Source organism: Mycolicibacterium sp. XJ2546 (genome assembly GCF_053483195.1).
On sequence record NZ_JBEFRW010000001.1, the window covers coordinates 454,961 to 512,136 of the forward strand.

The window sequence follows — 57,176 nt, forward strand, 5'->3', positions numbered from 1 at the left end:
GGTGCCGGTGTCGTCGACCCACGGCACGCGGAAGATGATCTGTCGTTCCGGCTCACACAGCCGGCGGATCACCGCGGTGTCGACGTACTCCGGGTGTTTGGAAACCACCGGTCCCAGGCTGTGCAGCACCTCGTAAACGGCTTGGTGGAACTCGGTTTCGCCCGGGTTGCGCCGGGATACTTCCTCGTAGATGTCGTGCAGCTTGTTGTGAAGGCCACTCATTCTCAGTCCAGTTGGTAGCGCGGGAACACGCCGGTCGGTGCGGGCAGCGCCGTACCCGGCGCCAACCGCGTGCCAACCGACGCGAATGTGCGTTGTTCGGCAGGCTGCCCGAGCAAGTCGAGCAGCTTACCCGTCGATTCCGGCATCACCGGCTGGCTCAATAGCGCCGCGATCCGCACGGTCTCTAACGTCGTGTAGAGGACGGTTCGAAAGCGTACCCCGTCCTGGGGGGACTCCGACTTTCGCAGTACCCACGGCTCCTGCGCCGAGAAGTACCGGTTGGCCGCGCCCAGCACCGACCAGATCGCTTCCAGTGCCAGGTGCATCGCCGTCGCATCGAAATGCCCGCGCACCCGCTCCAGCAGGGCATCGGCGGCGGCCAGCAACTCGGAATCCTCCGCGGTGAAGTCACCCGGCTCCGGCACGATTCCGTCGAGGTTCTTGGCGACCATGGACAGCGAACGCTGGGCCAGGTTGCCCAGTTCGTTGGCCAGATCGGCGTTGATGCGCCCGATGATCGCATCTTCGCTGTAGCTGCCGTCCTGGCCGAACGGCACCTCGCGGAGGAAGAAGTACCGCACCTGGTCCAGCCCGAAGGTGTCGACCAACGCGTTCGGGTCCACCACGTTGCCGACCGACTTGCTCATCTTCTCGCCGCGGTTCAGCAGGAAGCCGTGCACAAAGACTTTGCGCGGCAACTCGATCCCCGCCGACATCAGGAACGCGGGCCAGTACACCGCGTGGAACCGGATGATGTCCTTGCCGATCATATGCAGGTCGGCGGGCCAGTAGCGGGTGAACAGATCCGATGAGGTATCCGGAAAGCCCACGCCCGTCAGGTAATTCGTCAAAGCGTCCACCCACACGTACATGACGTGGTCGGGGTGGTCGGGAACCGGTACACCCCAGTCGAACGTGGTGCGGGAGATGGACAGGTCACGCAACCCGCCGGTGACGAAGCTGACCACCTCATTGCGGCGCACCTCGGGCTCGATGAACTCCGGATTGGCCTTGTAGTGCGCCAACAGCCGCTCGGCGTACGCGGAGAGCCGAAAGAAGTAGGTCTGCTCCTCAGTCCACGTCACCGGTGCGCCGGTTTCGGCGGACAATCGCACACCGTCGGCGCCGACGATGGTCTCGGCCTCGGTGAAGAACCGCTCGTCCCGCACCGAGTACCAGCCCTGGTAGGAGTCGAGGTAGATGTCGCCGGCGTCGTTCATCCGGCGCCAGATCTCCTTGGACGCCTCGAAGTGGTCGGGATCGGAGGTGCGGATGAACCGGTCGAACGAGATGTTGAGCTTTTCCTGCATCCGCTGAAACACGTCGGAGTTGCGCCGCGCCAGCTCCGCGGTCGCGACTCCCTCGGCGGCGGCTGTCTCGGCCATCTTCAGCCCGTGCACGTCGGTGCCCGTCAGGAACCGCACGTCGTAGCCGTCGAGACGCCGAAAACGCGCGATCGCGTCGGTCGCGATGTACTCGTAGGCGTGGCCGACGTGCGGGTCGCCGTTGGGGTAGGCGATCGCGGTCGTGACGTAGTACGGCTGTTTCATTTCTAGGTCAGCTTATGGTGTTGCCGTGAGTGAGAAGCGCCCAGGCAGACGGCAGCCGCCGCCCGCACCGGAACCGCTGAGCCCGCTCATCGACGCGCACACCCACCTCGACGCCTGCGGCGCCACCGACGCCGAGAGCATCGCCGCGATCGTGGACCGCGCCGAACAGGTCGGCGTGCAGGCCGTCGTCACGATCGCCGACGACCTGGACTCCGCACGCTGGGTGACCGAAGCCGCCGACGCCGACCCCCGCGTCTATGCCGCGGTCGCGCTGCACCCCACCCGGGCCGATGCGCTGACCGAGGAAGCCAAGACCGTTGTCGAGCGGCTGGTCGAACACCCCCGGGTGGTCGCGGTGGGGGAGACCGGCATGGACATGTACTGGCCCGGCAAGCTAGACGGCTGCGCGGAACCCGCCCGTCAGCGCGAGGCTTTCGCATGGCACATCGACCTGGCCAAGCGGACCGGCAAACCGCTGATGATCCACAACCGCGACGCCGACGCCGAGGTGCTCGACGTGCTGCGCGCCGAAGGGGCGCCCGAGACCGTGATCTTCCATTGTTTCTCCTCGGACGCGCAGATGGCCCGCACCTGCGTCGAGGCCGGCTGGCTGCTGAGCCTGTCGGGCACCGTCAGCTTCAAAAACGCCAAAGCGCTGCACGAAGCGGCGTCGCTGATACCGCTCGAGCAAATGCTCGTGGAGACCGACGCACCGTTTCTGACGCCGCACCCGTACCGAGGCGCCCCCAACGAGCCGTACTGCTTGCCCTACACTGTGCGGGCGCTGGCCGAACTGCTCGGCAGGCGCGCGGAAGTCCTTGCCCAAGCAACTACTGAGACGACCGCACGGGCCTACAGGCTGCCGAGTTGTTGGACGTAGTCCTTTTCGTTATCGTTCGGTGATCGAACAGCGCCCTTAGCACGCCGTCCGAGTCGGGATAAAGCAAATTTTGAACGTCATAAACAAGATTCATGAAACGCGCTCGCCGTTGCTGCGGCTTCTGGTCGGCGCGACATTGCTCGCACTGGTTTTCGCCGGCGGGGTAGCGGTTGCTGCGCACAAAACAGTCACGCTGACCGTGGACGGCACAACCACCAACGTGGCGACCATGAAGTCGCGTGTCATCGATGTCGTCGCCGAGAACGGGTTCGACGTCAGCGAACGCGACGATCTTTACCCGGCCGCCGAGGCGCCGGTTCGCCAGTCCGACACGATCGTGCTGCGTCGCAGCCGCCCGCTGCAGCTTTCGCTCGACGGTGAGAACAGCAGGGAGGTCTGGACCACGGCCTCCACGGTCGACGAGGCGTTGGCGCAACTGCAGATGACCGACAAGGCGCCCGCCGCGGCGTCGCGCGGAAGCCGGGTTCCGCTGGCAGGCATGTCACTTCCAGTGGTCAGCCCCAAAACGGTGCACCTGCACGACGCCGGGAGGCTGCGCACCGTGCACCTGGCCGCACCCAACGTCGCCGCGCTGCTGGAGGCCGCAGGCGCGCCGCTGCAGCAGAAGGACACCGTGGTGCCCGCGCCGCCCGCACCCGTCGTCGACGGGATGACCGTGCACGTCACCCGCGTCCGCATCGACCATGTCACCGAGCGGGTCCCGCTGCCCGCGCACACCACGCGCGTCGAGGACCCCACGCTGAACCAGAGCCGGACTGTGGTCGAGGACCCCGGAACGCCCGGCACACAGGACGTGACCTTTGCCATCGCGAAAATCAACGGCGTGGAGACCGGCAGACTGCCAGTAGCCAATGTCGTTATTGATCCGGCCCGCGAAGGCGTGGTTCGCGTTGGCGCCAAGCCAGGAACCGAGGTTCCGCCGGTCTCCAACGGAGCTGTTTGGGACGCCCTTGCCCGGTGCGAAGCCGGAGGTAATTGGGCCATCAATACGGGCAACGGATATTACGGCGGTGTGCAATTTGATCAGAACACCTGGGAGCGAAACGGTGGTCTGAGGTATGCTGCGAGAGCCGACTTGGCGACAAGAGAAGAGCAAATTGCGATTGCTGAGGTCACTCGGGCGCGGCAAGGTTGGGGTGCGTGGCCGACGTGTAGCGGGAGGATTGGGGCGCGCTGACCATTCGACTACTCGGGCGGACCGAGATACGACATCTGGCCAAAGAGATTGACTTTCGGCCACGCAAATCGTTTGGACAGAACTTCGTCCACGATGCCAATACCGTGCGGCGAATCGTGTCCGCGTCCGGCGTCAACCGACACGATCACGTGCTCGAGGTCGGCCCCGGTCTGGGGTCCCTGACATTGGCCCTGCTGGATCGCGGGGCGCGGGTGACCGCGGTCGAGATCGATCCGGTGCTGGCCCGTCAGTTGCCGACGACCATCGCCGATCATTCGCACAGCGAGATCAACCGGCTGACGGTGCTCAACCGCGACATCCTGACGTTTCGACGGGCCGAGATGGACGATGAGCCCACCGCGCTGGTCGCCAACCTGCCCTACAACGTCGCGGTGCCCGCGCTGCTGCACCTGCTGGCCGAGTTCCCCTCCATCCGCACCGTGATGGTGATGGTTCAGGCCGAGGTCGCCGAGCGGCTCGCCGCCGAACCGGGCGGCAAGGACTACGGCATACCCAGCGTCAAAGCCAGGTTCTTCGGCAACGTGCGCCGCTTCGGCATGGTGTCGCCGACGGTGTTCTGGCCGATTCCGCGGGTGTACTCCGGGCTCGTACGCATCGACCGCTACGAGGTCTCACCGTGGCCCACCGACGAGGTCTTCCGCAAGCAGGTCTTCGGGTTGATCGACATCGCGTTCGCGCAGCGTCGTAAGACGTCGCGCAACGCGTTCGCCGAATGGGCCGGTTCGGGCAACGAATCGGCCAGCCACCTGCTGGCCGCGAGCATCGATCCGTCGCGGCGCGGCGAGACGCTGTCGATCGCGGACTTCGTGCGGCTGCTGCAGCGGTCGGGTCGGGCATATGAGCCCGAGGTCGAACAGGACGCCGGCGAGCAGGAGAAGGGCTCCATCGGCGTCAGCTAGCTGCGCCCCTAGTGCAGTGCCCGGGTGATCAACGAAACGAGCTCGCGGCACGACTGGTAGCGACCGGCGGGGTTCTTGGCCAGTGCTTTGGTCAGTACCGAATCGAACACTCTTGGCAGCCAAGAGTATTGGCGTGACAGCCGCGGCGGTCGCCGGTGTAGGTGAGCGCGGATCAAAGCCATGCTGGAGTCGTCGGTGAACGGCGGTGACCCGGTGATCAGCTCGACGGCGGTGCAGGCAAGCGCGTATTCGTCGGTGGCCGACGTCGGGGCGTGGCCGGCGATCAGTTCCGGCGCCGCGTACGGAAGGGACAACTCGGCCCTGGCGGGGCGACGCCCGATGTCGTCGGTGATCGAATGGGCCGCGCCGAAGTCGATGAGCACAGCGCGCAGCCGGTCTTCCGAGCTCATCCGGATGTTGGCCGGTTTGACGTCACAGTGCACGACCGCGCGGTTGTGCGTGTAGTCCAGGGCATCGGCGATCTGGCCGAGCGCGGTGAGCCGAGCGTCCAACTCGGCCAGCGTCGCCACCCCGCCGCCATCGACGACTTCCATTGTCAGCCAACCGCGCCCGCGCTCGAAGACCTGCACGATGTGCGGGTGGTCCAGCCGGTGCGCCAGCTCGAACTCCCGGCGAAGTCGCGCGACCTGATCTTGGTGGCGGTGTCGTTCGTCGAGGATCTTCAGCGCCGCCTGCCGGTGCGGAGCGGCGGCGTCGTGCACCAGATACACCGTCGCGTACCCGCCGTGACCCAGCACCGCGTCAACGACGTAGCTTTCGAACCGGTCGCCAGGGGCAATCACCGTTTCAGCCTAGGTTCAGCCTGCCTGCGCAGACGGCTGCTGGCGGCCGCCGGACTCCGATAGTGTCGTGCCGTGCCGACCTGGAACGGAAACACCGCCTCGGAATGGGTCCCCACTGGGTCGGTCACCGTGCGGGTGCCGGGCAAGGTCAACCTCTACCTCGCGGTCGGAGACCTCCGCGACGACGGCTATCACGAGCTGACCACGGTCTTTCACGCCGTCTCGCTGCTCGACGAGGTCACCGTACGCAACGCCGACGTGCTGTCGCTTCAGATGTCGGGGGAAGGGGTCGATTCACTGCCCGCCGACGAGCGCAACCTCGCCTGGCAGGCGGCCGAGCTGATGGCCGAGCACGTCGGGCGCGCACCCGACGTGGCGATCTCCATCGACAAGTCGATTCCGGTGGCCGGGGGCATGGCCGGCGGCAGCGCCGACGCGGCGGCGGTATTGGTGGGCATGAACACGCTGTGGGAACTCGGGGTGCCGCGACGTGATCTGCACGCGCTGGCTGCCCAGCTCGGCAGCGACGTACCGTTCGCGCTGCACGGCGGCACCGCGCTGGGCACCGGCCGCGGCGAAGAGCTGGCGACGGTGTTGGCCCGCAACACTTTTCACTGGGTGTTGGCGTTCGCAGACGGTGAGCTATCGACGCCGGCGGTGTTCGCCGAGATCGACCGGATGCGCGACGCCGGCTCGCCCGATCAGCCCCCGCGCCTCGCGGATCCCGAACCGGTGCTGGGCGCGCTGGCATCGGGCGATCCGAAGACGCTGGCACCGCTGCTGGGCAACGACCTGCAACCGGCGGCGTTGCGGCTGGACCCCGCACTTGCCCACACGCTGGCGGCAGGCACCGAGGCCGGCGCGCTGGCAGGCATCGTGTCGGGTTCGGGGCCGACGTGCGCTTTCCTGTGCGCATCGGCCACCGCGGCGCTCGACGTCGGCGCGATGCTGTCGGATTCCGGCGTGTGCCGCAGCGTGCGGGTGGCCAGCGGACCGGTACACGGGGCGCGTGTCGTCCCGGCGCCGTCGACGCCGGTCTGACCCCACGCCGCACGCCGTTCGCACGCCCTTGGCGCCGAGTTCCACCGGAGGGTTGCTGATTCTCAATCACGACCCGGGCGCAGAACTCGGTGAACCCGGCGCCCAGAAGGGTGTGACACACGACTCAAAAGTCACGAGAGTTTGGCAGCTACTTAAGAGTTGCATAAGATGAGCGACGGTGAAAACTAGCGGTCAAGCATCGGACGCGAGCATTTCGCCCCCCGACACCGTCGGTGGGCGGCTCGTCAGACGCATCCACTGGTCCGGTGCATCACCGATTCGAGACATAACCGCTCCCGTTTTGTGCGCGCGTAATCGCGAAGGTGCCCCTGATCAGGCGGACCATTACACCGGGGCCCTCGCCTCGGAACCGAGGAGGTTGTCGTGAGCCGATTCACCGAGAAGATGTACCGCAACGCGCGCACGGTCACGACCGGCATGGTCACCGGTGAACCGTACGAACCCGTTCGGCACACCTGGGGTGAGGTTCACGAGCGGGCCCGCCGCATCGCCGGCGGGCTGGCCAACGCCGGCATCGGACTCGGTGACGCCGTCGGCGTGCTGGCCGGCTTCCCGGTCGAGATCGCCCCGACCGCGCAGGGGCTGTGGATGCGCGGCGCCAGCCTCACCATGCTGCACCAGCCCACCCCGCGCACGGACCTGGCGATTTGGGCCGACGACACGATGACGGTGATCGGCATGATCGAGGCCAAGGCCGTGATCGTCTCGGAGCCGTTCCTGGTCGCGATCCCGGTGCTCGAGGAAAAGGGCATCACGGTGCTGACCGTCAGCGACCTGTTGGCCGCCGAGCCCATCGACCCGGTCGACGTCGGCGAGGACGATCTGGCGCTGATGCAGCTGACGTCTGGTTCCACCGGCTCACCGAAAGCCGTGCAGATCACCCACCGCAACATCTACTCCAACGCCGAGGCGATGTTCGTCGGCGCCGAATACGACGTCGAGAAGGACGTCATGGTCAGCTGGCTGCCGTGCTTCCACGACATGGGCATGGTCGGCTTCCTCACCATCCCGATGTACTTCGGCGCCGAGTTGGTCAAGGTCACGCCGATGGACTTCCTGCGCGACACCCTGCTGTGGGCCAAGCTCATCGACAAGTACAAGGGCACCATGACCGCGGCGCCGAACTTCGCCTACGCGCTGTTCGCCAAGCGGCTGCGCCGCCAGGCCAAGCCCGGGGAGTTCGACCTGTCGACGCTGCGGTTCGCGCTCTCGGGCGCCGAACCGGTCGAGCCCGCCGACGTCGAGGACCTGTTGGACGCGGGTAAGCCGTTCGGCCTCAAACCGGACGCCATCCTGCCGGCATACGGCATGGCCGAGACGACGCTGGCGGTGTCGTTCTCACCGTGTGGTGCGGGCCTGGTCACCGACGAGGTCGACGCGGACCTGCTGGCGGCGCTGCGGCGCGCCGTGCCTGCCACCAAGGGCAACACCCGCCGGCTGGCCTCACTGGGCCCGTTGCTGCAGGACTTGGAGGCCCGCGTCATCGACGAGCACGGCAACGTGATGCCCCCGCGCGGGGTCGGGGTGATCGAGCTGCGCGGTGAGTGCGTGACGCCCGGCTACATCACGATGGGCGGCTTCATCCCGGCGCAGGACGAGCACGGCTGGTATGACACCGGCGATCTCGGCTACATCACCGATGAAGGCAACATCGTGGTGTGCGGCCGCGTCAAAGACGTCATCATCATGGCGGGGCGCAATATCTACCCGACCGACATCGAACGTGCCGCCAGCCGCGTCGACGGTGTGCGTCCCGGCTGCGCCGTCGCGGTGCGCCTGGACGCCGGGCACTCCCGCGAAACATTCGCCGTTGCAGTCGAATCCAACGCCTGGCAGGACCCGGTCGAGGTGCGCCGCATCGAACACCAGGTCGCCCACGAGGTGGTGGCCGAGGTCGACGTGCGGCCCCGCAACGTCGTGGTGCTCGGCCCGGGCACGATTCCCAAGACGCCGTCGGGCAAGCTGCGCCGCTCCACCTCGGTGTCGCTGGTCACCTAATCCGGTCAGGCGACGCGCACACCCACGCCGCCGCTGGGCAATCCTTGTGCGCGCGACGGAGTTCGAGTTCGATATCCGCAGCGCGATTCGCCGCAGCCAGACCAGCCATGGGCGCTTCCCCCAACGCGACGACAAGATGGCAGACCCTAATCGGGCCGGTCCGCGCGTACGCCGGCTAACCCCTTGCGCGGCGGGGTGCGCCGGTCCTTGCGGGTCTATAACGTCGGAGTGTGCCCCTTTCACCGGCCGTCGAGGCCATTGATCTGGTGAAGCGTTTCGGAAACGACACCGCGGTAGACGGCGTCAGCTTCACCGTCCCGCCCGGTACCGTGCTCGGCCTGCTCGGGCCCAACGGCGCCGGAAAGACCACCACGGTGCGGATGATGACGACGTTGACCGAACCCACCTGCGGCACCGCGCGGGTGGCCGGCTACGACGTTCGCCGCGAACCGCACCAGGTGCGCCGCAACATGGGTCTCACCGGTCAGGTCGCGACCGTCGACGAGTTGCTGACCGGCCGCGAGAACATCCGGATGATCGGCGGGTTGTACGGCATTCGCCGCAAACCCCTCAAGCAGCTAGGAAATCAACTGCTGGAACGGTTTTCGCTCGCCGATGCCGCCGACCGTGTAGTGCGCTCGTACTCGGGCGGTATGCGACGTAGACTCGACCTGGCGGTGAGCCTGCTGGCGTCGCCGCCCGTGCTGTTCCTCGACGAGCCGACCACCGGCCTGGACCCGCGCAGCCGCAGCGAGCTGTGGGAGGCGCTGCGCGACCTGGTGCGGCAGGGCACCACCTTGGTACTGACCACGCAGTACCTCGAAGAGGCCGACCAACTCGCCGACAACATCGTGGTGATCGACAAGGGCCGCATCATCGCCGAAGGCTCACCGCTGCAACTCAAACAACAGGCAGGCAACGCCAGCCTGGTTGTCACGCTGTCGAACACCGACGATCTACCCCGAGCGCAGGCGCTGCTCACCCAGACCGGCGCGGAGGTGTTCGTCGACACCGGAGCGCGCCGGCTCACTGCGCAGGCCGACGGCCTTGACGACATGGTCCGAGTAGCGGACTGGCTGCGAGGCAGCGACATCGCCGTCGACGACATCGGGCTGTCGCGGCCCAGCCTCGACGACGTGTTCCTCACGCTCACCGGTCATCGCACCGAAGCGGAGGCTAGCGCATGACAGCCGTCGACGCAGCGGTGCGTATCCAGCAGCAACCGGTGCCGATCCGGCCCACGAACATCGCCCAGCAGTCGTGGATCATGGTGAAACGGAACATGATCCACACCAAGCGTATGCCGGAGATGCTCAGCGACGTCACCGTGCAGCCGATCATGTTCGTGCTGCTGTTCGCGTTCGTGTTCGGCGCGTCGATCATCAACCCGGGAGGGACCAACTACCGGGAGTTCCTGCTGCCCGGAATCCAGGCGCAGACCATCGTGTTCTCGGCGTTCGTGGTGGCCTCGGGCATCACCGCCGATGTCGAGAAGGGCATCATCGATCGCTTCCGGTCGCTGCCCATCTTGCGGTCCTCGGTGCTGATCGGGCGCAGCATCGCCAGCCTGATCCACTCATCGCTGGGCGTGGTGGTGATGGCGCTGACCGGGTTGGCCATCGGATGGCGGATCAGGGGGAGTGTCGCCGAGGCGGCGCTGGCGTTCACGCTGGTGCTGGTGTTCGGCTTCGGGATGATCTGGTTCGGCATCCTGATCGGGTCGCTGCTGCGGTCGGTGGAGGCGGTCAACGGGGTGATGTTCACGGTGCTGTTTCCGATCACGTTCCTGGCCAACACCTTTGTGCCCACCGAACCGATGCCGCATTGGCTGCGGGTGATGGCCGAATGGAATCCGGTGTCGTCGCTGGCGCAGGCCATGCGCGAACTCTGGGGCAACGGTGGACCCGCCCCAGCCAGTGCCCAACTGCCACTGCATCATCCGGTGCTCGCGACCATCGTGTGGTCGATGGTGCTGACCGCGATCTTCGCGCCGTTCGCGCTGTGGGCCTATGCGCGGCGCACCGGAAGCTAGTCGCCGATCGCCGCGGCGTCCAGGCCGGCCGGCTCACGGGCGTGCGCAAACTCGTCCAGTTTCGCGGCGTGTCGCCCGCTGAGCCCACCGCGCAGCGCAGGGAACACGCACGCTCGCGGCAAGAATTAGCCCCAGGCGTGCACGATGTTCTGCGCCGGCTCAAGCCCTTGTGACACAAGCAGTTCGGCAGCGTCGGCGGCCTGCTCGCAGATCGTCGGCACCTCGCGCCACTCGGCGGATGTGAAGTTGCTGAGCACGTACGCGGCGCCGTCCATCCGGCCGGGTGGACGGCCGATACCGATCCGGACACGGTGGAAGTCCTTGCTACCCAAGGATTGCGCGACCGAACGCAGCCCATTGTGGCCTGCCACGCCGCCGCCGGACTTCAGCCGAATCCGGCCGAACTCGATGTCGAGCTCGTCGTGGATCACCACGATGTCGGCGGGTGGCACCGAGTAGAACTTGGCCAGCGGGCCCACCTGCCGCCCGGACTCGTTCATGTAGCAGCGCGGCTTGGCCAACACCACCGGGCGGCCGGCGAGTTGGCCGGTGACCACCTCGGCGCCGGACTTCTTGTGCGCCTTGAACCCGCCGCCGATGCGGTCGGACAGGATGTCGGCCACCAGAAACCCGAGGTTGTGTCGGGTCATGGCGTACCGCGGGCCCGGGTTTCCGAGGCCGACCACCAGCCGGGGGTGCGCTCCGCCCGCCTGCGGTTCGGCCATGCCGGCCTACTCGGCCTCTTCGGCAGGCGCCTCGGCTTCTGCCTCGGCCGCGGCCTCGGCGGCCTCCTCGGCCTGCTCCTCCAGCGGTGCGCCGCCACTCTCGGCTTCGAGCTCCTCGGCCGTCGGCGCGGCAACCACGTTGACGACGAGCAGCTCCGGGTCGGAGACCAACGTCACCCCGGACGGCAGCTCAATCGAACCCGCCAAGAACTGCGTGCCGACATCGGCGCCCTCGATGGAGACCGTGAGCTGCTCGGGGATCGACTGCACGTCCGCTTCGACCGTGATGGTGTTGTACTCCTGGGTGACCAGCGTGCCCGGGACCGCTTCGCCCTCGATGACGACGTTGATCTCGACGGTCACCTTCTCGCCGCGGCGCACGACGAGCAGGTCGGCGTGCTGGATCGTGCGGCGGATCGGGTGGATTTCGAGCGCCCTGGTCAGCGCGAGCTGCTCCTTGCCCTCGATGTCGAGGGTGAGCACCGCGTTGGTGCCCGAGTAGCGCAGCACGGCGGAGAAGTCGTGGGCGTTGAGCTCGAGGTGCTGAGGATCGGTGCCGTGGCCGTAGAGCACGGCGGGCACGTTGCCGTTGCGGCGCGCACGCCGCGACGCGCCTTTGCCGGTCTCTTGCCGGACCAGCGCCTTGAGATTGTTGACGGTCTTCTTGGCCATGAGATGTTGCTCCTGTTTCGTGTCCTGAGCACGGCAGGGTCGCAACCTCGAAAGGCTCCCGTCGATCACGGTGGCCGAAACCACCCTCGCCGTGACGCGCCGTCGAGGGTAGCGCAGTCAGCGGCGAGCCCCCAAATCAGAGGCTGAATTTGGTGTCTGTGAGCTGCTCGGACAGCTCCCAGAGCGCGCCCGCCGTCTTCGCGCTGCGGGCCAGCGGGCTGCGGTACGACGTCGGCCCGGACGGGCCCCGGCTGCCGAACCGCGGTCCCACGAACGTGTCGCCGGGCAGGTCCTCGGACACCGCGTACAGCGTCTGCCGCGCCCCGAAATCCGGCTCGGTCGCGAACAGCCGGTTGGCCGCCAGCCACACCGGCGTGCCGATCGGGTTACCCGTGCGGCCCTGCAGGTTCGTCGCCGAGTAGCCGGGGTGCGCGGCCAGCGACTTGACCGCTGAACCCGCCGCGTCCAGGCGCCGCTGCAACTCCATGGTGAACAGCAGGTTGGCCAGCTTGGACTGGCCGTAGGCCGGCCAGGCCAGGTACGGACGCGCCTTCCAGTTCAGGTCCTTGAGGCTGATCCGGCCGATGAAATGCATGATCGACGACACCGTGACGACACGTTCGCGGATCTTGGGCAGCAGCAGGTTGGTCAACGCGAAGTGGCCGAGGTGGTTGGTGCCGATCTGGCTCTCGAACCCGTCGACGGTCAGCGCGTAGGGCACCGCCATGATGCCGGCGTTGTTGACCAGCACGTCGACGCCGTCCCCCGGCCCGGAAAAGCCGTCGGCGAACTCGCGCACCGACGCCAGGTCCTGTAGGTCGAGCTTGCGCACCTCGACCGGCCCGAACCCCGTCCCGGTCATGGACGCGGCGGCCTCGTCACCCTTGGCGGTGTTGCGCACGGCCAGGATCGTCTTGGCTCCCACCCGGGCCAGTTCCCGCGCAGTGACCAACCCGAGCCCGCTGTTGGCGCCGGTGACGATGACAGTGCGTCCGGCGAAGGAAGGCAGATCGGCAGCGGTCCAACTCATGTCTTCGACCCTAGTGGTCGCGAGCGGGCCGTGTCGGTTTAGCGGGGCGGCTCGGGGGCTTTCGGGGCTTTCGGGGCCTCGACGTTGAAGCCGCCGATGATCGCCTCAATGTCCGGTGCCTGCTCGGCGGCCTTCGCCGCATAACCGGTGACGGTGAACTGGATGAGGTAACGCTGGTTCGCCGGGGGCGCGCCGGTCGCGATGACGATGCGGTTGTAGGTGTGCATGCGCTGACCGTTGAGGTCGTAGCTGCCCTCGATCATCGCCGACGGGAAACCCTTGAAGTCGTCGGTGGAGGCGTTGAGACGCTTGAAGTTCTGCGACAGCTCGGCGTCGGCGTAGCCGTGTTCGGTGATCGCCTTTTCGACGTCGAACTCGCCGGTGAGCCGAAACACCATGAGCATCGCGGTCGGATACGTCTCGCCCTTGGCGATCACCCGGGTGAGCGGCGTCAGGTTCGTGTTGACGTAGGGCGCCCAGCCCGGCGGCGTCGGGAACGTCACCGTCAGGTCGGTCAGCTTCTCGGGCGCCACGGGATCGCCGACCACACCCTGCTCCTCGAGATACATCGCGATGGGCACCGGCGGCTCGGTGTTCTCTGGCGTCGTGGTGGTCGGTGACGTCGACCAGACCGACTGGTAGTCAGGCGGTTCCGTGCCGCAACCCGATGCGAACACGGCGACCACCAGCGCGGCCCCCGCCACGTAGCGCAGAGCCGTCACAGAATCTCGCGCACCGCATCGATCGGCCGGCCGAGCCTGGTGCCCTTCGGCGTTACGACGAACGGGCGCTCGATGAGGATCGGATGTTCGACCATCGCGTCCAGCAGTTCGTCGTCGCTGGCGTCTGCGAGCCCCAGTTCGGTGTACACCGCTTCCTTCTTGCGCACCGCGGTGCGCACGTCGATACCGGCGTCGGCGATCATCTTCTCGAGTTCCGCGCGCGACGGCGGCGTCTTGAGGTACTGGATTACCGTCGGCTCGATCCCGTTCTCGCGCAACAACTCCAGGGTTTTGCGGGAAGTCGAACAGCGCGGGTTGTGGTAGATGGTGCTGTCTGTCATTCACGCCGATCCGTTGAAGAGTCCTGTGACGGAACCGTTTTCGAACACCGCGCGGATGGTGCTGGCCAGCAGCGGTGCGATCGAGAGCACCGTCAGCTGCGGGAACTGCTTGTCCTCACCGATCGGCAGGGTGTTGGTGACGATCACTTCACGTGCGCCGCAGTCGGCCAGCCGCTGCGACGCGGGCTCAGAGAGCACCCCGTGCGTCGCGGCGATGATCACGTCACCGGCGCCCTCGTCGCGCAACAGCTTCACGGCGCCGGCGATGGTGCCGCCGGTGTCGATCATGTCGTCGGTCAGCACGCAGGTGCGGCCGGCGACCTCGCCGACCACCCGGTTGGACACCACTTGGTTGGGCACCTTCGGGTCCCGTGTCTTGTGGATGAACGCCAGCGGCGTGCCGCCCAGCGCGTCGGCCCACTTCTCGGCCACCCGCACGCGACCGGAGTCCGGCGACACGACCACGAGGTTCTCGCACGGATAGTGCTCGGCGATGTAGCCGGTGAGCAGGTTCTGCGCCCGCATGTGGTCCACGGGCCCATCGAAGAAGCCCTGAATCTGGTCGGTGTGCAGGTCGACTGTCACGATCCGGTCCGCACCGGCGGTCTTGAGCAGATCGGCGACCAGCCGCGCCGAGATCGGCTCGCGGCCGCGGTGCTTCTTGTCCTGGCGCGCGTACGGATAGAACGGCAGGATCGCGGTGATCCGCTTGGCGCTGCCCCGCTTCAAAGCGTCGATCATGATCAGCTGTTCCATCAGCCACTTGTTCAGCGGATCGGCGTGTGACTGCAGCACAAACGCGTCGCATCCGCGCACCGATTCGTCGAAGCGGACGAAGATCTCGCCGTTGGCGAAGTCACGGGCAGTCTGCGCGGTGACGGGAACGTCGAGCTCTTTGGCCACCTGATCGGCCAGTTCGGGGTGCGCGCGACCCGCGAAGAGCATCAAATTTTTGCGGTTGTCGGTCCACTCGGTGCCCACAGTGTCTGTCGCCGCCCTCGAAATCGGGATCGATACGGCCCAATCGTACGTAGCGTTGACGGGTTCCCGTTGCCGGGTTACCAGAAAACGAACAGCTACTGGTCGGCGTCGTCTGATTCGGCGTTTGCGGCGGCCTGCGCCGCGGCGCTGCCCGGCCGCTTGCGCGACACCCAGCCCTCGATGTTGCGTTGTGGACCCGCCGACACCGCCAGCGCCCCCGGCGGTACGTCCTCGCGCACCACGGTGCCCGCCCCGGTGTAGGCGCCGTCGCCGACGGTGACCGGCGCGATGAACATGGTGTCCGAGCCGGTCCGCACGTGTGAGCCGATGGTCGTGCGGTTCTTGTTCTCGCCGTCGTAGTTGACGAACACGCTCGAGGCGCCGATGTTGCTGTGCTCGCCGATGTCGGCGTCGCCGACGTAGGTCAGGTGCGGCACCTTGGTGCCCGCGCCGATGGTCGAGTTCTTGGTTTCGACGAACGCGCCGAGTTTGCCGTCGGCACCCAGCACGGTGCCCGGCCGCAGGTAGGCGAACGGGCCGACCGCGGCGCCGTCGCCGATCACGGCCTGCCCGCCGTGGGTGCGCACCACGGTGGCGTGGTCGCCCACCGTGACGTCGGTCAGCGTGCTGTCCGGGCCGATGTGGCAGTGCCCGCCGATGCGGGTGGCCCCGAGCAGCTGGGTGCCGGGGTAGACGATGGTGTCGCGGCCGATCGTGACGTCGACGTCGACCCAGGTGGTGGCCGGATCGACGACCGTCACCCCGGCGCGCTGGTGCGCAGCCACGATGCGCCGGTTCAGCTCGGCGCCGAGTTCGGCCAGCTGCACGCGGTCGTTGACGCCGGCGACCAGGGTGGCGTCGTCGATGTGCTGGCCCCGCACCACCTGCCCGTCGGAACGCACGATCGAGATCACATCGGTCAGGTACTGCTCCTGCTGGGCGTTGTCGGAACCCAACCGGCTCAGCGCCGAGCGCAGCGCGGTCACGTCGAACGCGTATACCCCGGCGTTGACCTCGTCGATGGCCTGCTGCGACGGGCTGGCGTCGGCCTGCTCGACGATGCTCAGTAGATCTCCACCCTCCCCTTTCGGGGTGCGCAGGATCCGGCCGTAGCCGGTCGGGTCGGGCAGCGTGGTGGTCAGCACGGTTACCGCGGCGGGTTCGGCACTATGGGTCGCGATCAGCTCGGCCAGCGTGTCGGCGTCCAGCAGCGGAACATCACCTGAGGTCACCACGACGGTGCCGGCGAAGTCCTCAGGTAGCGCGGCCAGCCCGCAGGCCACCGCGTGGCCGGTGCCCAGCTGCTGCTCCTGCACCGCGATGTCGATGCCGCGCCCGAGCCGTTCGGCCAACTCGTCGACGGCCGGCGTCACCCGCTCGCGGTCGTGGCCCAGCACGACGACCAGGTGCTGCGGCGCCACCTTCGCGACCGCGTGCAGCGCGTGGGCCAGCATGCTGCGGCCGGCCAGCGTGTGCAGCACCTTGGGGGTGTCGGAGCGCATCCGGGTTCCGGCGCCGGCCGCAAGTACGACCACCGCAGCTTCGGTAGTTGCCGTCATCCGGTCTCCTGCCCTGTCGAATGTGCAGTTTCATCCCGACACGCCGATGACACCGTATGAAAGCGCACAGTGGCGACCTCAGGCTGTTTGCTCACTCGGCAAGCCTCGCTCGCTGCTCCGTCGCCAGGACTCGAACCTGAACTATCTGAACCAAAATCAGAGGTGCTGCCGATTACACCACGACGGATCGATCACCACGTGATGCTAGTCGAACCAACTAGCCTGGAATCCGTGGCCGCATTCGACAAAGAGGTGCGTGCGCCGCGCGCCCGGATGACGGGTGCCGAGCGGCGCCATCAACTCATCGACGTCGCGCGTTCCCTGTTCGCCGAACGTGGTTACGAGGGTACCTCGATCGAGGAGATCGCCCAACGCGCCAGCGTCTCCAAACCCGTGGTCTACGAGCATTTCGGTGGTAAAGAGGGGCTCTACGCGGTGGTGGTCGACCGCGAGATGTCGGCGTTGCTGGACGGGATCACGTCGTCGTTGACGCGGATGACCAACAACCGCTCCCGGCTGCGCATCGAGCGCGTCGCGCTGGCGCTGTTGACCTACGTCGACGAGCGCACCGACGGGTTCCGCATCCTGATCCGCGACTCCCCGGCGGCCATCACCTCCGGCAGTACCTACTCGACGCTGCTCAACGAGGCCGTCAACCAGGTGTCGTCGATCCTGGCCGGCGACTTCTCCCGCCGCGGCTTGGACCCGGAGATGGCGCCGCTGTACGCGCAGGCGTTGGTCGGCTCGGTGTCGATGACCGCGCAGTGGTGGCTCGATGTGCGTGAGCCCAAGAAGGAGGTCGTGGCCGCGCATCTGGTCAACCTGTGCTGGAACGGGTTGATGCATCTCGAGGACGATCCGCAGTTGCTCGACGAGTAGGTCGGTCCGCGCCTTTCGCCCCCCGCGCCTTTCGCCCCCCGCGCCTTTCGCCGAGACCGACGTCTTGGTCGTTTTCGGCCGTACTCTCCCGCCGTTTCGTTGGTTTCGGCATTCCCAACAGCCGCTCAACGGTGGAAATCACGCCGAAATCGCGCGCGCTTACGATGGATGCATCATGACCGTATCGGGGAACACCCATGTCCAAACCCCGATCGCGGGGCTTGTCGAGCTGGCGCTACGCGACCCCTCGCTGAAGGAAGTCGCGCGGCGCGCTGCCGACGAACCCGCCGATCTCCACCTCGTCGGCCCGTCCAGCGCGCGGCTGTTCGTCACGTGCGCGCTCGCGCAGGCCGGCCCGCTTGTCGTGGTCACAGCCACCGGCCGCGAAGCCGACGACCTGACCGCCGAACTGCGCGGCGTCTACGGCGACCAGGTGGCCATGTTCCCGTCCTGGGAGACCCTGCCTCACGAGCGGCTGTCCCCGGGCGTCGACACGGTCGGCGCCAGGCTGATGCTGCTGCGACGGCTCAAGTACCCCGACGACGCGCGCCTGGGCCCGCCGGTGCAGGTGGTGGTCACCACCACCCGCTCGCTGTTGCAGCCGATGGCGCCCGACCTCGCGGATGTCGAGCCGGTGACGCTGACCGTCGGGCAAGAGCCGCGGTTCGAGGCCGGAGCCGCCCCGGCGGCGACATTCGACCAAGTCGTCGCCCGCCTGGTGGACCTGGCCTACGAACGCGTCGACATGGTCGGCAAGCGCGGCGAGTTCGCCGTCCGCGGCGGCATCCTCGACATCTTCCCGCCCACCGCCGAACACCCGGTGCGCGTCGAGTTTTGGGGTGACGAGGTCTCCGAGATGCGGATGTTCGCGGTCGCCGACCAGCGGTCGATCCCCGAGATCGACATCGACACCGTGATCGCGGTGCCCTGCCGCGAACTGCTGCTCACCGACGACGTCCGCGACCGCGCCGCCGCGCTGGCCGCCGAACATCCCGTCCAGGACAACCATCTGACCGGCAGCGTCCCGGACATGCTGGCCAAACTCGCCGACGGAATCCCGGTCGACGGTATGGAGGCGCTGCTGCCGCTGCTGCGCAAGACCGACCTCGTCACGCTGCCCGCGTATTTGCCGCCGAACACCCCGCTGCTGATCTGCGACCCGGAAAAGGTCCGCACCCGCGCCGCCGACCTGATCAAGACCGGCCGCGAGTTCCTGGAGGCGTCGTGGTCGGCTGCGGCGTTTGGTGCGCCAGAAAGCACAGCACCGATCGACCTGGAGTCGATGGGCGCATCGGGTTTCGTCGACATCGACGACGCCCGCGCAGACGCGCAAGAGGGCGGCCACCCGTGGTGGACGCTGAGCCAGCTCTCCGATGAGGCCGCACTCGAAGTCGACATCCGGCCCGCCCCGTCGGCGCGCGGCTCACAGGCCACCATCAGCGAGATCTTCGCGATGCTGCGCGCCCACGTGGCGACCGGCGGCTATGCGGCGGTCGTGACACCCGGCACGGGAACCGCGCACCGCGTCATCGAGCAGCTGGGCGAAGCCGACACGGCGGCAACGCTTTTGGAAGCCGGCGCCACACCCAAGGAGGGTGTGGTCGGCGTGCTGAAGGGGCCGCTGCACGACGGGGTGGTGGTGGCGGGCGCGAACCTGGTTGTGATCACCGAGGCCGATCTGACCGGCACCCGGGTCGCGGCGAGCGAAGGCAGGCGGCTGGCCGCCAAACGCCGCAACGTCGTCGACCCGCTGGCGTTGACGGCGGGTGACCTGGTGGTGCACGACCAGCACGGCATCGGCCGGTTCCTGGAGATGACCGAGCGCGTCGTCGGCGGCGCCCGCCGCGAGTACCTGGTGCTGGAGTACGCGTCGAGCAAGAAGGGTCAGAAAGCCGACCGGCTCTACGTGCCGATGGACTCGCTGGATCAGCTGTCGCGCTACGTCGGCGGTGAGGCGCCGTCGCTGAGCCGGCTGGGCGGCAGCGACTGGACCAACACCAAGACCAAGGCCCGCCGCGCCGTCGCCGAAATCGCCCAGGAACTGGTGGCGCTCTACGCGAAGCGGCAGGCGTCCCCAGGGCACGCGTTCGGCCCCGACAGCCCGTGGCAGGCCGAGATGGAGGACGCGTTCGGGTTCACCGAGACCGTCGACCAGTTGACCGCGATCACCGAAGTCAAGGCAGATATGGAACGGCCGATCCCGATGGACCGGGTGATCTGCGGTGACGTCGGCTATGGCAAGACCGAGATCGCGGTGCGCGCGGCCTTCAAGGCGGTGCAGGACGGCAAGCAGGTGGCCGTGCTGGTGCCGACGACGCTGCTGGCCGACCAGCATCTGCAGACGTTCACCGACCGGATGGCCGGGTTCCCGGTCACCGTCAAAGGGCTGTCACGGTTCACATCGAACGTCGAGTCCAAAGCCGTGCTCGACGGCATGAAGGACGGCAGCATCGACATCGTGATCGGCACCCACCGGCTGCTGCAGACCGGTGTGACGTGGAAGAACCTTGGCCTGATCGTGGTCGACGAGGAGCAGCGGTTCGGCGTCGAGCACAAGGAGCACATCAAGTCGATGCGCACCCACGTCGACGTGCTGACCATGAGCGCCACCCCGATTCCGCGCACGCTGGAGATGAGCTTGGCCGGGATCCGGGAGATGTCGACGATCCTCACCCCGCCCGAGGAGCGCTACCCGGTGCTGACCTACGTCGGTCCGCACGACGACAAGCAGATCGCCGCGGCGCTGCGCCGTGAACTGCTGCGCGACGGGCAGGCGTTCTACATCCACAACCGGGTGCGCACCATCGACCAGGCCGCGGCCCGGGTGCAGGCCCTGGTGCCCGAGGCGCGCGTCGTCGTCGCCCACGGCCAGATGCCCGAGGAACTTCTCGAGCGCACGGTCGAGGGGTTCTGGAACCGCGACTACGACATCTTGGTGTGCACGACGATCGTCGAGACCGGCCTGGACATCTCCAACGCCAACACGTTGATCGTCGAGCGCGCCGACACGTTCGGGCTTTCGCAGTTACATCAGCTGCGGGGCCGGGTGGGCCGCAGCCGCGAGCGCGGCTACGCGTATTTCCTGTATCCGCCGGAGGTGCCGCTCACCGAGACCGCCTATGACCGGCTGGCCACCATCGCGCAGAACAACGAACTGGGTGCGGGCATGGCCGTGGCGATGAAGGACCTCGAAATCCGCGGCGCGGGCAATGTGCTGGGCGTCGAGCAGTCGGGTCACGTCGCGGGCGTCGGGTTCGACCTATACGTGCGGCTGGTGGGCGAGGCGGTCGAGGCGTATCGGGCGGCTGCAGACGGGAAAACCGTTGCAGCACCGGAGGAACCGAAGGACGTGCGCATCGATCTGCCGGTCGACGCGCACCTGCCGCAGGACTACATCGGCAGCGACCGGCTGCGGCTGGAGGGCTACCGCCGGCTCGCGGCCGCCGTCAGCGATGATGCAGTCGCCGCCGTCGTCGAAGAACTCGTCGACCGTTACGGACCGCTACCGGCGCCGGCGCGGCGGTTGGCGGCGATCGCGCGGTTGCGCCTGCTGATGCGGCACTACGGCGTGACGGAGGTCAGCGCGATGTCGGAGACGACGCTGAAGCTGGCCCCGTTGCAGCTGTTGGACTCCCAGCAGCTTCGGCTCAAGCGGATGTATCCCAGCGCGCGCTACCGTGCGACGACGTCGACGGTGCAGGTGCCGATTCCGCGCGCCGGTGACGGGGTGGGCGCGCCACGGATCCGTGATCTTGAATTGGTCCAGTTGGTCGCCGACCTGCTGTTGGCGCTCGACGGCAAGCCCCAGGGCAGCGTCGATGTGACGAAGCTCGAACTCTCGGTTTAACCCCTGCTCAGCCCGGTTGTGATTTGACCCACGGCGAGAATCGCGGCACCGCTGATAACGCGGCGCGGCGGGCGATCCGACACACCTAGTGGGGGGTCAAGGTGTTGCGCTGTCGTCTAGATCGGAGGCGGCCAGATCGTGCAATTCCTAAACCGAACATCACGCGACTGACGTCGCTGTGACGAGAGGCGAAGGAGTGAACATGAACTTCAAGAAATTCGCGGTAACCACGACGATGGCCGGTGCACTGGGTCTCGGCGGCGCGCTTGGCCTGGGTGCAGGTGCGGCGCAAGCCGATCCGTTCGTGCCGCCGCCGCCGCCGATTCCGGTTCCGGACGTCAACGTGCCCGACGTCAACCTGCCGGCCGTGAATGTTCCAGATGTGAATGTGCCGGCCGTCAACGTCCCGGACGTCAATGTGCCGGCCGTGAATGTTCCGGACGTGAATGTTCCGGACGTGAACGTTCCGGACGTGAACGTTCCGGACGTGAACGTTCCGGACGTCTGGCTCCCTGAGCTCGGTGACTACTTCCGGCTGCCACCCGCGGACATCGCGCCCGGCCAGCTGAAGAATTCACCGTTCATCAACGGGGTGCCCAACCCGTTCTACGGCATCCCGCCCGGGCAGCTGAAGAAGATGCCCACCGTGAACGGGCTCGTCAACCCGTTCTTCGACGAGGCGCCGGGACACTGGACCATTCCGGAGTCCTGAGTTACCAGCTATGACACGATGGCCGCCTTGCCACCAGGCAGGGCGGCCATCGCCTGTCACCAGGGCCGCCGCGCTCCGACGAAGTGTTGGTATAACCGAAACCAGCGGTCTCATCGAAATTGCGTGAGGGGGTCCAGCCCATGACCGTCGTGTTGGTCGACCCCCGCCGCCCCGCCCTCGTGCCTGTCGACGCGATCGACCTGCTCAGCGGCGACGTCCAGTACACCGAAGAGATGCCGGTGAAGGTGCCGTGGTCGCTGCCGTCGGCGCGGCCGTGGTTCTCCGACGGTTCCGACGAGGAGGCCGCACCGGTGCTGCTGTCGTCAGATCAGGACCATCCCGCCGTCAAGGCGCGCCTGGCCGCCGGTGAGAAGCTGATCGCCGCCTCCGAGCCCGCACCGGGGGAGCGGCTTATCGACGCCGTCGAGATGATGGACAAGCTGCGCACGTCGGGACCGTGGGAAAGCGAACAGACCCATGACTCGCTGCGGCGTTACCTGCTGGAAGAGACCTACGAGCTGTTCGACGCGGTGCGTAGCGGCAACGCCGACGAACTACGCGAAGAGCTCGGAGATGTGTTACTGCAGGTGCTTTTTCACGCCCGCATCGCCGAGGACGCGCCATACAACTCGTTCACGATTGACGACGTCGCCGACTCACTGGTGCGCAAACTCGGCAACCGGGTGCCGGCAGTGCTTGCGGGCGAATCGATTTCACTCGACGACCAGTTGGCCCAGTGGGAGCAACGCAAGGCCTTGGAGAAGAGGGCCAGGCGGGCCTTCTCGGCCATGGACGACGTTCCGACCGGTCAGCCCGCATTGGCGTTGGCGCAGAAGGTCATTGAGCGCGTCACGGCGGCCAACCTGCCCGCCGAGCTGATCCCCGACGCCATCACATCGGTGACCGTGACGGCGGGTTGCGACGCCGAGAACGCGTTGCGGGCCCAGGTCCTGGAGTTCATGGACACCGTGCGCAAGGTCGAGCACGCGGTAGCCGCCGCGCGCCGCGGCGACGACGTTCCCGAGGAACTCGACGTCGCCCCGCTCGGGGAGATCACCGAGGAGGAGTGGCGCGCACACTGGCCGTCGGCTGACACCGAACCGGCCCCGGACCGCATCCCGGAGCCGACGCCCGCCGAGGTGCCCGAGCCCACGCCCGCCGACGTGCCCGAGACCGGCCCCGAAGACGTACCCGAACCGTCGCCGGAGGATGGGGCAACCGATGAGGTCGTCGCATCGGAGTTCGAGCCGCGCTGAAAACGCGAGGGGCGTTCGGGCGCGACGCGGCAAACACGTGGGAACATGGGCAGCAACCGAAGTTGGTTGAGGAGTTTGGTGTCGCCGGTGCGTTGGCTGCGGGCTGTCGCCGTCGTAGGCGCGGCAGCGCTGCTCTTGGCTTCGAGCTGTTCCTGGCAGCTCGGTACGCCCATCCCTGATGGCGTGCCCCCACCCCCGGGTGACCCCGTGCCGCAGATCGATACCTACGCCGACGGCCGACCCGCCGACCAGTTGCGCGACTGGGCGGCCGAACGCGCGCCGGCGCTGGAGATACCCGTCGCCGCGCTGGAGGCCTACGCCTACGCCGCCCGGGTCGCCGAGGTGGAGAACCCGGACTGCAACTTGAAGTGGACGACGCTGGCGGGCATCGGTCAGGTGGAAAGCCACCACGGCACCTATCGAGGCGCGGCCATCGGGGACAACGGTGACGTGCACCCACCCATCCGCGGCGTCCTGCTGGACGGCACCGGCGGCAACCTCGAGATCCTCGACAACGACGCGGTCAGCCACGACGGCGACATGGACTACGCCCGTGCGATGGGACCGATGCAGTTCATCCCCGAAACCTGGCGGCTCTACGGCGTCGACGCCAACAACGACGGGGAGATCAGCGCCGACAACATCGACGACGCCGCGCTGTCGGCCGCCGGCTACCTGTGCTGGCGAGGCAAGGACCTGGCCACCGCCCGGGGCTGGATGAACGCGTTGCGCGCCTACAACCATTCCGACCAGTACGCCCGAACCGTGCGCGACTGGGCGAGGGCATATGCGAACGGACACCCCCTCTGAGCACGCCGGGCAGGTCCGCAGGCTCTAGGCTCGACCCCTAACGCCATCGTTCACATCACGATCAAGGAGAAGCGAGTGCCCATCATCGAGCAGGTCGGAGCCCGCGAGATCCTCGACTCCCGGGGCAACCCGACGGTCGAGGTCGAGGTGGCGCTGATGGACGGCACCTTCGCCCGCGCGGCGGTGCCGTCGGGCGCATCAACAGGTGAGCACGAGGCTGTCGAGCTGCGCGACGGCGGCGCCCGCTACGGCGGCAAGGGCGTGCACAAGGCGGTCGAGGCGGTGCTCGACGAGATCGCCCCCGCGGTCATCGGTATGAGCGCCGACGACCAGCGACTCATCGACCAGGCTCTGCTCGACCTGGACGGCACCCCCGACAAGTCCCGGCTCGGCGCCAACGCGATCCTCGGGGTGTCGCTGGCGGTGTCGAAGGCGGCGGCCGAATCGTCGGCGTTGCCCCTTTTTCGGTACATCGGCGGCCCAAACGCGCACATCCTTCCGGTGCCGATGATGAATATTCTCAACGGCGGCGCGCACGCCGACACCGGTGTCGACGTGCAGGAGTTCATGATCGCGCCGATCGGCGCCCCGTCGTTCAAGGAGGCGCTGCGCTGGGGCACCGAGGTGTACCACGCGCTCAAGGCCGTGCTCAAGGAACAGGGCATGGCGACCGGCCTCGGCGACGAGGGCGGTTTCGCCCCCGACGTCGCGGGCACCAAGGCCGCGCTGGACTTGATCGTGAACGCCATCGAGACGGCGGGCTTCACGCCGGGCTCCGACGTGGCGCTGGCGCTCGACGTCGCCGCCACCGAATTCTTCAGTGCCGAGCAGGGTTACGCGTTCGAGAACGAGACCCGCAGCGCCGAGAACATGGTCTATTTCTACTCAGGTCTGATTGACTCCTACCCGCTGGTGTCGATCGAGGATCCGCTTTCCGAGGATGACTGGGACGGTTGGGTGGCGCTGACCAACGCGATCGGCGACCGCATCCAACTCGTGGGCGACGACCTGTTCGTCACCAACCCCGAACGGCTGGAAGACGGCATCCACAAGGGGGCAGCCAACGCGCTCCTGGTGAAGGTCAACCAGATCGGCACGCTGACGGAAACCCTCGACGCGGTGGCGTTGGCGCACGCCAGCGGCTACCGCACGATGATGAGCCACCGCAGCGGCGAAACCGAGGACACCACGATCGCCGACCTCGCCGTCGCGGTCGGCAGCGGTCAGATCAAGACCGGCGCCCCGGCACGCAGCGAGCGCGTCGCCAAGTACAACCAGTTGCTTCGCATCGAGGAGACCCTCGGTGACGCCGCCCGCTACGCCGGCGACCTGGCGTTCCCCCGGTTTACGCTGGAGACGAAATAGCCCGTGCCCGAAGCGAAACGACCCGATCCGAAGAGAAGGTCACCCACCTCCCGGCCCGGTAAGCCGGGTAAGGGCGGTGGCAAGGGTCGTCCTCGCACCACGGCTCGCCGCGACAGCCGCGCCGCCGATCCGAAAGAACCGCGTCAGGCCTCCGACGCAACCAAGGACACCACGGAGTCCATCCGCAAGTCGATCGTGGAGGCGGCCGAGCAGCAGTCCGAGCAGCGGTTCGGCTCCGCGGCGCGGCGCGCGGCGATCCTCGCCGCGGTGGTGTGCGTGCTGACGCTGACGATCGCGGGCCCGGTGCGCACCTACTTCGGTCAGCGCACCGAGATGAGACAACTCAAGGCCACCGAGGAGCAGCTGCGCGCGCAGATCGCCGAGCTCGAGGAGCAGAAGGTCAAGCTCGCCGATCCGGTGTTCATCGCCGCCCAGGCGCGTGAGCGGTTGGGGTTCGTGATGTCGGGTGAGACGCCGTATCAGGTACAGCTGCCGGAGAACTTCGCGGTGCCCGGCGCCCCGGGGCAGGAGCCCGAAACCGCGAAGCTCGACCAGCCTTGGTACACGGCGCTGTGGAACACGATCGCTGATGAGCCGCACGGGATCTCGCCCGCACCGCTGCCGCTGCCAGGAGCGCCCGGAGCACCGCCCGGGGCGCCTGGGGCGCCGCCGCCGACCCCCGCGCCGCCCGCTGCCGGTGGTTGAGCAGTCCGACCTCGACGCCGTCGCGCGGCAGTTGGGGCGGGAACCCCGCGGTGTCCTGGAGATCGCGTACCGATGCCCCAACGGAGAACCCGGCGTCGTCAAGACCGCGCCGAGACTGCCTGATGGCACACCGTTTCCGACGTTGTACTACCTGACCCACCCGGTGCTGACCGCGGCGGCCAGCCGCTTGGAGTCCGACGGCCTGATGAAGGAGATGACCGAGCGACTGCGCGAGGATCTCGAGCTGGCGGCCGCCTACCGCCGCGCCCACGAGTCCTACCTCGCCGAGCGTGATGCGATCGAGCCTTTGGGCACAACGTTTTCCGGCGGCGGTATGCCCGATCGCGTCAAATGCCTGCATGTGCTGATCGCGCATTCGCTGGCCAAGGGGCCGGGCACCAACCCGTTGGGTGACGAGGCGCTGGCGCTGTTGGCCGACGAACCCGCCATGGTGGGCATCCTCGAGCAAGGGAAGTGGACATGACCAGGGTCGGCGCCATCGACTGCGGAACGAACTCCATCCGGCTGCTGATCGCCGACGTCGACGGGCCGCGGCTGCGCGATGTGCACCGCGAGATGCGCATCGTCCGCCTCGGCCAGGGGGTGGACGCCACGGGAAGGCTTGCGCCCGAGGCCCTGGAGCGCACCCGGGCGGCGCTCAGCGACTATGCCCGGCTGCTGGCCGATCACGAAGTCGCCAGAATCCGGATGGTGGCCACGTCGGCGACCCGTGACGCAGCCAACCGTGACGTGTTCTTCGCGATGACGGCCGGTGTGCTGGGCGCCGTGGTGGCGGGCACGGTCGCCGAGGTGATCACCGGCACCGAGGAGGCGGAACTGTCGTTCCGCGGTGCGGTGGCCGACCTGGACGCGGCCGCAGCGCCTTTCGTCGTCGTCGACCTGGGCGGCGGGTCGACCGAGGTGGTGCTGGGCGACGACGACGTGACGGCCAGTTACTCGGCTGACATCGGCTGCGTTCGGGTGACCGAACGCTGTCTGCACTCCGACCCGCCGACCGCCGAGGAGGTCGCGACGGCGCGCGAGGTGGTGCACGACGGCTTGCGCGAGGCGCTCGACATAGTGCCCGTTGCCGGGGCCCGCACCTGGGTGGGCGTCGCAGGCACGATGACGACGATGTCGGCGTTGGCGCAGCGGATGACGACCTACGACTCGGCGGCCATCCACCTGTCGCGGGTCGGGTTCGGTGATCTGTTGGGGGCGTGCGATGAGGTGATCGCGATGACCCGTGCTCAGCGCGCAGCGCTGGGACCAATGCACGAGGGCCGCGTCGACGTCATCGGCGGCGGGGCGATCATCATCGAGGAACTCGCCGCCGCGCTGGGCCAGCGGGCCGGCATCGACGAGCTGGTGGTCAGCGAGCACGACATCCTCGACGGCATCGCGCTGTCGATCGCCTGAGCCGGATCGGTCAGGCCCGTACCCTTCTGCGCCGCTTGGTCGGGTCGCGTTGGCCTGCCAGCGTCAGCCCGAGCAGCGCCATGATCATGGCGAGCCCGAAGTGCAGCCAGTTGGCCGCTCCCTCGAAGAAGAACCCGTAGGCCCACAAAACCAGATACACCAGCGCGCCGCCGAGTAGGTATGCCCGTGCGGCGGCGTAGCTGTGGGCCATCATGAAGCCTGCCGCGCCGGTGACCAGATGCACCATGTTGTGCAGTGCCGTGACGGCGAACAGCCCGAACACCTCGGCGCCGGTGTGCCCGCCCGCCCACGTCAGCCGGTTGTAGCCGGTGGTGACGGCCGGGATGAAGCCGCACACGCCAAGGATGAGCAGACCCGCGCCGACGAAGATAGCCGCGGCTTGCACGGCCATGTATTTCGGATTATTCGCCGTCATCTCCGCCTCCCGCCCGACCCGCTGCATATTGACGGGCCGGCAGATCTAGGAGATACCCCCTAGGTCGGCGGTTAATCGGTCCGGGCGGCTACTTTTTGATGTAGCAGTTCGGTGCGTTGCCGCAGTGGTGGCCCTGGTCGCACTTGTGACAATGGCATGAACAACCGGAACGGTCATTAGCTGGTGCACGCATCGCAGATCAACTCCTCTGTCGAATCGTTCGCGCGAAGTAGGGCGAACGTGCGGACGCATATCAACATATGCCGATATCGCAACGGTGTCGATGCTTTGCGGGCTCATGCGCCGAGTCACCCCGGCGGACGATATCCGCTTCAGCAGGCGTTCAACACGTATTCAGCTGCCCTGCAAAGGATTCAACGCATCCAGTCGATTTGCTCCGGATGACATCGCGGGTGCCTATAGTCGTTAGCTGGGTTTCCTATTGAGTCGGGGGCGAGGATCTTGGCGGGTTCGGTGCAGCCGATCTGATGACAAAGGAGTGATATGGCAACCGATACGCCGATGCAATTGGGAATGGTGGGCCTGGGCCGGATGGGGGCCAACCTGGTGCGACGGTTGATGCGTGACGGGCACCGCTGCGTGGTCTATGACCGCAACGCCGACGCCGTCACCGCCCTGGCCGGTGAGGGCGCAACGGGTGCAGAGTCGTTGAGCGACTTAGTCGCCAAGCTCGAAAAGCCGCGCGCGGTATGGCTGATGCTGCCCGCGGCGGTGGTGGATTCGACGCTGGATCAACTGGTTGCGCTGCTCGACGCCGACGACACGGTGATCGACGGCGGAAACTCCTACTATCGCGACGACATCACCCGGGCGAAAGCCCTGCAGGAAAACGACATTCACTACGTCGACTGCGGCACCAGCGGTGGGGTGTGGGGCCTGGAGCGCGGCTACTGCCTGATGATCGGCGGTGAGACCGACGTGGTCACCCGCCTCGACCCGATCTTCAAGACCATCGCGCCCGGGCAGGGCACCGCCGAACCCACCCCCAGCCGCACCCGTACCGACGGCACCGCCCCCGACGGCTATCTGCACTGCGGACCAAGCGGGGCAGGGCATTTCGTGAAGATGGTGCACAACGGTGTGGAGTACGGGATGATGGCCGCCATCGCCGAGGGGCTCAGCATTATCAAGCACGCCGACGCCGGCACCGTCGACCGGACGGTCGACGCAGAAACCACACCGCTGCGCGACCCGTGGGCCTACCAGTACACGATCGACGTCGGCGAGGTGGCCGAAGTCTGGCGGCGCGGCTCGGTGGTCGGCTCGTGGTTGGTGGATCTGACCGCAGACGCGCTGGCCCGCTCACCCGGACTCGACGATTTCACCGGCCGGGTGTCGGACTCCGGGGAGGGCCGCTGGACGGTGCTGGCTGCGGTCGACGAAGGTGTGCCCGCTTCGGTGATCACCACATCGCTGTTCGAACGCTTCGAATCCCGCCAGCTCGGTGGGTTCACCGACAAGGTGATGTCGGCGATGCGCAGTGAGTTCGGCGGCCACGCCGAGAAGAAGTAAGAACATGAAGACCGCATCCGCCGATGTGCTGGTGATCTTCGGGATCACCGGCGACCTCGCCAGGAAGATGACGTTTCGGTCGTTGTACCGGCTGGAACGAAATGGTCTGCTGGACTGTCCGATCGTCGGTGTCGCCCTCGACGACTGGTCGGCGTCGACCCTGCGTGACCACGCCCGCAAGGCCATCGATGCGAGCGGCGAGCCGGTCGACGACAAGGTGTTCGAGCGGTTCGCGCAACGGCTTTCGATGGTGTCGGGCGATTTCGCCGACCCGAAGACCTATGACCGCGTGGCCCAGGCCATCGAGGGCAAGCACACACCCGTGTTCTATCTCGAGATCCCGCCGTCGTTGTTCGGCCGCGTCGTCGAGGGTCTGGCGCGGGCCAGCCTCACCACCGGGGCCAGGGTCCTGGTGGAAAAGCCGTTCGGCCACGACCTGGCGTCGGCGCGGGAACTCAACGCGATGCTGCGCAGTGTTCTCGAGGAGTGGCAGATCTTTCGCATCGACCACTTCCTGGGCAAGGAACCGGCGATGGACATCATGTTCCTGCGGTTCGCCAACTCGATCTTCGAACCGCTGTGGAACCGCGACCGGATCCACTGTGTGCAGCTGACCATGGCCGAGAACTTCGGCGTCGACGACCGGGGCAGCTTCTACGATCCCGTGGGCGCGCTGCGCGACGTCGTGCAGAACCACCTGCTGCAGTTGATCGGATTGTTCGCCGCTGAACCGCCGAGCGTCGCAGGCGCCGACGGGATCCGTGACAAGCGCGTGGAGGTGTTCCGCGCGATCCCGTCGATCGACCCGGCCCACTATGTGCGCGGACAGTACGACGGCTACCCGTCGATCGAGGGGGTCAAACCGGACTCGCAGACCGAGACGTTCGCGGCGCTGCGCCTCGAGATCGACAACTGGCGCTGGTCAGGGGTCCCGTTCTTCATCCGGGCCGGCAAGGGTTTACCGGTGCGCGCCACCGAGATTCGCGTCATCTTCAACCGGCCGCCCAAGTTGCCGATCACCGCGACAACCCACGACCCCAACGAACTCGTGTTGCGCATCGATCCCAAACCCGGCGCCGACCTGATCGTGCAGGCCAAGGAGCCCGGCGCCAACCGCACCCGCACGGTGGACCTCTCCCTGGTCTTCGCCGAGGAACTCGGTGAGGCGCCCGAGCCCTACGAGCGGCTACTCAGCGACGCCATGCGCGGCAACTCCAGCCAGTTCGCCCGCGAAGACGGGGTCGAGGAGACCTGGCGCATCGTGCAACCGCTGCTCGACGCGCCACCACCCGTGGAGCCGTACCCGCGGGGATCGTGGGGTCCGCCCGGAGCGGCCAAACTCGTTGCCGGCTATCCGGGTTGGCGCGACCCCTGGCTGTAGTACTTCGCTCGCGAGGTGAATCTAGCGCTGCAGAATCGGCGTCAGCGCGTCGAGCACCGCGGGATCCTCGATGGTCGACGGCACCGGCTCCGTGCGACCCGCGGCGATACCGCGCATGGTCTTGCGCAGGATCTTTCCCGAGCGGGTCTTCGGCAGCGCAGGGACGACGTCGACGGTCTTGAAACACGCGACAGCGCCGATGTTCTCCCGCACCGCGGCGACCAGTTCGTCGGCCAGCCGATCGGCGGACGCTCCGGCTTTGAGCACGACGAACCCGCGCGGAACCTGGCCCTTGATCTCGTCGGCCACGCCGATGACCGCGCACTCCGCCACGGCCGGGTGTGCTGCCAGCACTGCCTCGATCGCGCCCGTCGAAAGACGGTGTCCGGCAACGTTGATCACGTCGTCGGTGCGCCCCATCACGAACAGGTAGCCGTCTTCGTCGAGATAGCCGCCGTCGCCGGTGAGGTAGAACCCGGGAAACGCCGACAGGTAGGACGCGATGTAGCGGTCGTCGTCGCCCCACAGCGTCGGCAGGGTGCCGGGCGGTAGCGGCAGCCGCACGCAGATCGCGCCCTCCTCGCCAGCGTCGCACTCCGAGCCGTCTGGGCGCAGGATTCGCACGTCGTAGCCGGGCATCGGCGCCGTGGCGGAACCGGGCTTGATCGGCATCGGCTCGACGCCCATCGGGTTGGCCGCGATGGACCAGCCGGTCTCGGTCTGCCACCAGTGATCGATGACCGGCAGGCCGAGTTTCTCCGCCGCCCACTGGTAGGTGTCGGGGTCGAGGCGCTCACCGGCCTGGAACAGATACCGCAGCGCGGACAAGTCGTACTTGTCGAGGTGCAGCCCGTCGGGATCCTCCTTCTTGATGGCGCGCATCGCCGTCGGCGCGGTGAACAACGCCTTGACCCCGTGCTCGGCGGCCACCCGCCAGAACGCGCCGGCATCGGGGGTGCCGACGGGTTTGCCTTCGTACAACACCGTCGTCGCGCCCAGCAGCAGCGGACCGTAGACAATGTAGGAGTGCCCCACCACCCAGCCGACATCCGAAGCGGCCCAATAGATGTCGCCGGGCGCGGTGTCGTAGATGTGGCGCATGCTCCACAGCAACGCGACGGCGTGCCCGCCGTTGTCGCGAACGATGCCCTTCGGTTTTCCGGTGGTGCCGGAGGTGTAGAGCACATACAGCGGATCGGTCGATTTCACCGGTACCGGGTCGACGGGTTGAGCCGTTGACATCAGCGCGTTCCAGTCCCGGTCCCGGCCATCGACCAGTTGGCACGGCTGGTGCTCGCGCTGCAGGATCACGCACGGGGGTGCCGGGTGCTCGGCCATCTCAAGGGCGGCGTCGAGCATCGGTTTGTAATCGACGGTGCGGGTCGGCTCGACGCCACACGACGCCGACACGATCACCGTCGGGCGGGCATCGTCGATGCGTAGGGCCAGTTCGTGTGCGGCGAACCCACCGAACACCACCGAGTGCACCGCACCCAGCCGCGCGCACGCCAGCATGGCGATCACGGCTTCGGGCACCATCGGCATGTAGATCACCACGCAGTCGCCCTTGCAGACTCCCAACTGGTGCAGTGCTCCAGCGAAACATGCTGTGGCCGAGAGGAGTTCACGATAGGTATAGGTGCGCTGAGTTCCGGTCACGGGGGAGTCGTAGATCAGCGCGGGTTGGTCGGCGCGGCCGCCCTCGACGTGGCGGTCGAGCGCGTTGGCGCATGTGTTCAATTCACCGTCAGGAAACCACCGGTAGAACGGCGGGTTGGAGTCGTCGAGGATCTGTTGGGGCTCGCGCATCCACGTCACCTCCCGCGCGGCATCGGCCCAAAACGACGCGGGATCACGGAGGCTGGCGTCGCACAGTTCTCGGTATCCGGTCATACCGGCACGGTAGCGCGACAAGCCTTCCTATAGTCGCGTTATGCCTGCGCAACCGCCACCTATCGACGGCGTTCGACGTTCGTTCATCGACGCCCGGGGCGTGCGGTTCCACGTCACCGAGGCCGGTCCGGCAGACGGCCGTCCGGTCCTCGCCCTGCACGGGTGGCCGCAGCACCACTGGGTGTACCGCGACCTGCTGGCCGATCCGCCGCCTGGAATGCGGATCATCGCACCCGATCTGCCTGGTTACGGCTGGTCGGGGCCCGCGCCGCACCGCTGGGCCAAAGACGATGTCGCCAGCGATGTCCTGGCGCTGATGGATGTGCTCGGACTGGACCGGGTGCTGCTGGTGGGCCACGACTGGGGCGGTTTCGTCGGCTACCGGATGCTGCTGACCGCGCCGCAACGTTTCGACGGTTATCTCGTGATGAATATGGCCCATCCGTGGCTGTCGCCGCGCGCGGTGGCGCCTCATCTGTGGCGGTTCTGGTACCAGCTGCTGATGGCCACAGTCGGCGTCCAGGTGCAGCAGCGCACGTCGTTTCTCGAGCGGGCGTTCGCGTCGATCTCCGACATCGACCGCGACACCGCCCGCATCTACGTCGAGCGGTTCCGCGATCCGGTGGTGGCCAGGACCGCACGAGACACGTACCGGACGTTCCTGCTTCGGGAACTCCCCGCCGCGGCGCGGTCGCCGGCGCCGCCGCGGGCGACTGTGCCGATCCGGTGCCTGTTCGGGCTCGATGACAGTGCGGTGCACGTCTCGTTCGCCGCGCCGGAATCCGCCAACGCCGACGACTACACGCTGGAGACCGTCGACGCCAGCCATTTCATCGTCGACGAGCGGCCCGATCTGGTTCGGGCGCGGTTGATCTCGTTGGCCGAAGAGACGCAGCGGTAGTGGCCGAACGAGATCGCGACGAGTTGGGCAAGGCGCGCAGCAGCCGGCCCCGCGACGCGCTCGGCAGACCGCTGCCGCACGGCAGCGAGGGCGTGGCGCGCATCCCCGAAAATCTCGAGTTGTCGCCGTCGGAGTCCCTGTCCTACGCGCAGGAGTTGCTGGACGACGGGCTGGCGTTCAACGCCCACGAGGTCCTGGAGGCGGCCTGGAAGAACGCGCCCGACGACGAACGCAACATGTGGCAGGGGTTGGCGCAGCTCGCGGTCGGCATCACCCACATCCAGCGCGGCAACACCGTCGGCGCCGCGACCGTTCTGACCCGGGCTGCGGAGCGGCTGGCGGACCGGCCCGAGGCCCAGCCGCACGGCATCGACGTCGACGGGCTGATCACCCACGCCCACGCGCTGATCGAGGACCTGCAGCGACAAGCCGACATCTCGGTCGAGCGGCTGCGGCCACGGCTTGAAGCCACCAGATGAGAACCTTCTCATCTGGTTATCACCACGGTGACATCCGAACGTCCGATCGTGGATGTCATGCGCAGCTCATTGACCCTTGTCCTGGCCGCGTTGGCCCTGCTGGCCGCCGGTGTGGGCGGCGTGGTGATCGCGTCGACGGGATCTACCGCCGACCATGAGCCGCTCGATCCGATCACTGTGCACGCGCCTGAGCAGCCGGCGACCCACGGGCCCGCGGCGCCCGCCGAGCCCGCTGCCCCCGCCCCGTCGCCGCAGCTCCCCGCCGCATCCAAGATCGCGCCGCCGCCGCCACCTGTGGATGTGCCCGCCCCGCCGCCCCCGGTCAGCGTGGGGGACTGGGACGACGATGACGACGACTGGGATGACGACGACTGGGATGACGATGACGACGACGATGACGACGACTGATCGCGCGTCCGTCGCCGAAGGCACGACGCGAGAGGATGGGTACTAGCGACGGCAGCGACCCGGGGAGGACGACGGATGACCGTTGAATCTGCCCCGGTGGATCCGAGGCGGAGATGGCGTCGGCTGCTGCCGTGGACAGCGCGCACACAGATCATCGCGTGGGTGCTGCTGCTGGTGCTGACCGCGTTGGGGGTCGTCACGTTCGTGACGTGGCAGCTGCTGGTCAGGGCGGTCGACGCGCGGATGGACGAGGCGCTGCGGTTCGAGGTGCAAGAGTTCGCCGAGCTGACCGAGCCCGGCGTCAATCCGCGTACGGGTGAGCCGTTCACGAGCGTCGAAGAGGTGATCCGGGAGGCTATCGCCTACAACATCGCCCGGCCCAACGAGAAGTTCCTCGGCTACGTCAACGGGCAGTACCGCACCCAGAGCAGGCAGGAACCCGGCGCGCAGGAGGTGCTGTCGCAGGACGAGGCTTTTGCCGAGCGGGTCGCCAACGTGACCGAGCCGGTGGAGGGCCGGTACCAGCACGCAGAAGCCGGCGAGGTGCGCTACCTCGCGATCCCGGTACGTCTGGCCGGTGATCCCGCGCAGGGTGTCATCGTCGCGGCGTACATGGGCGACGCCGAACGTGACGCCGCCAACGACGCGGCGCGGCTGATGCTGATCGTCGGTTCGGTGACGATGATCGGCGCCGCGGCGGCGGCCTGGATTCTGGCCGGCCGGATCTTGCGTCCGTTGCGCGACGTCGCCGACACCACTCGGATGATCAGCGACACGGACCTGTCGCTGCGGGTGCCGTCGCGGGGTAAGGACGACGAGCTCGACCTCCTCGTCGCTACGATCAACGAAATGCTCGACCGGGTCGAGGCGGGCGTTTCCGCGCAGCGGCGGTTCGTCGATGATGCGGGCCATGAACTGCGCACACCGATCACGATCGTGCGCGGTCACCTCGAGGTGCTCGACCCCGCCGACGCGCAGGATGTGGCGTCGACGGTGGCGCTGGTCGACGACGAGCTGGGCCGGATGAACCGGATGGTGTCGGACCTGTTGTTGTTGGCGCAGTCCGAGCAGCCGTCGTTCCTGCATCCCGACGTGGTCGACGTCGAGGCGCTGACTCGGGAGGCCTTCGAAAAGATCACCCGGCTCGCACCGCGGGGCTTCAGGTTGGAGACGGTGGCACGAACGACCGCCGTACTCGACCCGCAGCGGATCACCCAGGCGCTGGTGGCATTGGCCGACAACGCATCGCGGTTCACCGAAGACGGTGGCTGGATCGGCGTCGGCTCCCAGCTGTCCGGCGGGTCGCTGCGGTTCTGGGTATCCGATTCGGGACCGGGTGTCAGCGACGAAGAGCGACATCGGATCTTCGAGCGCTTCGCCCGGGGTGGGACACGGCGCTCAGACGGTGCGGGGCTTGGTCTTTCGATTGTGCGGGCGATCGCGGTCGCACACGGCGGTGACGTGCTGCTGGACAGCGAGCCCGGCCGGGGCGCGACGTTCTCGGTCGTGATTCCTGCGGTGAAAGAGGATCAATGGCGCGGATACTGATTGCCGAGGACGAGCCGCGGATCGCGTCGTTCGTCGAGAAAGGCTTGGCTGCCAACGGGTTCACCACCACGGTGGTGGTCGACGGGCCGTCGGCGTACGACTACGCGGTCAGCGGCGGGTTCGATCTGATGGTGCTGGACATCGGGCTGCCGGAAATGGACGGGTTCGAGGTGCTGCGCAGGCTCCGGGCCGAGAACCATCCGATCCCGGTGATCGTGTTGACGGCGCGCACCAGCGTGCACGATACAGTCGCCGGGCTGGAAGGTGGCGCCGACGACTACATGCCCAAGCCGTTCCGGTTCGAGGAACTGCTGGCTCGCATCCGGGTGCGGTTGGCGCCGGATCGGACACCTGAGCTGACCGTGTTGTCCTGCGGCGGTTTGCATTTGGATCTGCGTACGCGACAGGCCGAAGTGGATGGTCGCACGGTGGATCTGTCGGCGCGGGAGTTTGCGCTGGCGGAGACGTTCCTGCGCCATCCGGGTCAGGTGCTGTCGCGGGAACAGCTGCTCAGCCACGTGTGGGGCTACGACTTCGACCCGGGTTCGAACGTGGTCGACGTGTACGTGCGCTATCTGCGACGCAAGCTCGGCGCGGAGCGATTTGTCACGTTACGGGGGATGGGCTACCGGCTCGAGACCATCGACTGATCGGTTTTCCTTGCGTGCGGCCGGCAGGTCGATCTCGATCGTCAAGCCACCGCCGGGGGTGTCGGACGCCGTAATCGTGCCGCCCATCGCTTCGACGAACCGCCGTGCCACCGAAAGCCCGAGACCGACACCGATTCTCGGACCATCACCGAACCGTGAGAAGGGCTCGAAGATCTGTTCCTCGGTGCCGCGCGGGATGCCCGGGCCCTCGTCGACGATGGCGATGAGCATGCGGTCGCCCACCTGACCTGCTGTCACCCGAACCGCGCTACCGGGGGCGTAGCGCAGCGAGTTGTCAATCACGTTGGCCAGTACGCGTTCGAGCAGGGCCGCGTCTGCGAGGACCGCTGCGCCGTCGACGGTTGTCTTGACCCGCTCAACACCGCGCCGGGTGAAGTCGGTGTTACCCGTGGTGATCCCGAGCAATGACCGTTGGACGGCCTCCTCCAGTTCGACGCGGTCACGTTCGGGGTGGATCACTCCGGCGGTGCGACGCGACGAGTCGAGCAGGTTGCCGACGACGGCCATGAGTTCGTCGACGGATTCCTCGCCGGTGGCCAGTAGGTCAGCGACGTCCTGCACCGGGAAGTCGGCGTCACTGCTGCGCAAAATCGGCGCCGCTGATTTGGCCGCAGCCAGCGGACTGCGAAGTTTGTGGGCCACCGCTGAGGACAGCGAGCGCCATAGTTCGTCGACTGCGACGGCGGCGCCGGTTTTGGTGGCGTCCTGGGCTGATTCCCGGCGTTTGACGAGGTCTGCGGCGTGGTTGGCGACGGCGCTGATCACGCGGCGCTCACGGGTGGTGAGCGGTGGGCCGGCCAGGAGCATGCTGTATTCGTCGTCGCCGATGTCGACGGCGGTGTCGGCGTCGTCGACATCGGTGCACGGATCCTGGCCCACGGCGGCGACGACCTCGCCGGTTTGGGTGTGAATCATGCTGACGGCGCGTTGCAGATAGGCCTCGCGGATCCGTTCGAGCAGTACGTCGATGTCGACATCGCGGAGCACCGAATCTGCGAACAGCGAAAGCATTTCGGAGTCCTGGGATGTGCGACGCGCTTCGCGGGCGCGGTTGACCGTGTGGTCGAGGAGAGCGGCCACCAGAACGGCGACGAGCATCAGCATTACGACGGTGATTGCGCCGTCGGTATGCCCGACGGTGAACGTGTTTTGCGGGGCGAGAAAGAAATACGTGAGCAGCGCTCCGGAGAGCATCGTTGACAGCACTGCGGGGATGAGGCCGCCCAGCAGTGCGACGCCGAGTATGCCGGTCAAGAACAGCGCACCCTGACCGCCGATGCCGAGGAGTCCGTCCGGCAGTGCCATGGTCGACCCGAAGATCGCGAGCGGAATCGCCAGGGCGGCAAACCAAGACAGCGCCCGGTGCGGGCGAGGTGAGTTACGCGACCCCGAGGTGCCGCCACCGGCGTCCTCGTGGGTGACCATGTGGACGTCGATCGTGCCGGACTGCCGCACAACCCTGTCGCCGACGCCCTCCTCGAACAGGCGCGCCCACCGCGACTTTCGGGTGCTCCCGATGACCAGTTGCGTGGCGTTGGTGTCGTGGACGAAGTCGAGCAGTGCCGAGGCGACGTCGCCGGCGACGACGGTGTGCATGGTCGCGCCGAGGCTGACGGCGAGGTCGCGCACGGCCTTCTTCTGCTGTGAGGAGATCCCGGTGAGACCTTCTCCTTGGACGACGTAGACGACCTTGAGTTCCGCGCCTGACCGCGAGGCGATGCGGGAGGCGCGGCGCACCAGAGTTTCGGATTCGGGGCCGCCGGTGACGCCGACCACCACGCGCTCGCGAGGTGCCCACGTTTCAGGGATCTTCTTGTCGGAGCGGTATTTCGAGAGCGCGGCGTCGACCTGGTCGGCCATCCACAGCAGCGCCAGTTGCCGCAGCGCGGTGAGGTTCTCGACGCGGAAGTAGTTGGACATTGCGGCGTCGACGCGCTCGGGCGGGTAGATGTTGCCGTGAGCGAGCCTGCGCTGCAAGGCTTGTGGTGTGATGTCAACCAGCTCGATCTGGTCGGCGGCGCGAACGATCTCGTCGGGGATCCGCTCCTTTGTTTCGACACCGGTGATCTGGCTGGCGACGTCGGCGAGGCTTTCGAGGCTCTCGACACCGACGGTGGTGATCACCGTGATGCCGGCGTTGAGCATCTCCTCGACGTCCTGCCAGCGTTCGGCGTTCTTGCTGCCGGGAGTGTTGGTATGGGCGAGGTCGTCGACGAGCACGACTTTGGGGCGTCGCTCCAGGACCGCCTCCACGTCGAGTTCGGGATGGCGCTCGCCGCGATGCTCGACATAGCTTGGCGGTAGCACCTCGATGCCAGCGAGGCGCTGGGCGGTTTTGCGGCGTCCGTGGGTCTGGATGACGGCGGCGACGACGTCGGTCCCGCGCTCGAGGCGCCGGTGCGCCTCGGACAGCATCGAGTAGGTCTTGCCGACGCCGGGTGCAGCACCGAGGTAGATCCGCAGGTCGCCTCGGTTTCGGCTCAAGATTCCCATAGGGCCATTTTCCCTGATGATCGGCGTGTCGGGGGCGGCCCGTGCGTATCGAGACGATCAGCGCAGCTCACTGGGCCGATATTCTTGACCGTCGGCCCCAAGCGGTACCGTATTCGACGCCTAGCCCCCATAGCCCAATTTGGCAGAGGCAGCAAGCTTAAAACTTGCAAAGTGTCGGTTCGAGTCCGACTGGGGGCACCGGAGTTCTTGCAAGTAGGGGCCGATTGCGGCTCGAACATTCGAGCGGTTGCTGTCGTTGGCAGCTCCCTGCGTCAGCACCGCGTCAGCGAGGAACTTCGACCATTACCTAGACTCCGAGAATGCGCGTGCCGCGCCGAATCGCGGAGTTCAACAAGCGAGTCACCAATCCGGCGGCTCGCACGATCACACCGTGGCTTCCGAACCTCGGAACGCTCGAGCACGTCGGGCGGAAGTCGGGTAAGCGATATCGAACGCCCCTTCTGGTATTCAAGACCCATGATGGCTACGCCATCCTCATCGGCTACGGCCTACAGACGGACTGGTTGAAGAACGTGCTGGCCGGCGGGCCGACGGTGCTACGCAAGCGTGGACGGGCTGTCGCGCTCGTCAACCCACGGGTGGTAAGCAAGGCCGAGGCCGCGGCCCTGGTCATACCGCGTTCTCGCCTCCTCTACCGAGCGTTTCCCTACAACGAGGCAGCCGTGCTGCTGACGAATGCGGGCTCTGTGGGTTGACCTCGGTACCGCACCGGGCTTGGAGCCGAGGAAGCGGCTGAAATCCGCACAGTGTCGGTTCGAGCCCGACTGGGGCGCGACATCGATGCAGTCGCCGACGTGGTGTGCTAGCTGCGTCTCATGTGCTGAGAGTAGACACCCCTTTACGATTGCTACTGTGCACGCAAAACCCTGGTGAGGAGCCCTGATGGCGGCCGGCGTCCGGCAAAAGTTGCAGCAGGTGACCGAGGCGGGGCGCGCGGCCAAACGCCTCGTCGAAACCGGAATCATCGATCTGAAGGATCTCGGCTCGGGCGTCGAGACCGCCAAGCTCGCGCGCACGTATGGCCCGCAGGCCACGATGGCGATTCAGGGTGGTCGCAAGTACGCGGACCTACCCGCGGTCGTCGACGAGCGCGGAACATTGACCTACCAGCAGATCGATGACCAGTCGTGGGCATTGGCACACGGCTTGCAACGCCTCGGCGTCTCCCCGGGCTCAGTCGTCGGCGTACTGTGCCGCGACCACCGCGGTCTCCTCATCACCATGGCCGCCTGCGGCAAGGCAGGCGCCCGAATGGTGTTGATGAACACCGGGTTCGCCAAACCCCAGTTCGCCGACGTCTGCGAACGCGAGAAGGTGACCGTGGTGCTGCACGACAGCGAATTCCTCGGTCTGCTCGACGCGCTGCCCGCCGACCTGCCGCGTGTGCTGACGTGGGTGGACGACGGAACTGAACCGCCCGCGGGTACTCAGACTCTCGACGACATCGTCGCGTCGAACTCCACCGAGCCCCTGCCGCCGCCGAACAAAGCAGGCGGGTCGGTGATTCTCACCAGCGGCACGACCGGGCTGCCCAAGGGTGCGCCACGCGAAACGGTCTCTCCGCTCGCGACGGCGCAAATCGTCGACCGAATCCCCTTCCCGCGCAAGGGAACCATGGTCATCGTGTCGCCCATCTTCCACAGCACCGGGTGGGCCACTTACACCGTCGGTGCGGCGTTGGGCAACAAGGTCGTGACGACTAGGCGGTTCAACGCGGAGGGCACGTTCAAACTCATCGCCGACCACAAAGCTGACATGCTGGTCGCGGTCCCGACAATGCTGCACCGGATGGTCGAGCTCCCGTCCGACGTCATCGGCAAGTACGACACGTCCTCACTGAAGGTGATCCTGATCGCCGGGTCGATCCTGAGCCCTGACCTGTCCAACCGGGTGCAGGACACCTTCGGCGATGTTCTGTACAACATGTACGGCTCCACCGAATGCGCGATCGCCAGCGTCGCAATCCCTGCCGAGCTGCGCGCCGCCCCCGGCACTGCCGGTCGTGCTCCGGTGACCTGCGAGGTGGTGCTGTACGACGAGCAGGATCAACGCGTCGAGGGCGCGAACCGTCGCGGCCGGATCTTCGTCCGCAATGGCGCACCGTTTTCCGGATACACCGATGGTCGCCACAAGCAGATCATCGACGGCTACATGTCCAGCGGCGACATGGGTCATTTCGACGAGAACGGGCTGTTGTTCGTGGACGGCCGCGACGACGACATGATCGTGTCCGGCGGCGAGAACATCTTCCCGCAGGAAGTGGAGAACCTGCTCGAAGAGCGTGACGACATCGCCGAGGTGGCGGTGGTCGGTGTTGATGACGCCGAGTTTGGAAAGCGGTTGTGCGCCTTCATAGTTGCCGAGCCCGGCGCCGCGCAAGACGCCGCAGAGATCAAGCAGTACGTGAAAGATAACTTGGCGCGGCACAAGGTGCCTCGCGATGTGGTCTTCATCGACGAGCTACCCCGAAACGCCACCGGAAAGCTGGTACGCCGGGCGCTGGCCGACATGGACATCGAGGGCTGAGGTCGGCCGGAGCCTCTCCTAGACCGTTAACCGGTGGCCAAGCCCTGCAGTACACCGTGGCGTCGGCCAACAGTCTCGTGAAATACGCTATGCAGGGCCTGCTGCGCTGATAGCCGGCCACCGCTGTCGGACAACAAAATGCGCTGCTGTACTCCGATGTCGGAAGTGCAGCGGCGCTTTTCGTGTGGTACCTAGCTGTAGGCAGCAGAAAGCCCACCGGACGCTCTTGGTTTTGCGGCCGGTGTAGACCGCGACCCGGAGGACGGGTCGCGTTCGAGAGCTACGGGTCGTCGTCATCGTCGTCGGGCCGTAGATATCTCTCGGGAAAATGGTAGTTGTTGACACGGGCTTGGCCGGTATCGAGGTGTGGTGGTGGAATCCACTCGGTGCGGCCGTCGGCCCGCTTACGGGTGGTCCAGCCGCCCTTTTCGACGAGGCGGTTGTCGGGGCCGCAGGCGAAGGTGAGCTTGTCGATGTCGGTAGGCCCGTCATCGGCGGCCCAGCCCTCGACATGATGAACCTGGCTCCAATACCCCGGCACCGTGCACCCTGGACGCGAACATCCGCGCTCCTTGGCGTGCAACACAATCCGCTGTCCCGGCGCCGCGAAGCGTTTGGTGCGGCCGAGGTAGAGCGCTTGCTCGGTGTGCTTGTCGAATACCGCGAGATAGTGGTAGGCGTGGCTGGCCAGCCGGATCAGGTCACTCATCGGCAACAGCGATCCGCCTCCGGTGACGGCCTGGCCGGCACCGGCCTCCAGATCCTGCAGTGTGGTGGACACGATGATGGTGGCGGGTAACCCGTTGTGCTGTCCCAATTTACCTGAGGCCAACAACGCCCGACCCATTGCCTTGAGCGCGTCGTGTCTGCGTTGCCCGGCTGAGCGCAGATCGGCCGCCGCCTTGCTGGGATCAGGTTCACCGTCGACACAAGGGGTCTCGTCATCCGGGTTGCACTGACTGGGTGCGGCCCATTTGGCGAAGATCGCCTCAAAAATGGCACGCCCCTCGGGATCCAAGTTGCCGGTGACCTTGCTCATCCCGTCGGGGCCCTGCGGGTGCATGGTGAACTCGCGCTTGCGTGCTCGCTCCTCATCAGTGGGCGGCTTGCCGTCCTGGTTGGCCAGATAGGCCAACTTGTTGGCGGACTTGCGCAGCTGGGTGGGGCCGAGTCCGCTTGCCAAATCGGCGAGATGGGCCTCCAAATGGTCCCACAGGTCGCCGGGCACATAGGAGGGCAGTTCGTCGAAGAATTTGAAGATGATCTTCACGTGCTCGGCGCCGATGTCGCCGCGCTGCTGAGCGGCGGCGACGTTCGGCATCTTCGGCTCGAGCGGCTGGCCGGTCAATGTGCGCCGCGGACCCAGCAGCTCGGCTTCTTCGACGCGCTTTTTGGCCGCATCGTGGGAGATGCGCAGCGTGGTGGCCAGCACCTCGGGCAGCGAGGTGCCGCCCAGCGCGGCTGGATCGGCTTCGGTCGCCAACGCATTGACCAACCGATGCTCCACGGTCGGGACGCGGCGCATACTGCGCTCCAGCCGCACCGCCAGCTTCACTTTCTCGCGGTCAGAAATCGCGTCGAAAGACAGGTCGAGCAGCGTGTCGATCGCGGTGTCGAGCGCATCGAAAGCCGCCGTAACGGCTGCCCGATCCGACACCACACCCGAACTCATGACTCGAACATTAGTTCGAGGCACTGACAGAAAACCTCGTGCTGAGACCAAAGAAAACAAAGTGACAGAAGGGGTTTGCATGACTCGGCCTACCGGCGGCGGCAACGGGATCGCGCGGCGTTGTTCGACCGACTGCTCAGCGAGGCGCGGGCCGCGGGATATGTCACAGCCCGCCTCGAGGCCATGAGCCTTCATGACCGCGGCGCACGCGCTGTATCGGTCGGCGGGCGCGCGGGAGATCGACCCGTTCGACGGGTCCGGGGCGGGGCCTTGCCGGAGCCACCACGTATCTGGAGGTGCGGCTGTGAGCTCAAAAGAGTCACAAATGTTGCGGTAATACAAATAGTGGGACATATCCGGAAGCCAACGCCGACATGATCAGCGACGGCCAGCTGCCTGAGGACCGCGCGTCGGGGTGCGATGGCGAGTGGGCTCAACTCGAGAAGGCGTGGTCGACGCTGCTGGATCCCTACTTCAAGTAGCGGGCCATCCGTCGGTGACGAAGCGGGTCAGCGAAATCGACGTGCAATGAACCCCATAGATCGGGTATCAGTGGATGTATGACCGCCAAGGCGCGGACCGTCTCGAAAAGCACTGAGCCCGAAAGGACTTCTGCGTGCCCCAGACAAGACCTTGGACCGGCGATCCGGTTTGGCTGGCCGACGTACTGCGCGCCGAAGGTGTCGACCTCGTGGAGTTTCCCGGCTGGCAGAACCGCGGTCACGGAGACTTCAAGGACATCCGCGGTGTCATGGTGCACCACACCGGATCCGACAACGCCACCGCCGCCTCGATCGCCTACGGCCGTCCCGACCTGCCAGGGCCGTTGTCGCAGCTTCACATCGCGCGCGACGGCACCGTGACCGTCGTGGCGGTCGGTGTTGCATGGCACGCCGGACGCGGTATGTACCCGTGGCTTCCGACGAACATGGGTAACTGGCACATGATCGGAATCGAATGCGCCAACAGCGGCACGAGCCCGACGGCCCCGCACCGCCACAATTGGCCTGACGCACAGTATTTCGCACTGGTGCAGTGCTGTGCGGCCATCAATCGTCGACTGTCGCAGACTTCTGCGCGCACGATCGGGCACAAGGAGTACGCGGGCCGCGTCCAAGGTAAGTGGGATCCCGGCGCGATCGACATGGAAATTCTGCGCCAGGATATCCAGAAGCGAATCGGCGACACCGCGGGCTCGGCGCAGACCCCGCAACCGCCCGTGCCCGTCGGCGAATACGCGCACGTCTTGCTGTTTCGCGGCTCCGAGGGGCCCCAGGTCGCCGCACTCCAGCGCCGACTCAAGTTCGCATATCGCGAGTACGCCGGCCACCTCGTGGTAGACGGTGACTTCGGACCTCAGACCGAAGCCGCCGTCAGGGAGTTCCAACGTCGTACCCCAGGTTTGACAGTTGACGGCATCGTCGGCCCGGCCACCGCTGCCGCGCTGCGACTGGACCTGGTGCCTGCGCCGACCGTCACCACCGCTTCGTCCGCATTTCGCCGCGGCTAAGCGGGCATCAGCCGTCGGCGCCGTCGATTCCGCCGGGACTTCCGCCGCTACCGCCGGTGCCGCCGGGAGACCCGCCATCGCCGCCGTCACCGCCCCCGCCGATGCCGCCGTTGCCACCGTCACCGCCGTCGCCGCCCGCACGGTCCGGCGCGGTGCCGAGCGCTGAGCCGCCATCACCGCCCGCGCCTCCTGCCGACAGGACGCCGCCGTTTCCGCCGTCGCCGCCGTTGCCTCCGTCGGCAGTGCTCAGGGCGCCGTTGGCCGTCGCGCTGCCTGCCGTGCCACCGGCCCCGCCGTCTCCGTTGAGCGTGCCGCCATTGCCGCCGTTACCACCGTCGCCGCCGACGGTGTTGGCGAATCCGGCAGCGGAGCCTCCTGTGCCGCCAACACCGCCCGCGCCGCTGACTGCGGTACTGCCACCGGCGCCGCCGTCGCCGCCCTGGGTGCTGCTGCTGTGCAGGTCCAGCGCCGACGCGCCGCCACCGTCACCGCCGTCACCGGAGTCGCCGACACCGAGAACGCTGCCGCCGTTGCCGCCCGCGCCCGCGATCGCGTCGCTGCCGTCGCCAGTTGTCTTGGCCGCACCGCCTGCGCCGCCGTCACCCGCGTTGCCGTTGAGCCCGGTGCTTCCGCCGTGACCGCCGGCGCCGCCCGTGACGGCCCGAAGGCCCTCTGCGGCACCGCCGTTGCCCCCGACCGCGCCACTGCCGAACAACAGACCGCCGTTGCCGCCGTCGCCGCCGGATCCGCCTGCGGCGTCACTGCCGTTTACTCCCAGCGCCGTACCACCGTCACCGCCTGCGCCGCCACTTCCGACCAGCTTGGCGCTGCCGCCGTCGCCGCCGTCCCCTGCCGTGGCCGCGCCGCGGCCGCTCGACGCGTCACCGCCCGCCCCGCCGCTGCCACCGGCTCCGATGAACGCACCGCCATCGCCGCCTTGGCCGCCAGCACCGGCGACGGTGTCCGCGAACCCATCGGCGATTCCGCCCGCGCCGCCGTTTCCACCGGGTCCGATGAACCCGACGGTGCCGCCGTCGCCGCCAGCGCCCGCGGTCGTGCCGACTGAGTGCAGATCGAGGGAGTCCGCGTTGCCGCCGGCACCCCCGTTGCCCGCGGCGCCGATGCCGAGCACGTTGCCGCCGTCGCCGCCCGCCCCGCCGAGCGCGCCACCGCTGTCTTCGGACGTCTTCGCCGTCCCTCCGGCGCCACCGTCTCCGGCGCGGCCGAACAGTCCGGCGTTGCCTCCGGCGCCGCCCGCGCCACTGGTGGCGTTCGCCCCACCTTCGGCGTTACCTCCTCTGCCGCCTGTTCCGCCGTTGCCGAACAGCAGACCGCCACGGCCGCCGGCGCCTCCTGGGCCGCCAATTGCGTTGCCCGTCAACTGAATGTCGTCAACACCGTTTCCGCCGTTGCCGCCGTTGCCGATCAGACCAGCGTCTCCGCCTCGGCCACCGGGGCCACCGTTTCCGCCGTTGCCGAAAAGCAGGCCGCCGCGCCCGCCGGCTTGCCCGGGTGCCACACCGTCGGCGCCGTTGCCGATGAGCAATCCGGCATTCTCGCCCGGCTCATCACCATCGCTGATGAAGAACGCGATGAAGTCGGTCACGAAGTTGGCGGACGACGGCACAAGCAGCGCGGTGCTGCGATCGCCTGATCTTGAAGGCGCGCCACCCGTTCCGATCAACGCGACCGGCTGAGGCGCACGCAGCGCGGGCCTGTTCGGCCGCGTGACGTTTTCGGGATCTCTCGATAGTGGTGCAGCGAATGCGAAGGGCGCAAAGCTGTTTGGAGGTTCGTCGAGGGGTGTCCAGCTGCTGGCTACCACGCTGAGCAGCGGGTGCGGCGTTATCGGGGGAATGACGGTCGTTGTGGCGATGGCCGCGGCCGAACTGAGCGGCTTGACCGGAGTCACCGGCGGGGGAGGGTCGGCAGAACCGGTGCTGGGTACAGCAAGAACTCCGGCTGCCATCACAACAGTCGCCATGGATTTATGCGGCGAAATGTTCATCGCCGAGCCTCCCAGCGCCAGCCCCGAACTCAGCTGACACGAGAAGTGTCCCACCGCGGAATGACCGGTGGGCCGGACTTGCAAAAAGTCACCCCTTCGCGCGGCGAGTCCGATCCGTACGCTGGCGAATATGCCTGACGTCATCTTCTCGCTCGATCCCGACAAGCGATTCGACGAGCAAGATGTTCTTGGCCATAGCCGGTGGCATCCTGAGATCCCGCCCGTCGCGAGTGTGCGACCCGGACAGACATTTCGCGTGCACTGCCGCGACTGGTTCGACGGTTCTATAGGCAATACCGACTCGGCCGACGACATCCTCAACGCCCCGTTCCACGAGGGCCACAAGTTGAGTGGTCCGTTCGCCGTGGACGGCGCCAAGCCCGGCGACTTACTCGTGGTCGACATCGTCGACATCGGCCCCATCTCGGAAGGCGACGTCGGGCCGCTCGCCGGACAGGGGTGGGGCTACACCGGCATCTTCGCCCCGCGCAACGGTGGCGGATTCCTCGGAGACCTGTTCCCCGACGCCTACAAGGCGGTGTGGGAGTTCTCCGACGGCCATGCCACTTCGCGTCACATCCCCGGCGTGAAGTTCGCCGGCGCGCCCCATCCCGGCTTGATGGGTACGGCGCCGTCATCGCAACTGCTCACCACGTGGAACAAGCGCGAAGCCAAGCTCATCGCCACCAAACCGGTGCGCGTCCCGCCACTGGCGCTGCCGCCGATGGCCAAGGGAGCGCTGCTGGGGCAGACGGCGGAGCAGGATGTGGCTCGGCTGGCCGTCGTCGCCGCCCAGACGGCGCCACCCCGCGAAAACGGGGGAAATCAGGACATCAAGGATCTGACCAAGGGCAGCCGCATCTTCTATCCGGTGTTCGTCGACGGCGCAAACCTGTCGGTGGGAGACCTGCACTTCTCCCAAGGCGACGGCGAAATCACCTTCTGCGGCGCGATCGAAATGGGCGGCTACATCGACCTGCATGTCGACGTCATCGCAGATGGTATGTCGCTCTACAAGATTCGAGAGAACCCACTGTTCGTACCCGGCGGCGCCGGAACCCAGTGCGACGAGTGGCTGACGTTCTCCGGGATTTCGGTCACCCGCGACGGCAAGCAGACATTCCTCGATCCCTTCGTCGCCTACCAGCGTGCCTGCCTCAACGCGATCGACTACCTGACCGCGTTCGGCTACTCGCGCGAACAGGCCTACCTGCTGCTCGGCGCCGCACCCATCGAGGGCCACCTGTCCAGCGTGGTCGACATTCCCAACACCTGCGCCACCGTGTACCTGCCCACGGCGATCTTCGACTTCGACGTCAAACCTCGAGCCGAAGGTCCGCACCAGGTGGTCTCGACGGTCGCCGTACCGCGCAGCGACGCCTCCGGTCTTCCCGAGGACAGCGTTTTGCGAGCGGTACCGAAAGACAAGCGCAGCCTACTGCCGACTGCCCAGCAACTTGGCGGCCGTGCTGCCCGGCCGATACGTAACGCGATGCGAAAGTTGTTGGGCTAGCGGCGTCAGTAACCCGGTGTGACGACCTCGGCGAGTTCCTGTTCGGGTTCCTGCGGGGGCACCGCCGCGGGCAACTCGGGCTGCGGCGAGCTGGCCTGGCCCCCGGTCGAGCCGCCGCACTCGGCGCCGCTGACTCCCGGCGGGCACATGCTCGGGCTCTCACCCGTCGTGGCGGCGTCCGCAGGCACTGACGCAGGGGCGGAAGCCGGAGCCGAACCCGCCGAGTTCGGTACCAGATGGGGTACGCACTGGCTGGTGAAATTGTCTGGCTCTTCTCCGGCCGGGCAGTCGGCGAGATGGGAAGGCGGGCTGGCCGGCCCGGCCAGTGTCACCCCGACCACCGGCGCCGCTGCTGCGAGCGCGAACCCGCCAACCATGATCACTCGTCGCGCGAACAGAGAGATGGAACCCATTGATCACCCTTCAATTGGGAGCTTTGAGGTACGCCGACACTAACCCGTGGGCGGTCCCAACGCGCGTTTTACGACCAGGACAGAGCTGCGGACCTGCCGATATGTCAAAGAATTCTGCGCCGCGACCGACGCAATTCGGTGCTGTCGATGCATCGAGTTGACGAAGTCGATACTCTAGCGGCGGGTTCAGACTGCAGCCTCGTGATGTTGAATGAGGTTGCTTTGTGGGCGCCCCAAGCAAGAGGTGAGGTTTGGACGGACAGCTTTGTACCGAGAACTGGGTCGGACGCGTGGCGGTGGTTGCCGCGTCCGGTGACCTCGACATGCTCACCGCGCCCCAGCTGAAAAGCGCCGTTGAGGCGGCTTTGGCCAAGGACCCTGCGGGTCTGATCGTCGACCTCACTCAGGTGGACTTTCTCGGGTCGGCGGGGATGCAGGTGCTGATGGAGGCCCACAATCAGGTCGAGGGCACCGAGATACGGTTTGCTGTCGTCGCTGAGGGACCGGCGACCAGTCGGCCGCTCAAGATCACCGGTATCGCGGATCTGATCGCCATGTATTCCACGGTTGAAGCCGCTCTCGAGAACTTCGCCGCGTGACTTCAGCCGCGACGGGGTAATCAGTTCGCACGATGTCCGAATCGAATTGCTCCACGGGCGAGATGGACGCGAGCCTCATCCGAAACGACACTGCCCACGCCCATAATGTCGCGCAGTTTCGTTCCGAGCTGTCCGGATGGCTGCGCAGGCACCTCACGCTCGACCCGGTCAGGTTCAACGACGTCGTGCTGGCCGTCAACGAAGCGCTCACCAACGCGGCGGAATTCGCTTACCGCGGGGGCACCGGCCCGATGACGATGCACGCCCGTCACTACGCGGCTGACCATCAGCTGGAGGTTGTGGTCTCCGATCACGGCAGTTGGCGCTACGTCGACGGCGAGGGGCAACCGAATACGCGGGGCCGCGGTATTCCGCTGATGCGTGCGTTGGCCGACCGCACGACGATCTCCAAGCAGTCGACCGGCACCGAAGTGCGGTTGCAGTTCGACGATTGCGGGTCGGTTACCGGGAACGCCTACAGCGCGTCGGTTTGACACGTTGTGGTCGGCGCCGTCATCGGCGGTTGAAGTGACGTGAATCACTGTTGCACTGGATGCGATTGACGTTGCACGCGAATCCAATCCGGCATGTCGCTTGTGATTTGTCGCTCACTTTTCGATTTCGAACCTGAGAGCGGGTTTTCGGCGTCGATATCGGAATCCGTTCAGCCAACGGTAAAGCCGCACGTTATCGGCACATTACAGATAACCGCCGGAGGGTAACGAACGGATAACGAAGAGTTTCTTAAGCGCTGTCTGAGAGCTTTTGACGCGCCAACGCCGATTGACGGTTGCGACGAGAAAACGCGTCGGTGTTCGTCGCTAGACTCGTGGGTAATCAGCGCCAAAGGCGTAGGAAGACTTGAAATCTAGGGCCGGTGAACGCCATACCGGCGGAGGTACACCGATGGAAATGGCTAAGTTTGTGGCGCCCATGAGGCAGATGAAAACCTCTGATTCAGATGAGACGAACGTCAGCTTGGCGGGCGCCGTCGAGGCGCGGCGAGGGCCGATCGGCGACATCGCGGCCGCCGATGGTGTGATCGTGACCGCCAATTACGGCGACGACAGTATTTCGGTGCTCGACCCGACCACGCTGGCCGTGGAAAGCATCATCGCGGTGCCGGGCGAGCCCGTCGCGGTGGCGGTCGCAGACGACCGCGCGTACGTCGGCACATCGTCGTGGACCCATGACGAGGTCTCGGTGGTCGACCTCACGGCCAAGAGCGTCATCGCAACCTATGACCTGGCGTTGAGCGTCACGGCGCTGACCGTTAGCCCCGACGGCAAGCGGGTGTTCGCCGCGCGGACCGGCGATGGCTACGCCGACGTCGCGGTGATCGACGTGCCCGCAGAGCAGATGGGCACCATCGACATCGCCACCGGCGCCGGGATCGGCATCGACGCCGTCGAGGTCGACGCCAGCGGTAAGCGCCTGTACGTGGGCACGACCGACGCCCGCGGCAGCGCGCTCGTGATCGTCAACGTGGAGACCACGCGCGTCGAGCGCGCCGTGCAGATCGGCGCACCGATCCGCGACATCACCGTCGCCGACGGCACCGCCTACGTGCTGACGTCGGACCGCACCCGCGGTGGCGTCGTGCACGTGATCGCGCTGGCGACCGGCCGCATCACCGGAACGGTCCAACTCGGCGGCGCGCCGACGCAGCTGGTCATGGGCGCGGACAAGAACCGCGCATACGTCGTCGACTACGACGGTGTCGCGGTGCTGTGTCCGCTGACCCGCAAGGTGGTTCACATGATCACCACCGACGCTCGGCCGTCGGGCGTCGCGGTCGACGGTGATCACCTGCACGTTGCCGACTACGCCGGCGTTGTCACCGTCTTCGACGTCGAGTCGGCCACACCGCTGACCTACTCCGATTTCGTGGCGACCGATCCCATCGCGGTGCCCGAAGTTGCCCCGCTGGAGCCGGCCACCGTCTAGCGCAAAAAAACTTTCAGCGCCGTTGAACCCCTTACGCGGTTGTCCCGTTGAACCGCAGTGAAGGCCGTGGGGGCCTTCGCAAAGGGAAAGGGGCGCGGCCATGCGCGCAACGCTGTTGGTACTGACCGGGATCGCCGCGGCAGCCTTCGGGGCAATCGCGGTACCGGCAGTCGCGTCGGCCGAGTCGGCTGACCTGACGATCGCCACGCTCGAGGCGCAGGGCTTCGAGGTGAAGGTCAACAAGATTGGAAGCGCATCGCTCGACGAATGCGTCATCACCGATATCCGAAAGCCCAAGGAGCGAACGGAATTCGTGCGTCGCGGCGACGACCGGATTCAGGTGGTCACCGAACGCTCCATCACCGTGACGGCTGACTGTTCACGGCGCTAACACGCAGCGGTTTGGGCGTATTTGGTCACGCTGAACGTGACCAAATACGCCGAAATCCCTTAGTGGCGGCGGCAGTCCAGCGACACCGAGATCGGTTGACTGATCGTCACCGGAAAGAGCACGCCGTCGTTTCTGCCGCCGAGCAGAGGCATCAACTGGGTGAACTGCTGCGGGTTGCGGACGCTGGTGACCACACATTCCGACATCGGTGCCGTACCGATCTTGTCGATGGTGACGTTGTAGCCCCTGTCCTGCAGCTTGTTGATCACGTCCTGCGCTGACTCGCCGTCCTGGGCTGTGGCGATACCGGCGGGTGCGGCCATCGTTGCGTACGCGACGGCCGCGGCCCCGGCAAGGATCCATGTGGTGCGCATGGCATCAATGATCCCCGATCAGCGCTCGGCGCGCTGATAAGCGGTGACGACAGCGGCGCCGCCGAGCCCGATATTGTGCTGCAGCGCGGCGGTGACGCCGTCGACCTGCCGTTTGTCGGCCGTGCCGCGCAGCTGCCACGTCAGCTCGGCGCACTGCGCAAGGCCCGTCGCACCGAGCGGGTGGCCCTTGGAGATCAGCCCGCCGGACGGGTTGACGACCCAGCGCCCGCCGTAGGTGGTGTCGTTGTTGTCGATCAGCTTCGGCGCCTCGCCCTCCGCGCACAGGCCCAACGCCTCATAGAGCAGCAGCTCGTTGGCCGAGAAGCAGTCGTGCAGCTCGATCACCTGGAAATCACTCGGGCCGAGGCCGGACTGCTCGTAGACCTGCTGAGCGGCTTGCACGTTCATGTCATAGCCGATGAGGTTCTTGGCGCTGCCGTCGAACGATGACTGGAAGTCGGTGGTCATCGACTGGCCGACGATCTCCACGGCCTGCCCGGCCAGGTTGTGCTTGTCGACGAACGCCTCGCTGGCCACGATCGCCGCACCCGAACCATCGGAGGTCGGGGAGCACTGCAGTTTGGTCAGCGGATCGGAGATCATCTTCGCCGCCAGAATGTCGTCGAGGGTGTACTCGTCCTGGAACTGCGCATACGGGTTGTTCACCGAATGCTTGTGGTTCTTGAACCCGATCTTCGCGAAATGCTCAGCGGTGCTGCCATGTTGACGCATGTGTTCACGGCCTGCCGCGCCGAACATCCACGGTGCCACCGGGAACGCGAACTCGTCTATCTCGGCCATCGCCTTGACGTGCTTGCCCATCGGCGACTCGCGGTCCTCGTAGCCACCCTTAAGCGAGCCGGGCTGCATCTTCTCGAAGCCGAGCGCGATCACGCAATCGGCGAGCCCGCCGCGGATGGTCTGCGCGGCAAGGAACAGCGCGGTGGAACCCGTCGAGCAGTTGTTGTTGACGTTGGCGATCGGAATTCCGGTCAAGCCGAGCTCGTAGAGCGCACGGTTGCCAGACGTCGAGTCGCCCGCGACGTAGCCGACGAAACCCTGCTGCACTTCGGAATAGTCGATGCCGGCGTCCTCGAGGGCCTTGGTGCCCGACTCCTTGGCCATCTGCGGATAGTCCCAGCCCTCGCGTCGGCCGGGCTTCTCGAACTTCGTCATCCCCACACCGACGACGTAAACCTTGTTGGGCATCTCGTGTTCCTTTCGCTGCGCTCTGCACACCCTAATGCGACGAGAAGACGCAAAGTCGTCCATTCGGGGCACGAAAAGTGCGACTTTGCGTCTGCTCGGCGGAGCGGCGGGGTACAAAGAGTAGAACGTGTTCTAGTTTCTTGGAGGCGATATGGGGTTGCGGGTCGTGCAGTGGGCCACCGGCGGGGTCGGCGTCGCAGCCATCAAGGGTGTGCTCGAGCACCCCGACCTCGAACTCGTCGGCTGCTGGGTGCACTCACCGGAGAAAGCAGGAAAAGACGTCGGTGAGATCATCGGCGCCGAACCCCTGGGCGTCACGGCCACCAACAGCGTCGACGACATCCTCGCGCTGGACGCCGACGCGGTGGTCTACGCCCCACTGCTGCCCAACCCGGACGAGGTGGCCGCGCTGTTGCGATCGGGTAAGAACGTCGTGACGCCCGTCGGCTGGGTGTACCCGAGTGAGCGCCAGGCCGCGCCGCTTCACACCGCCGCGCTGGAGGGTAACGCGACGCTGCACGGCACCGGCATCGCGCCCGGCGGTATCAGCGAGAAGTTTCCGCTGATGTTCTCGATCATGTCGACCGGGGTGAGTTTCGTTCGCGCCGAGGAGTTTTCGGATTTGCGTACCTACGAGGCGCCCGATGTGGTGCGGCATGTGATGGGTTTCGGCGAGGTGCCGGAGAAGGCGCTCAGCGGCCCGATGCAGAAGCTGCTCGACGGCGGCTTCATCCAGGCGGTCCGGATGTGCGTCGACAAGATCGGGTTCCGCGCCGAACCGAAAGTCCGCTCCTCACAAGAGATCGCGGTCGCGACAGCACCCATTCCGTCGCCGATCGGAGAGATCGAACCCGGGCAGGTCGCGGGCCGCAAATTTCACTGGGAGGCGCTGGTCGACGGTGAACCCGTCGTGCGGATCACGGTGAACTGGCTGATGGGTGAGGACAACCTCGACCCGGCGTGGAACTTCGGGCCCGAGGGGCAGCGCTACGAGATCGAGGTCCGGGGCAACCCGGATATCACCGTGGCCATCAAGGGTTTTCAGTCCGAAATCGGCGGCGAGGGACCCGAGTACGGCGTGGTCGGCACCGCTGCGCACTGCGTGAACTCCATCCCGGCGGTGTGTGCGGCACCGCCCGGTATCGCGACCTATCTCGACCTGCCGTTGATCAGCGGTAAGGCCGCACCGGATCTGAGCCGGCCATAGTGACGAAAATTGCGTTGGTGCTTGCCGGCGGCGGGCTGGCCGGTATCGCTTGGGAGACCGGGGTTCTGGTTGGTATCGCCGATGAAGCCCCCGAGGTGGCCAAGGCGCTGGTGGAGGCCGACGTATTGGTGGGCACCTCGGCGGGCTCGGCCGTCGCCGCACAGCTGTCCAGTGGGCTGGACCTGGAGGCCTTGTACGAACGGCAAACCGCGGCGACGTCGGCCGAGCTCACCCCGAGCGTGAGCATCGACGACATCACCGAGTTGTTTCTGGCCGCGGTGACCCAGCCCGGCACCAGGGCCGAGAAGCTGCAACGCATCGGCGCGGTTGCGGTGTCGACGCCGACGGTGGCCGAACCCGTGCGCCGTGCGGTGATCGCCCACCGCTTACCCATCAAGCGCTGGCCGCAGCGTCAACTGCGGATCAGCGCAATCGACGTGGCCACCGGCGAACTCGTCACCTTCGACCCGACCTCCGGCGTCGAGCTGGTCGATGCGGTCGCCGCGAGTTGCGCGGTGCCCGGGGTGTGGCCGCCGGTGACCATCGGCGATCGACGCTACATGGACGGCGGTGTCGGCAGCACGGTGAACATGGCGCTGGCCGCGGACTGCGATACCGCGGTCGCGCTTGTGCCGCAAGGCAAGTCGTCGCCGGCACCGTTCGGGGTCAGCACGTCCGAAGAGATCGACGCATTCGATGGCGCGACGTTCGCGGTGTTCGCCGACGACGACTCTCTGTCGGCGTTCGGCGAGGATCCGCTCGATCCGCAGTGCCGGATACCGTCCGCGGCGGCGGGCCGACGGCAGGGCCGGCGGGTGGCTGCCGAACTCGGCACGTTCCTCGGGCGCTGATCAACCCTCAGTCGAAGGAGTTTCGAGCTCGTCGAGCGCGACAGCCGCCAGCGCGCGGCCGACCTCGATGACCTCTGCGGCGCGGTGGAAATCCAGGCTGCGGCACGCACTGCGCGGCACCTCGATCAACAGGTCGGGCGGATAGTTGGCCAGCTGATGGCGTGCCAGCGCCGCCTGGGCGATGTCGATGGTGCGGTTCATCACCTCGAAGCTGCCGAGTTTGGGCACCGTCGCTTCGTTGGTGGCGTCGACCAGTTCGGTGTCGCTGTCGCTCTCGTCGTCGCTACCGGACCCGGAGCGGCTCCGCACCGCACTGGAATCGAACAGCGCCGTGGTGCTGCGCCATACCCTGCTCAGCCACTCGGTTGTCCTCGGGCCGCCATCGGAAACGGCCTCGGCACCACCGGATTCGCTGCCGGCCAACGACACTGCGATCGTGAGATCGGCATTGACGGCCGCGATGGGCGCCATCGGCAGGGGGTCGAGAATGCCGCCGTCGGCGAGCAGCCTGCCGTCAAGCACATGCGGGGTGATGACGCCGGGTATCGCGATCGACGCGCGAATCGCCGCATCGACAGGGCCGCGTTGCATCCACACCGACTTACCGGCGATCAGATCCGTCGCCACCGCGGTGTAGGGGATCGCAAGGTCCTCGATGCGGACATCACCGAGAATGTCGCGCACGGCATCCAGAATCTTCGATGCGCGCAGCACACCCGCGGCGGTGATCGAGGGATCCAGCAGCCGCAGCACCGCGGCCTGGGTCAGCGCCCGTGCCCAGTCGGCGAACTGACCGAGTTTGTCCGCCGCCTGTAGCCCACCGACGAGTGCACCCATCGACGAGCCGGCGATCCCGACGATGTCGTAGCCGCGGTCCCGGAGTTCGTCGATGACGCCGATGTGGGCGTAACCCCGTGCGCCTCCGCTGCCGAGTGCCAGCGCGACACGCTTGTCAGCCATCCCGTCATTGTCTCGCGCCGAGGGCAGTCAGCCACAGAGTGCGTCGGCGGCGGCGCGGACCGCCACGATGACGGCGGCCTGGCGCGGTGGATCCAACTGCGACCACGGGGTGCCGTAGGTCGCCGGTCCCGCCGAATCCGTCGACTGCAGCATGGCCAGATACGGCTCGACCTGCTCGTGCGGGTCGCCGCCCTGCTGCGCCATCCACTCCCGCGCGGTGGTGCAGGCGCGGTAGTACTCGTCCTCGGTGGAGTCGGCGGGTGCGCCGACGGCGGTGGTCACGCCGCCGGGGGAGACCGCGACCGACCCGGGTGCGGCCGTCGGGGTCTCGGCCCTGGTCGACGTGGTCGATGTCGGCGACGACGTCGGCTCGGTGTCGGTGCCCGACGAACAGGCCGTGGCGATACCGAGGCCGGTGATCATCAACGTCGCCGCAAAGGCATGCCGAAGGTGCGAGCGCATGCCCGCCAATCTATGCAATCGCTATCCGTCGGCCCCGTCGGAGCCATCGGAGCCGCCGTCAGAACCGGAACCGGTGCCGCCC

54 protein-coding genes, 2 tRNA genes and 1 pseudogene (2 of these 57 running past the window's edge) are annotated in these 57,176 nt (G+C 66.9%); 35 read left to right on the plus strand and 22 right to left on the minus strand.

Features of this window, described 5'->3' with window-relative positions; genetic code table 11:
* Window positions 1-222: the start of an NADP-specific glutamate dehydrogenase gene (gene gdhA, locus ABQE44_RS02255; protein WP_448393194.1), read on the minus strand. Its footprint begins 1,128 nt before the window's first position; only the first 222 of its 1,350 coding nucleotides appear in the window; it begins with the start codon at window positions 220-222; the stop codon falls past the left edge of the window.
* Between the two features lie 2 nt (window positions 223-224).
* Entirely contained in the window at window positions 225-1,772 is a 1,548-nt protein-coding gene (metG, locus tag ABQE44_RS02260) for a methionine--tRNA ligase (protein WP_448393195.1), read from the minus strand.
* A 25-nt stretch (window positions 1,773-1,797) separates the two neighbouring features.
* Here metG and ABQE44_RS02265 point away from each other — a divergent pair, with 25 nt between their 5' ends.
* The 3 genes from ABQE44_RS02265 to rsmA all read left to right on the plus strand — a co-directional run bounded on the left by ABQE44_RS02265 (window position 1,798) and on the right by rsmA (window position 4,770).
* Complete coding sequence (locus ABQE44_RS02265; RefSeq protein ID WP_448428060.1) at window positions 1,798-2,652, plus strand: TatD family hydrolase; 855 nt, start codon at window positions 1,798-1,800, stop codon at window positions 2,650-2,652.
* A 70-nt stretch (window positions 2,653-2,722) separates the two neighbouring features.
* Window positions 2,723-3,850 carry a resuscitation-promoting factor gene (locus ABQE44_RS02270; protein WP_448393197.1) on the plus strand — a complete coding sequence of 376 codons (1,128 nt, stop codon included), beginning with the start codon at window positions 2,723-2,725 and terminating at the stop codon, window positions 3,848-3,850.
* Complete coding sequence (rsmA, locus tag ABQE44_RS02275; protein WP_448393559.1) at window positions 3,847-4,770, plus strand: 16S rRNA (adenine(1518)-N(6)/adenine(1519)-N(6))-dimethyltransferase RsmA; 924 nt, start codon at window positions 3,847-3,849, stop codon at window positions 4,768-4,770. The genes ABQE44_RS02270 and rsmA overlap by 4 nt, the downstream gene beginning before the upstream one ends.
* An 8-nt stretch (window positions 4,771-4,778) precedes the next feature.
* On the opposite strand, the gene ABQE44_RS02280 is transcribed toward rsmA, so the two are convergent.
* Window positions 4,779-5,573: a serine/threonine-protein kinase gene (locus ABQE44_RS02280; RefSeq protein WP_448393198.1), complete on the minus strand. Its 795-nt coding sequence runs from the start codon at window positions 5,571-5,573 to the stop codon at window positions 4,779-4,781.
* 72 nt (window positions 5,574-5,645) lie between these two features.
* Between ABQE44_RS02280 and ABQE44_RS02285 the strand changes: the two genes are divergently transcribed.
* From ABQE44_RS02285 to ABQE44_RS02300, 4 genes are all read left to right on the plus strand, one after another.
* Entirely contained in the window at window positions 5,646-6,614 is a 969-nt protein-coding gene (locus ABQE44_RS02285; protein ID WP_448393199.1) for a 4-(cytidine 5'-diphospho)-2-C-methyl-D-erythritol kinase, read from the plus strand.
* A 384-nt stretch (window positions 6,615-6,998) separates the two neighbouring features.
* On the plus strand, window positions 6,999-8,633 hold the full coding sequence (locus ABQE44_RS02290) for a fatty acyl-AMP ligase (protein WP_448407941.1): 1,635 nt from the start codon (window positions 6,999-7,001) through the stop codon (window positions 8,631-8,633).
* 230 nt (window positions 8,634-8,863) lie between these two features.
* A complete protein-coding gene (locus ABQE44_RS02295; protein WP_448393201.1) occupies window positions 8,864-9,820 on the plus strand; it encodes an efflux ABC transporter ATPase subunit, DrrA-related in 957 nt (318 codons plus the stop codon).
* On the plus strand, window positions 9,817-10,665 hold the full coding sequence (locus ABQE44_RS02300; protein ID WP_448393202.1) for an ABC transporter permease: 849 nt from the start codon (window positions 9,817-9,819) through the stop codon (window positions 10,663-10,665). The genes ABQE44_RS02295 and ABQE44_RS02300 overlap by 4 nt, the downstream gene beginning before the upstream one ends.
* 125 nt (window positions 10,666-10,790) lie before the next feature.
* Here the strand turns inward: ABQE44_RS02300 and pth are convergent, their stop codons facing one another.
* From pth to ABQE44_RS02340, 8 genes are all read right to left on the minus strand, one after another.
* Window positions 10,791-11,390 carry an aminoacyl-tRNA hydrolase gene (gene pth, locus ABQE44_RS02305; RefSeq protein WP_448428062.1) on the minus strand — a complete coding sequence of 200 codons (600 nt, stop codon included), beginning with the start codon at window positions 11,388-11,390 and terminating at the stop codon, window positions 10,791-10,793.
* 6 nt (window positions 11,391-11,396) lie between these two features.
* The gene (locus ABQE44_RS02310; RefSeq protein WP_448393204.1) at window positions 11,397-12,062 is read right to left on the minus strand and encodes a 50S ribosomal protein L25/general stress protein Ctc; all 666 of its coding nucleotides are present in this window, start codon (window positions 12,060-12,062) and stop codon (window positions 11,397-11,399) included.
* Window positions 12,063-12,198: 136 nt separating this feature from the next.
* A complete protein-coding gene (locus tag ABQE44_RS02315; protein WP_448428064.1) occupies window positions 12,199-13,092 on the minus strand; it encodes an oxidoreductase in 894 nt (297 codons plus the stop codon).
* A gap of 38 nt (window positions 13,093-13,130) precedes the next feature.
* Entirely contained in the window at window positions 13,131-13,805 is a 675-nt protein-coding gene (locus tag ABQE44_RS02320; RefSeq protein ID WP_448393560.1) for an LpqN/LpqT family lipoprotein, read from the minus strand.
* Between the two features lie 5 nt (window positions 13,806-13,810).
* On the minus strand, window positions 13,811-14,155 hold the full coding sequence (arsC, locus tag ABQE44_RS02325) for an arsenate reductase (glutaredoxin) (protein ID WP_448393206.1): 345 nt from the start codon (window positions 14,153-14,155) through the stop codon (window positions 13,811-13,813).
* The gene (locus ABQE44_RS02330; RefSeq protein WP_448393207.1) at window positions 14,156-15,136 is read right to left on the minus strand and encodes a ribose-phosphate diphosphokinase; all 981 of its coding nucleotides are present in this window, start codon (window positions 15,134-15,136) and stop codon (window positions 14,156-14,158) included.
* Between the two features lie 95 nt (window positions 15,137-15,231).
* The gene (gene glmU / locus ABQE44_RS02335; protein ID WP_448393208.1) at window positions 15,232-16,695 is read right to left on the minus strand and encodes a bifunctional UDP-N-acetylglucosamine diphosphorylase/glucosamine-1-phosphate N-acetyltransferase GlmU; all 1,464 of its coding nucleotides are present in this window, start codon (window positions 16,693-16,695) and stop codon (window positions 15,232-15,234) included.
* A gap of 115 nt (window positions 16,696-16,810) precedes the next feature.
* Window positions 16,811-16,882: transfer RNA gene (locus tag ABQE44_RS02340), tRNA-Gln, on the minus strand.
* Between the two features lie 86 nt (window positions 16,883-16,968).
* Here ABQE44_RS02340 and ABQE44_RS02345 point away from each other — a divergent pair.
* The 9 genes from ABQE44_RS02345 (at window position 16,969) to ABQE44_RS02385 (ending at window position 27,688) form a co-directional block, all read left to right on the plus strand.
* Window positions 16,969-17,574, plus strand: coding sequence for a TetR/AcrR family transcriptional regulator (locus ABQE44_RS02345; RefSeq protein WP_448393561.1), 606 nt, complete (start codon window positions 16,969-16,971; stop codon window positions 17,572-17,574).
* Between the two features lie 175 nt (window positions 17,575-17,749).
* Complete coding sequence (mfd, locus tag ABQE44_RS02350; RefSeq protein ID WP_448428066.1) at window positions 17,750-21,421, plus strand: transcription-repair coupling factor; 3,672 nt, start codon at window positions 17,750-17,752, stop codon at window positions 21,419-21,421.
* A 202-nt stretch (window positions 21,422-21,623) separates the two neighbouring features.
* Window positions 21,624-22,133: a hypothetical protein gene (locus tag ABQE44_RS02355; RefSeq protein WP_448393210.1), complete on the plus strand. Its 510-nt coding sequence runs from the start codon at window positions 21,624-21,626 to the stop codon at window positions 22,131-22,133.
* Window positions 22,134-22,273: 140 nt separating this feature from the next.
* Complete coding sequence (locus ABQE44_RS02360) at window positions 22,274-23,389, plus strand: nucleoside triphosphate pyrophosphohydrolase (protein ID WP_448428068.1); 1,116 nt, start codon at window positions 22,274-22,276, stop codon at window positions 23,387-23,389.
* A gap of 78 nt (window positions 23,390-23,467) precedes the next feature.
* Complete coding sequence (locus ABQE44_RS02365; RefSeq protein WP_448393212.1) at window positions 23,468-24,199, plus strand: lytic transglycosylase domain-containing protein; 732 nt, start codon at window positions 23,468-23,470, stop codon at window positions 24,197-24,199.
* A gap of 75 nt (window positions 24,200-24,274) precedes the next feature.
* Entirely contained in the window at window positions 24,275-25,564 is a 1,290-nt protein-coding gene (gene eno / locus ABQE44_RS02370; protein WP_448393213.1) for a phosphopyruvate hydratase, read from the plus strand.
* A gap of 3 nt (window positions 25,565-25,567) precedes the next feature.
* The gene (locus ABQE44_RS02375; RefSeq protein ID WP_448393214.1) at window positions 25,568-26,269 is read left to right on the plus strand and encodes an FtsB family cell division protein; all 702 of its coding nucleotides are present in this window, start codon (window positions 25,568-25,570) and stop codon (window positions 26,267-26,269) included.
* The gene (locus ABQE44_RS02380) at window positions 26,262-26,753 is read left to right on the plus strand and encodes a DUF501 domain-containing protein (protein WP_448428070.1); all 492 of its coding nucleotides are present in this window, start codon (window positions 26,262-26,264) and stop codon (window positions 26,751-26,753) included. The genes ABQE44_RS02375 and ABQE44_RS02380 overlap by 8 nt, the downstream gene beginning before the upstream one ends.
* The gene (locus ABQE44_RS02385) at window positions 26,750-27,688 is read left to right on the plus strand and encodes a Ppx/GppA phosphatase family protein (RefSeq protein ID WP_448428072.1); all 939 of its coding nucleotides are present in this window, start codon (window positions 26,750-26,752) and stop codon (window positions 27,686-27,688) included. Before ABQE44_RS02380 ends, ABQE44_RS02385 begins: the two co-directional genes overlap by 4 nt.
* Window positions 27,689-27,698: 10 nt before the next feature.
* Here ABQE44_RS02385 and ABQE44_RS02390 read toward each other — a convergent pair whose 3' ends face one another.
* A complete protein-coding gene (locus ABQE44_RS02390; RefSeq protein WP_448393217.1) occupies window positions 27,699-28,124 on the minus strand; it encodes a DUF4383 domain-containing protein in 426 nt (141 codons plus the stop codon).
* A gap of 522 nt (window positions 28,125-28,646) precedes the next feature.
* Between ABQE44_RS02390 and gnd the strand changes: the two genes are divergently transcribed.
* Both gnd and zwf read left to right on the plus strand, forming a co-directional pair.
* Entirely contained in the window at window positions 28,647-29,657 is a 1,011-nt protein-coding gene (gene gnd, locus ABQE44_RS02395; RefSeq protein WP_448428296.1) for a phosphogluconate dehydrogenase (NAD(+)-dependent, decarboxylating), read from the plus strand.
* A 4-nt stretch (window positions 29,658-29,661) separates the two neighbouring features.
* Window positions 29,662-31,038, plus strand: a complete 1,377-nt coding sequence (gene zwf / locus ABQE44_RS02400; protein WP_448428074.1) for a glucose-6-phosphate dehydrogenase — start codon at window positions 29,662-29,664, stop codon at window positions 31,036-31,038.
* A 21-nt stretch (window positions 31,039-31,059) separates the two neighbouring features.
* On the opposite strand, the gene ABQE44_RS02405 is transcribed toward zwf, so the two are convergent.
* The gene (locus tag ABQE44_RS02405; RefSeq protein WP_448393219.1) at window positions 31,060-32,931 is read right to left on the minus strand and encodes a propionyl-CoA synthetase; all 1,872 of its coding nucleotides are present in this window, start codon (window positions 32,929-32,931) and stop codon (window positions 31,060-31,062) included.
* Window positions 32,932-32,971: 40 nt separating this feature from the next.
* On the opposite strand from ABQE44_RS02405, the gene ABQE44_RS02410 reads away from it, so the two are divergent.
* The 5 genes from ABQE44_RS02410 to ABQE44_RS02430 all read left to right on the plus strand — a co-directional run bounded on the left by ABQE44_RS02410 (window position 32,972) and on the right by ABQE44_RS02430 (window position 36,917).
* Window positions 32,972-33,832: an alpha/beta fold hydrolase gene (locus ABQE44_RS02410; protein ID WP_448393220.1), complete on the plus strand. Its 861-nt coding sequence runs from the start codon at window positions 32,972-32,974 to the stop codon at window positions 33,830-33,832.
* A complete protein-coding gene (locus tag ABQE44_RS02415; RefSeq protein ID WP_448393221.1) occupies window positions 33,832-34,311 on the plus strand; it encodes a DUF309 domain-containing protein in 480 nt (159 codons plus the stop codon). The genes ABQE44_RS02410 and ABQE44_RS02415 overlap by 1 nt, the downstream gene beginning before the upstream one ends.
* A gap of 57 nt (window positions 34,312-34,368) precedes the next feature.
* Window positions 34,369-34,719, plus strand: a complete 351-nt coding sequence (locus tag ABQE44_RS02420) for a hypothetical protein (RefSeq protein ID WP_448393222.1) — start codon at window positions 34,369-34,371, stop codon at window positions 34,717-34,719.
* Between the two features lie 75 nt (window positions 34,720-34,794).
* The gene (locus ABQE44_RS02425) at window positions 34,795-36,267 is read left to right on the plus strand and encodes a sensor histidine kinase (protein WP_448428076.1); all 1,473 of its coding nucleotides are present in this window, start codon (window positions 34,795-34,797) and stop codon (window positions 36,265-36,267) included.
* Window positions 36,252-36,917, plus strand: coding sequence for a response regulator transcription factor (locus ABQE44_RS02430; protein WP_448393223.1), 666 nt, complete (start codon window positions 36,252-36,254; stop codon window positions 36,915-36,917). The genes ABQE44_RS02425 and ABQE44_RS02430 overlap by 16 nt, the downstream gene beginning before the upstream one ends.
* Here the strand turns inward: ABQE44_RS02430 and ABQE44_RS02435 are convergent.
* Window positions 36,879-39,431 (minus strand): sensor histidine kinase, encoded by a 2,553-nt coding sequence (locus ABQE44_RS02435; protein WP_448428078.1) that lies wholly within the window; start codon window positions 39,429-39,431, stop codon window positions 36,879-36,881. The two genes, ABQE44_RS02430 and ABQE44_RS02435, sit on opposite strands and share 39 nt — an antisense overlap.
* Before the next feature lie 123 nt (window positions 39,432-39,554).
* On the opposite strand from ABQE44_RS02435, the gene ABQE44_RS02440 reads away from it, so the two are divergent.
* The 3 genes from ABQE44_RS02440 to ABQE44_RS02450 all read left to right on the plus strand — a co-directional run bounded on the left by ABQE44_RS02440 (window position 39,555) and on the right by ABQE44_RS02450 (window position 41,978).
* Window positions 39,555-39,629, plus strand: a tRNA-Leu gene (locus tag ABQE44_RS02440).
* 122 nt (window positions 39,630-39,751) lie between these two features.
* A complete protein-coding gene (locus tag ABQE44_RS02445; RefSeq protein ID WP_448428080.1) occupies window positions 39,752-40,147 on the plus strand; it encodes a nitroreductase family deazaflavin-dependent oxidoreductase in 396 nt (131 codons plus the stop codon).
* 187 nt (window positions 40,148-40,334) lie between these two features.
* Entirely contained in the window at window positions 40,335-41,978 is a 1,644-nt protein-coding gene (locus ABQE44_RS02450; RefSeq protein WP_448393226.1) for an acyl-CoA synthetase, read from the plus strand.
* Window positions 41,979-42,258: 280 nt separating this feature from the next.
* Here ABQE44_RS02450 and ABQE44_RS02455 read toward each other — a convergent pair whose 3' ends face one another.
* Complete coding sequence (locus ABQE44_RS02455) at window positions 42,259-43,650, minus strand: HNH endonuclease signature motif containing protein (RefSeq protein WP_448393227.1); 1,392 nt, start codon at window positions 43,648-43,650, stop codon at window positions 42,259-42,261.
* A gap of 347 nt (window positions 43,651-43,997) precedes the next feature.
* On the opposite strand from ABQE44_RS02455, the pseudogene ABQE44_RS02460 reads away from it, so the two are divergent.
* Window positions 43,998-44,132: pseudogene (locus tag ABQE44_RS02460) on the plus strand (DUF4344 domain-containing metallopeptidase); the annotation flags it as partial.
* A 134-nt stretch (window positions 44,133-44,266) separates the two neighbouring features.
* On the plus strand, window positions 44,267-45,160 hold the full coding sequence (locus ABQE44_RS02465) for a peptidoglycan recognition protein family protein (protein WP_448393228.1): 894 nt from the start codon (window positions 44,267-44,269) through the stop codon (window positions 45,158-45,160).
* A gap of 7 nt (window positions 45,161-45,167) precedes the next feature.
* Here the strand turns inward: ABQE44_RS02465 and ABQE44_RS02470 are convergent, their stop codons facing one another.
* Complete coding sequence (locus ABQE44_RS02470; RefSeq protein WP_448393229.1) at window positions 45,168-46,766, minus strand: hypothetical protein; 1,599 nt, start codon at window positions 46,764-46,766, stop codon at window positions 45,168-45,170.
* 532 nt (window positions 46,767-47,298) lie between these two features.
* Between ABQE44_RS02470 and fmdA the strand changes: the two genes are divergently transcribed.
* Entirely contained in the window at window positions 47,299-48,681 is a 1,383-nt protein-coding gene (gene fmdA, locus ABQE44_RS02475; protein WP_448428082.1) for a formamidase, read from the plus strand.
* A 5-nt stretch (window positions 48,682-48,686) separates the two neighbouring features.
* On the opposite strand, the gene ABQE44_RS02480 is transcribed toward fmdA, so the two are convergent.
* Window positions 48,687-49,094, minus strand: coding sequence for a hypothetical protein (locus tag ABQE44_RS02480; RefSeq protein ID WP_448428084.1), 408 nt, complete (start codon window positions 49,092-49,094; stop codon window positions 48,687-48,689).
* A gap of 290 nt (window positions 49,095-49,384) precedes the next feature.
* Between ABQE44_RS02480 and ABQE44_RS02485 the strand changes: the two genes are divergently transcribed.
* The 4 genes from ABQE44_RS02485 (at window position 49,385) to ABQE44_RS02500 (ending at window position 52,031) form a co-directional block, all read left to right on the plus strand.
* The gene (locus ABQE44_RS02485) at window positions 49,385-49,693 is read left to right on the plus strand and encodes an STAS domain-containing protein (protein ID WP_448428086.1); all 309 of its coding nucleotides are present in this window, start codon (window positions 49,385-49,387) and stop codon (window positions 49,691-49,693) included.
* A gap of 32 nt (window positions 49,694-49,725) precedes the next feature.
* Window positions 49,726-50,187 carry an ATP-binding protein gene (locus ABQE44_RS02490; RefSeq protein WP_448428088.1) on the plus strand — a complete coding sequence of 154 codons (462 nt, stop codon included), beginning with the start codon at window positions 49,726-49,728 and terminating at the stop codon, window positions 50,185-50,187.
* A 418-nt stretch (window positions 50,188-50,605) separates the two neighbouring features.
* A complete protein-coding gene (locus ABQE44_RS02495) occupies window positions 50,606-51,640 on the plus strand; it encodes an MmpL3/TtfA transport complex stabilizer (protein WP_448428090.1) in 1,035 nt (344 codons plus the stop codon).
* Between the two features lie 100 nt (window positions 51,641-51,740).
* Window positions 51,741-52,031, plus strand: a complete 291-nt coding sequence (locus tag ABQE44_RS02500; protein ID WP_448428092.1) for a hypothetical protein — start codon at window positions 51,741-51,743, stop codon at window positions 52,029-52,031.
* A gap of 59 nt (window positions 52,032-52,090) precedes the next feature.
* Here the strand turns inward: ABQE44_RS02500 and ABQE44_RS02505 are convergent, their stop codons facing one another.
* Complete coding sequence (locus ABQE44_RS02505) at window positions 52,091-52,405, minus strand: hypothetical protein (RefSeq protein WP_448428094.1); 315 nt, start codon at window positions 52,403-52,405, stop codon at window positions 52,091-52,093.
* Between the two features lie 18 nt (window positions 52,406-52,423).
* Window positions 52,424-53,614, minus strand: a complete 1,191-nt coding sequence (locus ABQE44_RS02510) for a lipid-transfer protein (RefSeq protein ID WP_448428096.1) — start codon at window positions 53,612-53,614, stop codon at window positions 52,424-52,426.
* Window positions 53,615-53,765: 151 nt separating this feature from the next.
* Here ABQE44_RS02510 and ABQE44_RS02515 point away from each other — a divergent pair, with 151 nt between their 5' ends.
* Window positions 53,766-54,821, plus strand: a complete 1,056-nt coding sequence (locus tag ABQE44_RS02515; protein ID WP_448393238.1) for an NAD(P)H-dependent amine dehydrogenase family protein — start codon at window positions 53,766-53,768, stop codon at window positions 54,819-54,821.
* Window positions 54,818-55,672, plus strand: a complete 855-nt coding sequence (locus ABQE44_RS02520) for a patatin-like phospholipase family protein (protein ID WP_448428298.1) — start codon at window positions 54,818-54,820, stop codon at window positions 55,670-55,672. Before ABQE44_RS02515 ends, ABQE44_RS02520 begins: the two co-directional genes overlap by 4 nt.
* Here the strand turns inward: ABQE44_RS02520 and ABQE44_RS02525 are convergent, their stop codons facing one another.
* The 3 genes in view from ABQE44_RS02525 to ABQE44_RS02535 are tightly spaced (at most 27 nt apart) and all read right to left on the minus strand, a layout consistent with a single transcriptional unit that may run on beyond the window.
* Complete coding sequence (locus tag ABQE44_RS02525) at window positions 55,673-56,632, minus strand: patatin-like phospholipase family protein (protein WP_448393239.1); 960 nt, start codon at window positions 56,630-56,632, stop codon at window positions 55,673-55,675.
* A gap of 27 nt (window positions 56,633-56,659) precedes the next feature.
* Window positions 56,660-57,094, minus strand: a complete 435-nt coding sequence (gene lpqV / locus ABQE44_RS02530) for a lipoprotein LpqV (protein ID WP_448393240.1) — start codon at window positions 57,092-57,094, stop codon at window positions 56,660-56,662.
* 21 nt (window positions 57,095-57,115) lie between these two features.
* Window positions 57,116-57,176, minus strand: the 3' portion of a protein-coding gene (locus ABQE44_RS02535; RefSeq protein ID WP_448393241.1) for a PGRS repeat-containing protein. The gene runs 1,661 nt beyond the window's last position; 61 of the gene's 1,722 nt are visible here — the last part of the coding sequence; its start codon lies off the right edge, out of view; it ends in the stop codon at window positions 57,116-57,118.

Coding starts and splice junctions, on each gene's coding strand:
- metG (WP_448393195.1), bottom strand. CDS start 1,772: ATGAAACAGCCGTACTACGTCACGACCGCGATCGCCTACCCCAACGGC.
- ABQE44_RS02505 (WP_448428094.1), bottom strand. CDS start 52,405: ATGCGCACCACATGGATCCTTGCCGGGGCCGCGGCCGTCGCGTACGCA.
- ABQE44_RS02515 (WP_448393238.1), top strand. CDS start 53,766: ATGGGGTTGCGGGTCGTGCAGTGGGCCACCGGCGGGGTCGGCGTCGCA.
- ABQE44_RS02450 (WP_448393226.1), top strand. CDS start 40,335: ATGGCGGCCGGCGTCCGGCAAAAGTTGCAGCAGGTGACCGAGGCGGGG.
- ABQE44_RS02525 (WP_448393239.1), bottom strand. CDS start 56,632: ATGGCTGACAAGCGTGTCGCGCTGGCACTCGGCAGCGGAGGCGCACGG.
- ABQE44_RS02385 (WP_448428072.1), top strand. CDS start 26,750: ATGACCAGGGTCGGCGCCATCGACTGCGGAACGAACTCCATCCGGCTG.
- ABQE44_RS02480 (WP_448428084.1), bottom strand. CDS start 49,094: ATGGGTTCCATCTCTCTGTTCGCGCGACGAGTGATCATGGTTGGCGGG.
- ABQE44_RS02345 (WP_448393561.1), top strand. CDS start 16,969: ATGACGGGTGCCGAGCGGCGCCATCAACTCATCGACGTCGCGCGTTCC.
- ABQE44_RS02510 (WP_448428096.1), bottom strand. CDS start 53,614: ATGCCCAACAAGGTTTACGTCGTCGGTGTGGGGATGACGAAGTTCGAG.
- ABQE44_RS02435 (WP_448428078.1), bottom strand. CDS start 39,431: ATGGGAATCTTGAGCCGAAACCGAGGCGACCTGCGGATCTACCTCGGT.
- ABQE44_RS02405 (WP_448393219.1), bottom strand. CDS start 32,931: ATGACCGGATACCGAGAACTGTGCGACGCCAGCCTCCGTGATCCCGCG.
- ABQE44_RS02310 (WP_448393204.1), bottom strand. CDS start 12,062: ATGGCCAAGAAGACCGTCAACAATCTCAAGGCGCTGGTCCGGCAAGAG.
- ABQE44_RS02420 (WP_448393222.1), top strand. CDS start 34,369: ATGCGCAGCTCATTGACCCTTGTCCTGGCCGCGTTGGCCCTGCTGGCC.
- fmdA (WP_448428082.1), top strand. CDS start 47,299: ATGCCTGACGTCATCTTCTCGCTCGATCCCGACAAGCGATTCGACGAG.
- ABQE44_RS02355 (WP_448393210.1), top strand. CDS start 21,624: ATGAACTTCAAGAAATTCGCGGTAACCACGACGATGGCCGGTGCACTG.
- arsC (WP_448393206.1), bottom strand. CDS start 14,155: ATGACAGACAGCACCATCTACCACAACCCGCGCTGTTCGACTTCCCGC.
- ABQE44_RS02300 (WP_448393202.1), top strand. CDS start 9,817: ATGACAGCCGTCGACGCAGCGGTGCGTATCCAGCAGCAACCGGTGCCG.
- lpqV (WP_448393240.1), bottom strand. CDS start 57,094: ATGCGCTCGCACCTTCGGCATGCCTTTGCGGCGACGTTGATGATCACC.
- ABQE44_RS02390 (WP_448393217.1), bottom strand. CDS start 28,124: ATGACGGCGAATAATCCGAAATACATGGCCGTGCAAGCCGCGGCTATC.
- pth (WP_448428062.1), bottom strand. CDS start 11,390: ATGGCCGAACCGCAGGCGGGCGGAGCGCACCCCCGGCTGGTGGTCGGC.
- glmU (WP_448393208.1), bottom strand. CDS start 16,695: ATGACGGCAACTACCGAAGCTGCGGTGGTCGTACTTGCGGCCGGCGCC.
- ABQE44_RS02490 (WP_448428088.1), top strand. CDS start 49,726: ATGTCCGAATCGAATTGCTCCACGGGCGAGATGGACGCGAGCCTCATC.
- ABQE44_RS02495 (WP_448428090.1), top strand. CDS start 50,606: ATGGCTAAGTTTGTGGCGCCCATGAGGCAGATGAAAACCTCTGATTCA.
- ABQE44_RS02360 (WP_448428068.1), top strand. CDS start 22,274: ATGACCGTCGTGTTGGTCGACCCCCGCCGCCCCGCCCTCGTGCCTGTC.
- ABQE44_RS02500 (WP_448428092.1), top strand. CDS start 51,741: ATGCGCGCAACGCTGTTGGTACTGACCGGGATCGCCGCGGCAGCCTTC.
- gnd (WP_448428296.1), top strand. CDS start 28,647: ATGCAATTGGGAATGGTGGGCCTGGGCCGGATGGGGGCCAACCTGGTG.
- zwf (WP_448428074.1), top strand. CDS start 29,662: ATGAAGACCGCATCCGCCGATGTGCTGGTGATCTTCGGGATCACCGGC.
- ABQE44_RS02445 (WP_448428080.1), top strand. CDS start 39,752: ATGCGCGTGCCGCGCCGAATCGCGGAGTTCAACAAGCGAGTCACCAAT.
- ABQE44_RS02425 (WP_448428076.1), top strand. CDS start 34,795: ATGACCGTTGAATCTGCCCCGGTGGATCCGAGGCGGAGATGGCGTCGG.
- ABQE44_RS02315 (WP_448428064.1), bottom strand. CDS start 13,092: ATGAGTTGGACCGCTGCCGATCTGCCTTCCTTCGCCGGACGCACTGTC.
- ABQE44_RS02455 (WP_448393227.1), bottom strand. CDS start 43,650: ATGAGTTCGGGTGTGGTGTCGGATCGGGCAGCCGTTACGGCGGCTTTC.
- ABQE44_RS02410 (WP_448393220.1), top strand. CDS start 32,972: ATGCCTGCGCAACCGCCACCTATCGACGGCGTTCGACGTTCGTTCATC.
- mfd (WP_448428066.1), top strand. CDS start 17,750: ATGACCGTATCGGGGAACACCCATGTCCAAACCCCGATCGCGGGGCTT.
- ABQE44_RS02430 (WP_448393223.1), top strand. CDS start 36,252: ATGGCGCGGATACTGATTGCCGAGGACGAGCCGCGGATCGCGTCGTTC.